44 protein-coding genes (2 of these 44 running past the window's edge) are annotated in these 57,671 nt (G+C 52.0%); 23 read left to right on the top strand and 21 right to left on the bottom strand.

The features are described from left to right. From WFK81_RS24355 to WFK81_RS24330, 6 genes are all read left to right on the top strand, one after another. Window positions 1–6,309 carry the 3' end of an S-layer homology domain-containing protein gene (locus tag WFK81_RS24355; RefSeq protein WP_336789227.1) on the top strand. The gene continues 7,626 nt to the left of window position 1, outside the view, so only the last 6,309 of its 13,935 coding nucleotides appear in the window; the start codon falls outside the window, past its left edge; its stop codon occupies window positions 6,307–6,309. Window positions 6,310–6,466: 157 nt separating this feature from the next. After that, the gene (locus WFK81_RS24350; protein WP_336789242.1) at window positions 6,467–8,266 is read left to right on the top strand and encodes a sensor histidine kinase; all 1,800 of its coding nucleotides are present in this window, start codon (window positions 6,467–6,469) and stop codon (window positions 8,264–8,266) included. Continuing rightward, the gene (locus tag WFK81_RS24345) at window positions 8,263–9,354 is read left to right on the top strand and encodes a response regulator transcription factor (RefSeq protein ID WP_336789225.1); all 1,092 of its coding nucleotides are present in this window, start codon (window positions 8,263–8,265) and stop codon (window positions 9,352–9,354) included. Before WFK81_RS24350 ends, WFK81_RS24345 begins: the two co-directional genes overlap by 4 nt. A 128-nt stretch (window positions 9,355–9,482) precedes the next feature. Then, window positions 9,483–11,219, top strand: coding sequence for an extracellular solute-binding protein (locus WFK81_RS24340; RefSeq protein WP_336789224.1), 1,737 nt, complete (start codon window positions 9,483–9,485; stop codon window positions 11,217–11,219). 87 nt (window positions 11,220–11,306) lie between these two features. Then, complete coding sequence (locus tag WFK81_RS24335; protein WP_336789223.1) at window positions 11,307–12,197, top strand: ABC transporter permease; 891 nt, start codon at window positions 11,307–11,309, stop codon at window positions 12,195–12,197. Window positions 12,198–12,212: 15 nt separating this feature from the next. Next, the gene (locus WFK81_RS24330; RefSeq protein ID WP_336789221.1) at window positions 12,213–13,100 is read left to right on the top strand and encodes a carbohydrate ABC transporter permease; all 888 of its coding nucleotides are present in this window, start codon (window positions 12,213–12,215) and stop codon (window positions 13,098–13,100) included. 55 nt (window positions 13,101–13,155) lie between these two features. On the opposite strand, the gene WFK81_RS24325 is transcribed toward WFK81_RS24330, so the two are convergent. The 3 genes from WFK81_RS24325 to WFK81_RS24315 all read right to left on the bottom strand — a co-directional run bounded on the left by WFK81_RS24325 (window position 13,156) and on the right by WFK81_RS24315 (window position 15,449). Continuing rightward, a complete protein-coding gene (locus WFK81_RS24325) occupies window positions 13,156–13,662 on the bottom strand; it encodes a hypothetical protein (protein WP_336789219.1) in 507 nt (168 codons plus the stop codon). Continuing rightward, complete coding sequence (locus WFK81_RS24320) at window positions 13,662–14,135, bottom strand: hypothetical protein (RefSeq protein ID WP_336789218.1); 474 nt, start codon at window positions 14,133–14,135, stop codon at window positions 13,662–13,664. The genes WFK81_RS24325 and WFK81_RS24320 overlap by 1 nt, the downstream gene beginning before the upstream one ends. Before the next feature lie 120 nt (window positions 14,136–14,255). Further along, on the bottom strand, window positions 14,256–15,449 hold the full coding sequence (locus WFK81_RS24315) for an MFS transporter (protein WP_336789216.1): 1,194 nt from the start codon (window positions 15,447–15,449) through the stop codon (window positions 14,256–14,258). Window positions 15,450–15,640: 191 nt separating this feature from the next. Here WFK81_RS24315 and WFK81_RS24310 point away from each other — a divergent pair, with 191 nt between their 5' ends. Then, a complete protein-coding gene (locus WFK81_RS24310) occupies window positions 15,641–16,228 on the top strand; it encodes a TetR/AcrR family transcriptional regulator (protein ID WP_336789214.1) in 588 nt (195 codons plus the stop codon). Between the two features lie 58 nt (window positions 16,229–16,286). Here the strand turns inward: WFK81_RS24310 and aguB are convergent, their stop codons facing one another. The 4 genes from aguB to WFK81_RS24290 form a co-directional block, all read right to left on the bottom strand. Further along, entirely contained in the window at window positions 16,287–17,165 is an 879-nt protein-coding gene (gene aguB / locus WFK81_RS24305) for an N-carbamoylputrescine amidase (RefSeq protein ID WP_336789212.1), read from the bottom strand. Between the two features lie 70 nt (window positions 17,166–17,235). After that, window positions 17,236–18,270 (bottom strand): agmatine deiminase family protein, encoded by a 1,035-nt coding sequence (locus WFK81_RS24300; protein ID WP_336789211.1) that lies wholly within the window; start codon window positions 18,268–18,270, stop codon window positions 17,236–17,238. A 234-nt stretch (window positions 18,271–18,504) separates the two neighbouring features. Continuing rightward, window positions 18,505–19,275 (bottom strand): HAD family hydrolase, encoded by a 771-nt coding sequence (locus WFK81_RS24295; protein WP_336789210.1) that lies wholly within the window; start codon window positions 19,273–19,275, stop codon window positions 18,505–18,507. 79 nt (window positions 19,276–19,354) lie between these two features. Next, a complete protein-coding gene (locus WFK81_RS24290) occupies window positions 19,355–19,750 on the bottom strand; it encodes a VOC family protein (protein ID WP_336789209.1) in 396 nt (131 codons plus the stop codon). Window positions 19,751–19,877: 127 nt separating this feature from the next. On the opposite strand from WFK81_RS24290, the gene WFK81_RS24285 reads away from it, so the two are divergent. From WFK81_RS24285 to WFK81_RS24270, 4 genes are all read left to right on the top strand, one after another. Next, on the top strand, window positions 19,878–20,207 hold the full coding sequence (locus WFK81_RS24285) for a peptide-methionine (S)-S-oxide reductase (protein WP_336789207.1): 330 nt from the start codon (window positions 19,878–19,880) through the stop codon (window positions 20,205–20,207). After that, window positions 20,090–20,512 (top strand): peptide-methionine (S)-S-oxide reductase, encoded by a 423-nt coding sequence (locus WFK81_RS24280; RefSeq protein WP_336789241.1) that lies wholly within the window; start codon window positions 20,090–20,092, stop codon window positions 20,510–20,512. Before WFK81_RS24285 ends, WFK81_RS24280 begins: the two co-directional genes overlap by 118 nt. A 190-nt stretch (window positions 20,513–20,702) precedes the next feature. Beyond that, window positions 20,703–23,951 (top strand): carbohydrate-binding protein, encoded by a 3,249-nt coding sequence (locus WFK81_RS24275; RefSeq protein WP_336789205.1) that lies wholly within the window; start codon window positions 20,703–20,705, stop codon window positions 23,949–23,951. Between the two features lie 195 nt (window positions 23,952–24,146). Next, a complete protein-coding gene (locus WFK81_RS24270) occupies window positions 24,147–24,875 on the top strand; it encodes a hypothetical protein (RefSeq protein ID WP_336789203.1) in 729 nt (242 codons plus the stop codon). 52 nt (window positions 24,876–24,927) lie between these two features. Here the strand turns inward: WFK81_RS24270 and WFK81_RS24265 are convergent, their stop codons facing one another. Together WFK81_RS24265 and WFK81_RS24260 are read right to left on the bottom strand one after the other, a co-directional pair. Next, the gene (locus WFK81_RS24265) at window positions 24,928–29,295 is read right to left on the bottom strand and encodes an endo-1,4-beta-xylanase (RefSeq protein WP_336789201.1); all 4,368 of its coding nucleotides are present in this window, start codon (window positions 29,293–29,295) and stop codon (window positions 24,928–24,930) included. Between the two features lie 392 nt (window positions 29,296–29,687). Beyond that, complete coding sequence (locus tag WFK81_RS24260) at window positions 29,688–30,944, bottom strand: MFS transporter (RefSeq protein ID WP_336789199.1); 1,257 nt, start codon at window positions 30,942–30,944, stop codon at window positions 29,688–29,690. 126 nt (window positions 30,945–31,070) lie between these two features. On the opposite strand from WFK81_RS24260, the gene WFK81_RS24255 reads away from it, so the two are divergent. Then, on the top strand, window positions 31,071–31,433 hold the full coding sequence (locus WFK81_RS24255; protein WP_336789197.1) for a DUF423 domain-containing protein: 363 nt from the start codon (window positions 31,071–31,073) through the stop codon (window positions 31,431–31,433). 224 nt (window positions 31,434–31,657) lie between these two features. Here the strand turns inward: WFK81_RS24255 and WFK81_RS24250 are convergent, their stop codons facing one another. After that, window positions 31,658–31,936, bottom strand: a complete 279-nt coding sequence (locus WFK81_RS24250) for a DUF2277 domain-containing protein (protein WP_336789195.1) — start codon at window positions 31,934–31,936, stop codon at window positions 31,658–31,660. 150 nt (window positions 31,937–32,086) lie between these two features. Further along, a complete protein-coding gene (locus WFK81_RS24245; protein WP_336775864.1) occupies window positions 32,087–32,716 on the bottom strand; it encodes a YfbR-like 5'-deoxynucleotidase in 630 nt (209 codons plus the stop codon). Between the two features lie 225 nt (window positions 32,717–32,941). Between WFK81_RS24245 and WFK81_RS24240 the strand changes: the two genes are divergently transcribed. From WFK81_RS24240 to WFK81_RS24230, 3 genes are all read left to right on the top strand, one after another. Continuing rightward, a complete protein-coding gene (locus tag WFK81_RS24240) occupies window positions 32,942–35,719 on the top strand; it encodes a glycoside hydrolase family 3 C-terminal domain-containing protein (protein ID WP_336789194.1) in 2,778 nt (925 codons plus the stop codon). 197 nt (window positions 35,720–35,916) lie between these two features. Then, complete coding sequence (locus WFK81_RS24235) at window positions 35,917–37,044, top strand: YecA family protein (RefSeq protein ID WP_336789193.1); 1,128 nt, start codon at window positions 35,917–35,919, stop codon at window positions 37,042–37,044. A 195-nt stretch (window positions 37,045–37,239) separates the two neighbouring features. Then, complete coding sequence (locus WFK81_RS24230; RefSeq protein ID WP_336789192.1) at window positions 37,240–38,952, top strand: methyl-accepting chemotaxis protein; 1,713 nt, start codon at window positions 37,240–37,242, stop codon at window positions 38,950–38,952. Window positions 38,953–38,981: 29 nt separating this feature from the next. On the opposite strand, the gene WFK81_RS24225 is transcribed toward WFK81_RS24230, so the two are convergent. Both WFK81_RS24225 and WFK81_RS24220 read right to left on the bottom strand, forming a co-directional pair. Beyond that, window positions 38,982–39,842: a chemotaxis protein gene (locus WFK81_RS24225; protein ID WP_336789190.1), complete on the bottom strand. Its 861-nt coding sequence runs from the start codon at window positions 39,840–39,842 to the stop codon at window positions 38,982–38,984. Between the two features lie 795 nt (window positions 39,843–40,637). Next, window positions 40,638–41,522, bottom strand: coding sequence for a LysR family transcriptional regulator (locus tag WFK81_RS24220; protein WP_336789188.1), 885 nt, complete (start codon window positions 41,520–41,522; stop codon window positions 40,638–40,640). An 83-nt stretch (window positions 41,523–41,605) separates the two neighbouring features. On the opposite strand from WFK81_RS24220, the gene WFK81_RS24215 reads away from it, so the two are divergent. After that, entirely contained in the window at window positions 41,606–42,907 is a 1,302-nt protein-coding gene (locus WFK81_RS24215; RefSeq protein WP_336789186.1) for an MFS transporter, read from the top strand. A gap of 72 nt (window positions 42,908–42,979) precedes the next feature. Here the strand turns inward: WFK81_RS24215 and WFK81_RS24210 are convergent, their stop codons facing one another. Beyond that, window positions 42,980–43,339: a winged helix-turn-helix transcriptional regulator gene (locus WFK81_RS24210; protein WP_336789184.1), complete on the bottom strand. Its 360-nt coding sequence runs from the start codon at window positions 43,337–43,339 to the stop codon at window positions 42,980–42,982. Between the two features lie 137 nt (window positions 43,340–43,476). Here WFK81_RS24210 and WFK81_RS24205 point away from each other — a divergent pair, with 137 nt between their 5' ends. Further along, window positions 43,477–44,115, top strand: coding sequence for an FMN-dependent NADH-azoreductase (locus WFK81_RS24205; protein ID WP_336789182.1), 639 nt, complete (start codon window positions 43,477–43,479; stop codon window positions 44,113–44,115). A gap of 45 nt (window positions 44,116–44,160) precedes the next feature. On the opposite strand, the gene WFK81_RS24200 is transcribed toward WFK81_RS24205, so the two are convergent. After that, on the bottom strand, window positions 44,161–44,526 hold the full coding sequence (locus WFK81_RS24200) for a winged helix-turn-helix transcriptional regulator (RefSeq protein ID WP_336789180.1): 366 nt from the start codon (window positions 44,524–44,526) through the stop codon (window positions 44,161–44,163). A gap of 135 nt (window positions 44,527–44,661) precedes the next feature. Between WFK81_RS24200 and WFK81_RS24195 the strand changes: the two genes are divergently transcribed. Then, window positions 44,662–45,015: a DoxX family protein gene (locus WFK81_RS24195; RefSeq protein ID WP_336789178.1), complete on the top strand. Its 354-nt coding sequence runs from the start codon at window positions 44,662–44,664 to the stop codon at window positions 45,013–45,015. 57 nt (window positions 45,016–45,072) lie between these two features. Here the strand turns inward: WFK81_RS24195 and WFK81_RS24190 are convergent, their stop codons facing one another. Next, window positions 45,073–45,585 carry a DUF302 domain-containing protein gene (locus WFK81_RS24190; RefSeq protein WP_336789176.1) on the bottom strand — a complete coding sequence of 171 codons (513 nt, stop codon included), beginning with the start codon at window positions 45,583–45,585 and terminating at the stop codon, window positions 45,073–45,075. A gap of 75 nt (window positions 45,586–45,660) precedes the next feature. Next, a complete protein-coding gene (locus WFK81_RS24185; protein ID WP_336789174.1) occupies window positions 45,661–46,515 on the bottom strand; it encodes a LysR family transcriptional regulator in 855 nt (284 codons plus the stop codon). A 133-nt stretch (window positions 46,516–46,648) separates the two neighbouring features. On the opposite strand from WFK81_RS24185, the gene WFK81_RS24180 reads away from it, so the two are divergent. Then, entirely contained in the window at window positions 46,649–47,161 is a 513-nt protein-coding gene (locus tag WFK81_RS24180; protein WP_336789173.1) for a GNAT family N-acetyltransferase, read from the top strand. Window positions 47,162–47,191: 30 nt separating this feature from the next. Here WFK81_RS24180 and WFK81_RS24175 read toward each other — a convergent pair whose 3' ends face one another. Genes WFK81_RS24175 through WFK81_RS24165 form a run of 3 tightly spaced genes read right to left on the bottom strand, consistent with a single transcriptional unit; the run spans window position 47,192 to window position 49,872 of the window. Next, entirely contained in the window at window positions 47,192–47,680 is a 489-nt protein-coding gene (locus WFK81_RS24175) for a hypothetical protein (RefSeq protein WP_336789172.1), read from the bottom strand. A 9-nt stretch (window positions 47,681–47,689) separates the two neighbouring features. Next, window positions 47,690–48,388 carry a response regulator transcription factor gene (locus WFK81_RS24170; protein ID WP_336789170.1) on the bottom strand — a complete coding sequence of 233 codons (699 nt, stop codon included), beginning with the start codon at window positions 48,386–48,388 and terminating at the stop codon, window positions 47,690–47,692. After that, on the bottom strand, window positions 48,385–49,872 hold the full coding sequence (locus WFK81_RS24165; RefSeq protein WP_336789169.1) for a sensor histidine kinase: 1,488 nt from the start codon (window positions 49,870–49,872) through the stop codon (window positions 48,385–48,387). Before WFK81_RS24165 ends, WFK81_RS24170 begins: the two co-directional genes overlap by 4 nt. 183 nt (window positions 49,873–50,055) lie before the next feature. Between WFK81_RS24165 and WFK81_RS24160 the strand changes: the two genes are divergently transcribed. The 3 genes from WFK81_RS24160 to WFK81_RS24150 all read left to right on the top strand — a co-directional run bounded on the left by WFK81_RS24160 (window position 50,056) and on the right by WFK81_RS24150 (window position 55,081). Beyond that, complete coding sequence (locus WFK81_RS24160; RefSeq protein ID WP_336789168.1) at window positions 50,056–52,593, top strand: beta-mannosidase; 2,538 nt, start codon at window positions 50,056–50,058, stop codon at window positions 52,591–52,593. 791 nt (window positions 52,594–53,384) lie between these two features. After that, window positions 53,385–54,485: a glycosyltransferase gene (locus WFK81_RS24155; RefSeq protein ID WP_442956094.1), complete on the top strand. Its 1,101-nt coding sequence runs from the start codon at window positions 53,385–53,387 to the stop codon at window positions 54,483–54,485. Further along, a complete protein-coding gene (locus tag WFK81_RS24150; RefSeq protein WP_336789165.1) occupies window positions 54,482–55,081 on the top strand; it encodes a glycerol-3-phosphate acyltransferase in 600 nt (199 codons plus the stop codon). The genes WFK81_RS24155 and WFK81_RS24150 overlap by 4 nt, the downstream gene beginning before the upstream one ends. Before the next feature lie 69 nt (window positions 55,082–55,150). On the opposite strand, the gene WFK81_RS24145 is transcribed toward WFK81_RS24150, so the two are convergent. Then, window positions 55,151–56,437 (bottom strand): WD40/YVTN/BNR-like repeat-containing protein, encoded by a 1,287-nt coding sequence (locus WFK81_RS24145; protein WP_336789163.1) that lies wholly within the window; start codon window positions 56,435–56,437, stop codon window positions 55,151–55,153. A gap of 281 nt (window positions 56,438–56,718) precedes the next feature. On the opposite strand from WFK81_RS24145, the gene WFK81_RS24140 reads away from it, so the two are divergent. Further along, window positions 56,719–57,671, top strand: the 5' portion of a protein-coding gene (locus WFK81_RS24140; RefSeq protein ID WP_336789161.1) for an Ig-like domain-containing protein. Its footprint extends 2,506 nt past the window's final position; 953 of the gene's 3,459 nt are visible here — the first part of the coding sequence; the start codon lies at window positions 56,719–56,721; its stop codon lies beyond the right edge, outside the window.

Genomic DNA, 57,671 nt, shown 5'->3' with positions numbered 1-57,671 from the left:
GCTATAGACGACGGTCTTACGTATGTCATCGAAGCGGCCTTGTCCTATAATAAGAGCTTTTCGCTAAAGCTCAGCAAGCCGGGCTACGAGTTTGGAGCAGATCTGGCCGTTAACAATGCGAGCTCTCCTCCGCAAGTGACAACGGCGGTAACAAGCGCCGACGGCAAGAGCATTACGCTTACCTTCGACAAGCAGTTGTCCTGGACGGAATGGCGATCGGTGTTCTCGGTCAAGATTAATTCGCAATGGCAGAGCTCCGTCTTGTCCGTCCTTGGCACCGATAAGAAGCAAATCGTATTGACTTGGGACGGCAAGGTTATTGATGAGAATTCGACCGTAACGGTAGCTTCCAGCAGCGTGAATCGGGTGTACGCGGTCAATCTGACCTATATGGCGCCTTTCGAAGAGATCGGCGTGACGAATGTCGCGACGCTGATGGGCATGATCCAGAGTTACGCGTACAGGGAAGATCTCGAATACCCGGCATCGTATCCGGCGAAAGTGCTTCACGAGCAATATGGCTTGACTCCGTCCGAGGCGGCTCGCAAGCTTCTGGAAGGCGGGTTCAAAAGCGTAGGTCTCTACAGGGCGGTCATCAAAGAATATCAACTGGACGGCCCTCAGGTTGCCGCGCTGCTCTATTCGATGAATGCCGGCACATCGACGGTTTACGATGTTTACCGCACCATTTATCCTTACGGATTTGACGGCGCTACGGCCGTCGCCGAATGGAGAGGAGCGGGATATTCGGCTCTCGAGTACGGGCCGGTTCTGCAACAGATGGGCTTCTCAAGCCGGAATGCGGTACTCGCCCTTAAGAAAGCCGGAACAAGCGCGAATGACGCCGCGCAGATTCTCCGGTCCATCTTCAACGAGACAAGCGGCGGCTCAGCCGCGCTAATGAAGACCGTCAACTATAAACCGAGCGAGATTGCCGCCGGCGTAAAGACTGCGTACGGACTCGATGTCCCGTATACGGTTCAAGCCATGGCGGACGGCGGGCTGGCTGTAGGCGATATCGCCGCGGTCGCGCAGTCGCTGTATGGCCAGGATGCGGTGAGCAATGCCAATCTGCTTTCTCGAGCCGGGTTCAATGCCTCGGCGATTGGTTCCGCTCTGGCGGAATTGTACAGCTACGGGAACGATAGAGAAGCTTTGGACGTCTTCCTCGGAGCCGGCTTCAGCGTAACCGATTCTTATGCGATCTTGCGTAACGAATACCCTCGCGAAGCGATTGCTTCGGGGCTTCTGGACAGAGGGTACCCTGCCAAGCAAGTCGGAGGAGCCGTTCGTTCGGCCGCGGACGGGGCAGGGGTGATGATTAGCGTTATGAAAATGAAAGGGAGCTCGGATGCGGAGATTGCCCAGCTCGTCAAGGACATCTGGTTATCCTCGGGAACATCTTTAAGCAATATCCTTACGGAATTCGCAGGAAACGGATATACCTACGAGCAGCGCGCCGCTTTGCTGCGGGAGCAGTTCGACGCGGATGTCGCAACGGCGGTAAGCGCGATAGATTCAAGCTTGAACTACAGCACGAGAAGCAGCATTTACAAGTACATGCTGGCAGGAGGATACGATCCTTCGGAGTTGATGTTCTACTTTATGAAGAACGGAGTCAACGATTTCGAAGTATACCGGCAGTTCAGGCAAGCAGGCGTGTCGACCGTCGATGCCTTGCAAAGCGTATACAATGCCAAGCTACGGAGCGGTGCGGCCTTTGGGTTGAAAGACGCAATGGAGGTTGTACTAAGCGATTATAGCCGGCCTGCTTCGGCATCCGAGGCCATCTCGGCTCTGAGGACGGTATTCGCTAAAGATGACAGCGTTAAGCTGGACGCCGTTACCCTTGCTGCTGTATCAGCAAATTATTGGACTAAAATCGATATCGCTAAGGCGATTAAAGACCAATTAGGCATGACGCTTAAAGATTTTGTCAATCTGGAAGGGTCAAACGGATTCTCGAAATTCGGCTGCCCTTGTTCCGCGGTAACGGCGGTCCGGGATTCGTTCTACTTATTCCCGGGGCTTACGATTCAAGATATTACCACCGCACTAAGCATGTCCAGCGCGTACAGCCTTCGGGACGTGGTAGACGCGAACTTCGAACTTAATTACTCGCAGTACGGACGCGACAAGAACGCGGCCAGCCCGTATGTCTTGTCGGCCCTGAAGAATTCGGGTTATGCCTTCGAGGACATAGCGGCTGAATTCGATCGCTTAGGACTGAACAATTGGATTGTGGCATTCAACAAGAACGGAATCGCAGCCGGTGACGTTGCCGCTTATTTGAAGAGCAAAGCCGTTACAGCCGCTGATGCTATTGTCCGGCTCGCTCCTTATCCTCTGAAGGATCGCGCGCTCGTCCTTCGCGAGGTATACGGGCTCGGCTCGGCCGATGCGATAGCAACGCTGCTTGCCAAGGCGAACGAGGATGATGAAGATATCGGGCGGGCAGTCGCATGGGCTTACGGAGGCAATGCGATTCAATTATGGATTCAGACCCTTCGTGTGCAAGGAGGGACGGCGACTTCCGTCATGAATACGATTTTAGCCCGATATCCGAGCTATCGCGATGCCGGTACCATCGGACCGATCCTTATCGGTGCCGGATTCTCGCCTGATGAGGTTATGGAGGGCATGATCACGATAGCGTATCGTTATTACGGGGTCATTCAGCTCAAAGATACGATTCGCGTGCTTCAATCGCTGTATTCCCAGCAGCAGGTGTCGATTGCCCAGCTTCTGAAGTCGGCTTCGCTGACGACGCCGGAGAGCGGGATCGAGTTCCTGTCGTATGCCGGTTACAAGATGTCGGATATCGCGGGAAGCTTGAAAAATTACTACGGTTTGACCGCAGGAGAGGCGTCGACGCTTCTCGTTAAGAAGTATCCAAACGACAAGAAAGAGATCATAGCTCTTCTGGCTAATCTCTATGGGCAGAACCTTTCCGCAACGATGGCGGAAATGCTGGAAGCAGCCGGAATTACGACCGGGGAGAGTGCACTCGACTACTTGCGCTACGAAGGCTTTGGTATCCAGGAGCTTGCCGCCTTGTTCAAAGACCGGTTCGACTGGACGGTCGGCCAGACGGCATGGGCCTTCAGCCAAAGGAACATGGGAGGCACCAAAAACGTTCTCGTCACGGCGGTTGCGGCCGTTTACGAGCTTCCGGTGGAGAAGGTCATCTACGAGCTTCTTCTATCGTCGGGGACGAATACCTACGCCGGAGCGATCTCCTTCATCTACCAGGCTCCATTCAGTCTGGCAACCAGTGTCAAGGTTGCCAAGGACGGCTATGGGGTGTCGTCCGGAGAAGCGTTAAATGCTCTGCTAAGCACATCCTATTATTCGCAATCGGATGTTGTCGCTGCCGTCGCTGACGGATACGGCACGCCGCAAAGGACGAGCATCGTTGATTCGCTGAAGTCCAAAGGATTCGACACCCTGGCAAGCGCGGTTACGTTCTTGGGCCAAATGGGCTTCGGGTTGAACGACGCCGTTCGCGTAGGCAAAGATTATTACGGGCTGACTGCAGGAGACACGGCTGCTGCCTTGAGCGGCTTCTATAATTCGGATGATATTCAAATAGCGGTGGCTTCCGTATACGGGCAAACGATGACGCAGACGATGCTCGACACGCTGACCGCCATGGGCAAACCGAATTACTCCGACGGCATCCTTGAGATGCTGAAGCTTCAATATGCTTTGCCTGACATCGTGCTGGCGGGCAGAGACTATTATTCTCTGAGCGCGGGAGACGCGACCTATGCACTGCTTGAGTCGAAGAAGTTCACGACGGCTAACGTCCTGGCTGCCGTAGCCGAGTATTATGGCAAGCCGATTACCGAGAGCACGGAAACCCTGCTGCGAAAGAGCGGAATTACCGGCATTGGGGACGCAGCACTGCTTCTTCGATCCATGGGGTACTCGCTGCAGGATGTAGCGGAAATCTCCATGACGTATTACGGCAATTCTTCGCAGGCAACGATCGATGCTCTTACCGCGCTTGGCTCCGAGAACAAAGAAATTATCGAATGGACGGTGCGGAACGTATACGGACAAGCATCCGGAGGGGCTTCTAACTCACTGACACCGGCTGAAGCGCTGGAGGAAGCTGGCATTACCGAATGGAACGCGGCAATCGACTATCTGTGGAACGCAAGGTATTCCGTATTGGAGATCGCCCGATTCTTGAAGGAGTTTCACGGCAAGTCGGCTGCCGAGGCGGCCGGAATGCTGCTTGCGAACCCGTTGCTTGACCGTACGGCCGTCTTGTATAGCATGAATGGCGTATACGGCGCCGCTTATGACGGAACGATGATCGATGCGTTCAAGAAGGCAGGGGTGTTCGATTCGGCGGACACGGCAGCGCAGATGCTTGGCAATAGCGGTTACCGGATGTCTTATATCGCCGAGACGATGAAGATGAGCTACGGCAAGACGTATGCGGAGACGCAGGAAATTCTAGCCGGTCTGGGCTTGTATTCGGCATCGGCCATCGAGAAGACGATCGCGCAGGTGTACGGCTCGGTCAGCGCGTCCTCCGGCACGCTTAAGCAGCTGCTCGACCTCTACCGAATTACGGCCAAAGAGAGCGCCGTTACGTTCCTGAAGGAGCAAGGGGTTAAGGTTCTGGACATCGTTCAATACTTGAAGGATGTTTACGATCTGGATGCCGACGAAGCAATGGAGCTGCTCGTTCCGTACTATCCGGGATCCGATCTCGGACTGGCTGTCATCCAGGTCTATTACAGCGACAACAGTATTTATTACGTCACGCAAGTTATTTCGGGCGATGGGGCTACGCCGAGCACGGTCGTCAATGCGATGAAAGGCAAATTCACGAATGTTCAGCTCGCCCTTGCTTTGAAAGTGATGTTCAGGTTGGACGCGTTAGGGATCACCGACGCGATGACAAGCGGGGGAATTGCGGCCGAAGCGGTTCGTTCCGCCGTAACCAACGTGTTTGGGGCAGATCCGTTGTTCGCTTACCTGAAGCGGATGAAGGACAACGGCAAGACTGCATACGACATTGCGGTTGAACTGAATCAACGAGGCCTTCTTGAGGCGAATCCAGCGGGCTACCTGGTCGATTTACTCCAGCAGCTTGGCTATGACAATGGAACCATTCTGCAGGTGAGGTACCTCTATTACAACACGGGGCTCCTCAATGAAGGCACCGAATCGGAGCAGGGGACCCAGTTGGCTCAGCTAGGCGTAACCTCGCCAAAGGATATCGTCTTGGTTCTGAACAAATGGAACATGCTGGCGTACAAAGTATTTAACATCGTGAAAACGGCAAATCCAAATGCGACGACGGAAGAGATCGCGTTGGCAATGAAGGATTATGGCTACTGGTCCGTTCCAAATATCATGGGCGGAATAAGCGCTATTGGCGAAAAGCCGTCCTTGCTTGCTTCCAAATTCAAGAGAATGGGCTTAACCGCACGGGAAGCTATGAATTATGCGAATGATCTTCCTTATGAGGATATGGTTCGCAACCTGGTTGCGAACGGTTACCAGATAACCGATTACTTCCAGTACTTGTCGATATCGGGTAGCAGCAAGGCGGGGGCTGTCATCGAAGTCCTTCGGGAAGGAGGCTACAGCGCCAGCGATCTGGCGAAGCTGATGTCCCGTTACAAGAATATGGACTACTACTGGATTGCCCAATACTTGTACGACGGAGGATTCACATCCATCAGCGAAGTGGGCAAAGCTCTTATGGCTGCGAATTGTTATCCGAGGTGGCTCATTTATTACATGGATCAAGTCGCCGACTGGACGATTGAGGGAATCGCCAAGGAGCTGCATGATTCGGGAGTGCTCTCCCTTGTTGAATTGGTGGATCCTATCCAGTATGCTAACGGCAATCGATGGGACAACACGTACTCGATTCTTCGGGAGAATTCGAAGCAGGAAAGAACGGCCTACTACGATGCCCTGGACTCGGTGAGCCGCAAGTTTCTGAACGATAACGACATCGCGCTGATCGTTATGGCGAGCACATTGCGATATGCGAATGTCAGCCTGACGAACGTCGCCGAGCAGCTTCTGTACACCGAGCACGAAAGAGATCTTCTGACGGCCATCAAAGTTATGGTATATGCGGGCTTTAATCTCGGCGATGTTCTCGAGACGATGTGGGACGTGTACCGGGATGTTATCGGCTTTACCATCCTCAAGGTCATGGTTGCGAAGACGGCCTCAAGCTTTATTCCGGACTTCAAGCAATACTACGATATGGCGACTCGGCTGTATAGAATTGTCAATTTAACGGTTAAAATCGTCGACGTTAATACCTAAGCCTGACTCCAAGAAGGAACTGTCCCCGGTCTGCCTGGCCGCTGGGGGCAGTTTCTTCTATTATGAGACATAATTCCCAGACGTCTCTCCTCCCCGTCAGGCAGGATAAACTCATCAAGCAGCGAATATTGTGTTGTTCCATACTTGTTGAGAGGTGATGGAGGTGCAAGGCAAACGCTTGTTTAAGTCACCAGTAACGGCTCATAAGAAGCCCGGAATTCTGTCCATGCTGCGTAATCGGTTGTTGTTCTCCTCTCTTCGCAAACGCATTATGGTGTTACTGACCATTGGCTTTGTAGGCTGCGCCATTCTGATGGCATCTGTCTCCTACAATGCAATCTATACGATGCAGCACGATAAAATCAAAACCTCTATGGCATTTGATCTGTACCAGCAAACGACAAAGCAGAACCAAATGTACAATAATCTGCTCCAGGTTACTCAACAGATGACACCTGAAGGCACGGTAGGCCATCTGATGGAGACGTACGTCTCCACCGCAGACATTTATAGTCAGCGTCTTCTCTCCCGCGATATCTCCTATAACATTGGTTTAATTACGTTCTCGAACCCGGCTATGCAGCTGGTGATGTACTATAACGACGCAAGCGGACAAGCCGCTTTAACGAATTTGCCGGTGCGCGCGGACTTTAAGCTTGAATCCTTGCCGGATGTGGCCGGTATGGGGGAGCTGAGATACCAGTCCCCGCATAAATCCTTATGCCGGTTCAGCGATGATCTGGTCGTCTCGGTAACCCGGGAAGTTACCTTTTCGGACGGAACCAAGCTTGTCGTCTATGTGGAAGCAAAGACCGATATTCCGACGGATATGAGCTCGGTAACGGAAAGTTTAAAAATGCCATACACGCTTGTATTTACTGATCCCGCAGGCTATGTAACCTATAGCAGCAATGCAACCGCATTTGAAGCGGGCCAGCATCTTGGGCTTAAGGGGCAATCCGGCACAACGGATGATTATGTGTGGAATCGAATGACGGGTGATTACGGCTATGACATTACGCTGCTTCTTCCCGTCTCCTATTACAACCATGAGCTTTATACGTGGAAAAATCATATGTATTGGATCCTCGCGATCGCTCTCCTGATGATGTTTATGCTTACGCTTGTATTGCGGCGGCTCATTAACCGGCCGTTCCGGTTGATCGAGAAGGAGATGAGGACGTTCGGCAAAGGATACATGGGTACCACGCAGTATCATACGGGGATCGACGAATTCGACCGGATTTTCGACCAGTTCAACATTATGAAGCGCCAGATTCAGCAGCTCATCATGGATGTGGAGCAGAAGGAAAAGCGCCGGCATCAGCTGGAGATCGAAAAGCTCGCTTACCAGATCAACCCGCATTTTTTGATGAATACGCTTAATTCGGTGCGCTGGCTGGCGGTTATGCATAAGCAGGAGGAAATCGAGAAATTTATCTCCTCGTTGATTATTTTATTGAACTATAATCTGGGCAAATCCGAGGAAAAAGCGACCTTCCGATCAGAAATTCAGGTCATGAGAACCTATCTCGAGCTGCAGCAGATGCGGCATGATTTTGAAGTGAAGCTGAATGTTGCCGAAGGGACTTACCTGGATAGCCCCGTCGCAAGATTTATCCTGCAGCCTATCGTGGAAAATGCCGTCTGTCACGGCCTCGATGACAACGGTATGCTCGAAATCAGCGTTTCGCCGGATGAGGCGACGCAAATGGTGCGCATTATGATCCGCGACGATGGCAAGGGGCTTAGCCAGGAAACGCTGGGCCTGCTGCAGCGCGACACGCCTGATCAACAGCAGACGGGCTGGGGAATCGGACTGCGTTACGTCCGCTCCATGCTGGAATCCTTTTATGGCTACAAGGCCCGCATGGGTATAGAAAGCATGCCAAATCAGGGCACGACGGTTACGTTAACCCTTCCTTTTCTCGAACAACGAAAGGAGAGAGCCATGTGATTCGTGTATTAATCGTTGACGATGACAAGCTTGCGCGCAAAGGCTTTATTTCCATTATGCCTTGGTCCAATCACGACATGGTTGTCGTTGGAGAAGCGGCGAACGGCGCGAAGGCGCTTGAGTTCATGGAGCAGCATGAGGTGGATCTTATGTTCGTCGACCTGTCCATGCCCGTCATGTCGGGAATGGAGCTGCTTCAGGTGACGCGCCAGAGATTCCCGGGACTTCGTTCCGTTATTCTGTCGTTCCATGAAGAATTCGAGAATGTGCAGACGGCTTACCGCATGGGCGTGCTTGATTATATATCCAAGGTGCGTCTGGAATCGGAGGACGACGAGCAGATTTTGAAAAGAATTCAGCAGCAGATGACCGGCGTGATGGCGCAAGAAGCGTCTGGTCAGCCCTCGGCGGCCTTGAAGCCCGCGTCTTCTCCTGCCTCAGAACAAAACGTCCTTACACAGGAGGAGGAAGGCTGGGGCGGGCTGGAGCAGGAGTGGCGCGCCAACTACTGGCTCTTTAATGAATCGGTCTTCCAGCGGTTATGCAAGCAGACTGCCGGGGCCAAGGTGTCCTTCCGTCGTCTGGAAGGATTGTTTATGCGCGTGCTGTCCCAGCTTGAGACTGAGCTGCAGCTGGATGCGGAGCTTCGTTCTGATGCGGATGACGTAATGTCGGCGGTTGAGTGGATGCGGGATTACAGGAAGCGCGTATATGCGCAAGTGGCGGCAACCACCGATTTTACCAATACGACAACAAGTATTCTGAAGGCGGTGCTATTTATTCGCGAGCAGGCTTCGGGTACGCTGCATGCCGAGGACGTCGCCGATCACGTACACATGAGCCGAAGCTATTTCTGCCAATGCTTCAAGAGGCTGACAGGATCAACGTTTAACGATTATTTGAAGCAAGAGCGGATCAGGTCCGCTGAACGCCTGCTGTGCGAGACGAATCAGTCCATCGCATGGGTTGCCCATGCCGTGGGCTATAACGACTCCAAATATTTCTCCCAGCTTTTTTATGAGCAGACCCGTCTCCTGCCTTCCGAGTTCCGCGCGCAATTCACAGGGGGGAAGATTGATTACAATTAATCGAACAAATATCTACCCCCGTTTCTTGATTGATCACAAAACAGGGCACATCCGTCTGACTTTTTTTAAGCGCTTTCATTGTACAATGGGTAGGCAAGGAACGAACGAAGAGTTCTAGGAGGGGTTAGATGAAAAGGAATATGGCACTGATGCTTTCTGCTGCATTACTAGGTGTAAGCTTGACAGCATGTTCTTCTTCCAATGATTCATCAAACAACAATGTGAAAGCGTCTTCAAGCCCTGAGGCAAGTTCTAACGCAAGCAGCTCCGAGAGTCCCGCCTTGTCTGGGGATGACCTCGCCTTCTCCAAATTCCCTAAGCCTGTTGATGTTCACATCGGTATGGCGGTGGACCCGACGGACAAAACGCTGCCGGAAGGCGACAGCGTAAGCAACAACCAATATACGCGTTATCTGAAGGAAAAGTACAACATTAACGTCATTGTGGATTGGACTGCCGCTACAGGCAACGACTTCAGGCAAAAGGTCAGCCTGACGATCGCATCGGGTAAGCTGCCTGACGGTATGGTGGTCGACGACCGTTCCTTTATGACGAAAGCAGCCAGCTCGGGGCTGCTGTACGATATTGGCGATCTTTTCAATCAGTATTCCTCCCAGCAGGTGAAGGACATTATGGCCAGTACCGAAGGACGCGCTTTGGAAAACGCCAGCTACAAAGGCAAAATGGTGTCGCTCCCGAACATTACGGTGGACACCGACGGCGTACACGTCATGTGGATCCGCAAGGACTGGCTGGATAAGCTGAGTCTGCCAGTACCGAAGACGGTAGCTGATCTCGAAAAAACGGCTAAAGCGTTTATGGATAACAAAATGGGCGGGGATAAAACGATTGGTATTGCCGGCCCATCCAAAAATACATTCCCGTACTCCACCTTCCTCGTGTCCTCTAACAATATGGCTGGTTTTGACCCGATCTTCGGCGCGATGGATGCTTATCCGGGCTACTGGCTCGATAATGGGGACGGAACGGTATCGTACGGAACAACCTCGGAGAATACGAAGAAAACATTGGCCCTGCTGGCCGACTGGTACAAAAAAGGACTTATCGATCCTGAGGTGGGCACCCGCGATAACGTAGGGGATCCGATCAATGCCAACCAAACGGGTATTTTCTTCGGACCATGGTGGAATGGCGGCTATGGCAACGGAGACTCCTTCAAGAATGATCCAACAGCGAACTGGCAGGCTTACCCGGTCTTCACCGATGACGGCAAGTGGAATTCGCATATGAAGACAACGGGCAGCAGCTACACCTTGATAAGCAAAAATGCCAAGCCGGACGTTGTTAAAGCTATTCTGATTATGAACAACGCCCTTGTGCGCGATGAAGCGACCTTCGACCTGTCGGTTGCCGTAGGCTGGTATCCGCTCCGCAACGTTATGGCCGCGGCCAACGAGACGGAATACGAGTACACCGAGCTGCTGAAAGTACTGAAAGGCGAGACGAATCCGGAGGATTACAACAAGCCGAACAGCTTGTACAAACTGATGTACGCGGATGCGAAAAAAGTGAAAGATGTCGTGAAGCCTCCGTTTGACGATCTGGGCGTAAGCAACTTCAGTACGGCAAACTTCGGCGACTTCCAACGCTTGTACTCCCTCTTGATCGGGGACCGTCCATTCGCAACAACTCCAATCGACAAGAAAGTCTACAGCGTAACGTACAACCAGACGCCAACGATGGAGACCAAATGGGCTAACCTGAAGAAGATGGAAGACGAGACCGTTCTGAAAATCATCCTTGGCCAGCAGCCTATCGACTCCTTCGACAAGTTCGTGAAGGATTGGAAGGCGCAAGGCGGAGATGAAATCACGGCGGAAGTTGCAGAGCTCTTGAAGAAATAATGATGGGTAAAGCTTGCGGAAGGCACATGCGTTTCGGTGCTTTTCGCAAGCTTTATATCCTGCTAGAGGGACAGGAGGTTTGCCGTTATGAGGAAATTAGGCCATCAGAAGCATTATTATTTGATGCTGCTGCCGGGTATGGTCTGGCTTGTAATGTTCAGTATTGTGCCTATGTTCGGGATTCTGATGGCATTTCAGAATTATAATCCGGGAATGGGTTTGTTCAAATCCGAATGGGTCGGGCTTGAAAACTTTAAGTACATGTTCCAGCTGAATGACAGCAAGACGGTTATTACGAATACCTTTATTATCGCTATCGGCAAAATCGTGATGAATTTGATTGTTCCCCTTGTCTTTGCCATCTTGCTCAACGAGCTTCGCAATTTGCGCTTCAAGAAGCTGGTGCAGACCGTCGTTTATTTGCCGCACTTTCTGTCGTGGGTTATCATGTCCACGATTGTCATTGGAATCTTCGGCTATTATGGCGTTGTAAATACAATTATCGGTTATTTCGGCGTGGATCCGAAGTTGTTTATGGCGGATTCGAGTATATTCCGGCAGCTGATTATCGGTACGGATGTGTGGAAGGAGTTCGGCTATAACGCCATCATTTATCTGGCGGCACTGACAGGCGTCAATCCCAATCTGTACGAAGCGGCCGCTATTGACGGAGCCAACCGCTGGCAGCTGATCCGCAATGTTACGCTGCCTGCATTAACGACAACGGTAGTCCTGCTTGGGGTACTCAGTCTCGGCAACGTGCTGAACGCCGGCTTCGATCAGGTATATAACCTGTATAACCCGCTTGTGTATTCGACGGGAGATATTCTGGATACATGGGTATACCGGCTAGGCTTGCAAAATCTTCAGTTCTCGCTGGCGACGGCGGCTGGTTTATTCAAGTCGGTCATTAGCTTTGTACTGATCTATATATCCTATCGTCTGGCATATCGTTATGCCGACTACACGATATTCTAAGAGGAGGGCGCTGCCGTGGTTAGAAATACAACGTTAGGTTCGCGGGCGTTTGATATTGCCAACATCGTCCTTCTCGGTCTGCTGCTCGTTAGCTGCGTATACCCGCTGTGGTACACCTTCTGCGTATCCATCTCCGACAAGGCCGCCGCTAACGCGGGTCTGGTAACGATTTATCCAATCGGCTTCTCCTTGACGCCGTATAAGGAAATTATCAACGACAGCATGTTCTTTAACGCATTCTGGATTTCCATCCAGCGTACCGTGCTTGGCACGGCGTTCTCCTTGCTGGTGACCGTATTAATGGCTTACCCGCTGGCAAGACCGAAGAAGGATTTCAAGACGCGCAATATGTTCATGTGGATTCTCGTCTTCTGCATGTTGTTTAACGGCGGATTAATCCCTTGGTATCTGACCATTCAGAACTATCACCTGATCGATACAATCTGGGCGTTGGTATTAGGCGCAGGGGTACCGGTATTCGACGTCATCCTCATCATGAACTTCTTCCGCAATCTGCCGAAGGAGCTGAATGAGGCGGCTGTCGTTGACGGTGCCGGTCCATGGTCGGTCCTGTTCCGGGTTTATATCCCATGCTCGATCCCGGTGCTTGCTGCCGTAGCGCTCTTTATCAGCGTATACCACTGGAATGAATTCTTTAACGGATTGGTGCTGAGCAATACGCAATCCAGCTATCCGCTTCAGACCTATATTCAGCAGCTTGTCGTCAACATTCCGGTAGGCACGAACTTGACGCCGGAACAGTACAAGAAGCTGTCCGAGCTGTCTAACCGGACGCTTAACTCAGCCAAGGTATTTATCGCCATGGTGCCGATGCTGGTCGTTTATCCATTCCTGCAGAAATACTTCGTATCCGGTATTATGCTGGGCGCCGTGAAGGAGTAAAGCGAAATAAACCAAGAACCACATCCCGATGGGGATGTGGTTCTTTTTTGCTATCTCACTGTCTCTGCCATCGATGGTTTGAAAAAGCCGCACGGTACAACGCCAGCTGAAAGCTCAGCACGACCAGGTAGATGGGGATGGAGTAGAGGATTTGATAGCCGTGTTTATAATGGAACACGCCGACCTTGAATCCAAGCCATTCGAACAAGAGAGAGATGGCCGCCCATCCGAGAATATAGCCGATTGTTATGATTCCAGAGATCCGGAAACGCTCAAAGCCGTAGACAAACAAGTACCCGTAAGGGGCATACATCAGATAAGAGATTAAATCAAAAAACTCATAGCTTGAACTATCGCCAACATCGTACAGATCGAATGGAGGCACGGCAATCGTATGGTCAAAAATGAGCCCCAATGTCACGCTGATAAGCATATTAAAGATGGTCTGCAAGGGAGATAGCGTTCTTGGCAGCAGCCTATACACGGTGAAGCCTACTGTCATCAGAGCGATAACATACAGCTCATTACTATTGAAATGATGGTCATAAATGACTGATTTCATTATCGAATCCATCCTTCTTTTGAAGCCATCCACTGAAAGATCTTCCCGCATAATAAGGTGTATGCCAGAACCAGGAGAATCATCAGGGACTCATTGAGGTAGTTCCATTCTTTATAAATAAGAACCTGATTCCGGCGCAGTTCCATGCCGAGCAGCAGTTGTAAGCCATACGCGTAGACGGTTATACCGATCCTTACGCTGGTTTTTGACGATAAGAGAAAAACGTTTGCAAAAGCAAGCAGGATAAACGTTATGGTGAAGTCATTATGCAGAATCAAAGCGATAAAATGCGGGATGTTCTGATTGATTTGGAAAGAGTTAAGGTTGTGGCCGCTAATGGTCAGCTTGTTCGTAAGCACGACTTCAATGGCCATAAATAAAAGGAAGTTGACCGCAAGCGGAAGCTTAAGGCGCAAATTCATCAGCACTTGAATGCAGAACCACGCGTAAAGAATAAAAATAATGATAACCACGGGGGAACCCCCTTCCGTATCCAATCCAGTCCTGAAGGTAGATTTCCCTTTGCATGTTAAGAATATCCTTTAAGACACCACAAAAAAGCAGCCAGGCTTCAGAGCCTGACTGCTTAATACTTATTTCCGTTCCGTAGCGAAGTACAGCAGGGCAAGGGTCGGAAATGCGATTCCAATCCACAACGCCGTGCTCCATCCGCCTGTTGCGTAAGCCCATCCTCCGGCAGCCGATCCGATAGCTCCGCCAAAGAAGAAGATTGCCATGAACAACCCGTTTAGCCTGCTGCGGATATCCGCGCCAAGCGAGAAGATCGAGCGCTGGCTGAGTACGAGATTGGCCGACACTCCAGCGTCGAGCAGTATAGCGGCGATAACGAGAACAACCACGCCCACAGGCGAGCTGGTCTGAATCAGAAGAGGCAGAAGCACGGAGACGATAACGGTTATAAGGGCAATTGCGGTTGCGGGTCTGGTCCAGCCGCGGTCAGCCAGACGGCCGGCGAGCGGCGCCGCAACGGCGCCTGCAACTCCCACGAGCGCATAGAGGGCAATAGCCGTCTGCGAGAAATGGAATTTAGGGCTGGCCAGGAGCTGCGGCACGGTGGTCCAGAACAAGCTGAACGCCGCAAACAGCGTTGCGTGATAAAAAGCTCGGCGGCGCAGAATCGGCGTGGTCGGCAGCAGTCGCCACATGGAACCAAGCAGCGTCGTATAGCTCGTGGCTGCCGTTGGTTTTCTAACCGGCAGTACTTTAGCCAGAACAATGGCTAGAATAACAATCGCTGCGGCGGAAATCGCAAAGATGGCATGCCAGCCGAAGAAGTCCGCAACAAGGCTTGATATTGGTCTTGCGAGCATAATGCCGAGCAGTAGACCACTCATGACGTTTCCAACGACGCGTCCGCGTGAAGCATCGGATGCAAGGTAGGAGGCGAAGGGGACGAGTACTTGGGCGGCAACCGAACCTAAGCCAATGACAAGGGTAGCGGCTAGGAAAAGAAACGGTTGTTTCGCCAGCGCTGCGGTGACCAGCGCAGCAGCGGTAAGGAGCAAGGCGGTGACAACCAGCTTGCGATTTTCCACGATATCGCCCATCGGTACGATAAACAGGAGTCCCAAAACGTATCCGATTTGGGTCAGCGTTACAATCAGACCGGCGCTGCCGGCGGACAGACCGAGGGAGGAGCTGATTAATCCGACCAGGGGCTGTGCATAGTACAGATTGGCAGCAATCATGCCGCATGCGGTTGCGAGCAGTATCGTTAACCATGCAGGAATATTTTTCTCGAGCGTTTGCCCATTTGAAGCAGTCATAAGTACCACTCCTTGTTTGAAATTTTAATTACTGAACGCCGGGTTCACTAATTACTGATTAAATAATATACTGAACGTTCAGTTTTGTAAATAGGTGAAATGATTTCTCTTTCGGCGTCTTTTTTTGTATACTGAACGTATCGTTTCTAATCTCCCAGTCCAGACTCAAACCGTTGAAAGGGATGGTTCCGGTGGAAGCAAAAAGAGGGCGGCCGCGTAATGTGGAAACGCAAAATGCGATTCTTACCGCTTCTTATGATCTGTTATTGGAAAGCGGCTTTGAAATGGTCACCGTGGAAAAAATCGCCGAGCGCGCCAAGGTAAGCAAAGCGACGATATATAAATGGTGGCCGAACAAGGCGGCCGTCGTTATGGATGGATTCCTGTTTGCCGCGTCGGCTAGACTTCCCGTGCCCGATACGGGTGCCGTGTTTAGCGACGTTCTCATTCACGCATCGAATGTAGTCCGTTTCTTAACAAGCCCGGAGGGCAGAGTGATTAGGGAACTGGTCGGCCAGGGGCAGTTCGACGAAGGATTGGCGGAAGCCTACCGGACCCGGTATTTCAAGCCTCGCCGATTGGAAGCGAGAGGCCTCCTCGAGCGAGGCATTCAGCGCGGGGAATTGGAAAAAGATTTGGATATCGGTCTAGTTATCGACCTCATCTACGGACCGTTTTTCTACCGCTTGATGATAACCGGCGAAGAGTTAACGGAAGCTTATGTACGGCAGCTGGTAACAGCAGTATTCGATGGGATCCGCGCGAATCAAGGCGGATAAAAAGAAAAGGATCCTCAGGCTAACTTAGTTTAGCCCGAGGGTCCTTTTTTTCATACGGCTATTTAATCCGGATTTCTCCGTCATACGAAGCGATTACGCCATACAGATCCGGACGGCGGTCGCGGAAGATGCCCCACTCGATGCGCTGCGATTCCAGCTGGTCGAGATCGAATTCGGCAACAAGCACGCCATGCTCGTCGCGGCCGGCTTCGGCAATCAGATTGCCTTGAGGGCCGGCAATGAACGACGAACCATAGAAGTTGATCGACGAGTCCTCGTCAACTTCTTCGCCGATACGGTTGGATGCGATAACCGGCATCAGGTTGCATGCGGCATGGCCTCTCATGCACATTTGCCAATGATCCTTCGAGTCGATGCTGCCGTCTTGCGGCTCCGATCCGATAGCCGTCGGGTAGAAGAGCAGCTCCGCGCCCATAAGCGCCATGCTGCGCGCCGCTTCCGGATACCATTGATCCCAGCATACGCCAACGCCGATCGTGGCATATTTCGTTTTCCATACTTTGAAGCCCGTGTCTCCGGGATTGAAATAGAACTTCTCTTCATAACCCGGACCGTCGGGAATATGGCTCTTGCGGTATTTGCCAAGCACTTCGCCGTCAGCATCAATAACGGCAAGCGAGTTGTAGCGTGCCCAGTTCTTCTTCTCATAAAAGCTGATCGGAAGCACGACGCCAAGCTCCTTGGCGATGCCGCGGAAGTGGTTGACCGCTTTGTTTTCCTCCAGCTCGGTTGCATAGACGTAATAATCCGCCTTTTCCTTCTGGCAGAAATAAGGTGTCTCGAACAGCTCCTGAAGCAATATGATTTGCGCGCCTTGTGCCGCCGCTTCGCGTACGAGCGCCTCCGCTTTGCGGATGTTTTCTTCTATATTCGATGTGCAGCTCATTTGCGTGGCTGCTACTTTGACCGTTCTCATGAATGGCGTACCTCCTGAAAAGTTTTGCGAAGCGAAACTTGCTTCGTAAGTTTTCCTTGTGACACGTATATTACGCCCGGCGAGCAGGCATTTGTTGCGTTGTGCAGTGTACGTTGCCGCCTTCGCGGATAACCGCCATGCCGTCGATCGGACGAATGCGGTGATCGGGGAATGCCGCCTGCAGGGTTTCAATAGCCTTGCGGTCGGCTTCCGCAGCCGCGCCGCCGAATATAGGCAGGATAATGCCGCCGTTAACAAAATAGAAGTTCAGGTAGCTCAGCGTCAAACGAGTGTCCTCGTACTCCGCGTAAGGCGGCTGCTCGATTTCGATAATCTCGAGCTTGCGGCCTTTGGCATCCACCGCTTCGCTCAGGATACGGCGATTCTCTTCCGTGATCGCGTAATTCTCGTCGGAAGGATCGTTGCAAACCTGCAGAATAACTTTGCCCGGAGCCGCGAAGCAAGCGATGTTGTCGACATGGCCGTCGGTCTCGTCGCCGCTCAGGCCGCGCTTCAGCCATACGATCGTGTCCACGTTAACGAATTCTTTGACGTAACCTTCGATTTGCTCGCGGCTGAGCTCCGGATTGCGGTTCGTATTAAGCAGGCATTCCTCGGTGGTCAGAAGCGTGCCTTCGCCATCGGTATGGATAGAACCGCCTTCCATGACGAGCGGAGCATCGAATTGCTTCACGTCAACATGCTTCAAAATTTGCGGTGCAACGGCATCGTCCAGATCCCATGGCGAATATTTGCCGCCCCAAGCGTTGAACTTCCAGTTCACGCCCGCCAGCTCGCCTTCGGGATTCACGACAAACGTTGGGCCGTTGTCGCGCAGCCAAGCATCGTTATGCTCAATGGGCAGACATTCGACCGCATCATTGCCTGCGAACAGGGCGCTGACCTTCTCCAGATCTGCCGGGTTTACAACAACCGTAATCGGTTCGAATTCCGCGATTGCGGTAACAAGCTCGGCATAACCCGCGCTTACCTGCTCGTAATGCTCCGGATAGACCATCGAAGCTTGTACCGGCCAAGAGATGAATGTACGCTCATGCGCCGTCCATTCGGCCGGCATTGTATAGTTCAATTGTTTAGGATTCATATTAGGTAATATTCCTCTCTTATCGCAATGAAAATGTGTCTTTAGCGGGCCTAAGCCGCCTGAACCCCTCTTATCATATAACAAAAAGGTTGACAGCTCAATTACGGGGTTTATCCAGTTTTTTAGCGGGATTTTCCGTTTTGCCGCCGGATAAAGATTTGGTCTGGTATTGACCTTCATTAAGAAGACCCCCGAGCCTAACGGATCGAGGGTCTTCTTGTTGTTATGGGGCTATTATTGGCGGGCTACATGCCAGGCCAATTGGTCATGCTTATCAATCAGGTCGCCAACGGACGGCAGGATGAGTCCGGCATAGGGAGCGAGCTCTTCCCGCTGGCTTGTGCCGGATAGAACGCCAATGGCAAGTCCGGCCTTCGAATGCTGGGCGAATCTCATATCGGTTAACGTATCGCCAACGATGGCGACTTCGCTTGGCTGCAGTCCGGTCATGGCGCAAAATTCGTTCATCATGACGGGGCTTGGTTTTTTCTCGTAACGGTCCGAGGTGCCAATAAAATCAAAGTAGTGCGCAATTCCATATTTGTTCAGGAAAAAGAGGGTCGATTCATAATCGTCGGCCGTAGCGATTCCGAGCTTCAATCCTTTATCCCTCAGTCGTGGCAGCACGTTCTCCAAATCCGCCGTAGGCAGCAGCTGGTCGCGATGGGATTGGGTGAGCCTGTAAATCTCGTCCGTCATCCATTCATGCAGTCCTGCCGTTTGTTCCGGCCCATAACCATACTCGGAAAGTACCTTTAAGTAAGCCCCGGCAATATCCGCGGTTGTGCCCCCAGCCAGATACCCCTTCGAATCTACCTTCCCGTCCGCGCCGAGTCCAATGGACTCGAGCAGCGTTTCTTTTAAACCGGATGTTGGCTCATTCGCATCCATACTGGATAACAAGTGATCCGTAAATTCCTCCGCAATCGGTACCCAGAACGAATGGAATTGAATCAAGGTACCGTCTTTATCAAACAAAATTCCTTTAACCAGAAAATCTGACATCATTATCCCTCATTTAAATTGCTGTTTTTACGCATAAAAGCCCAACCTTGCGCGGCTGGGCTTTTTGTGAGCCGTAAGCTTATTTCGCGTTTTCATCCGGCTGATGAATGCCAATCACATTACCTTCGGTATCGATGTAATAGCCTTGCCAAGCCATACCCGGCAGCGCGTATTTCGGCAGGGCTACCTGGCCGCCAAGACTAAGAATTTTTGCCTCCGTCGCATCGTAGTCCTCCACGCCCATCGTGCATGCAAAGCCGCTTACCGGTTGTCCCGGCTGTGGAGGAGGACCCATGCGCTTCATCAGCGCTCCGTTAATCCCCATCGCATTGGCATCGCCCGTAGTAGCTCCGAAATAGGGCATACCCGCGTATCCGCTCCAATCCTCGAATGTCCAGCCGAATACCTCGCCGTAAAACTTCTTTGCACGCTCCATGTCATCGACATGAACTTCGAAATGAACGACTCTTCCCATAATAACCCTCCCAATTTTGGACTTCCTACTTTTTTCTTCTCATAGCGTTACCGTTCCTGCTTGAGATAAACCGTTTACGGAAATTATAATGTATCGAAGCAATTCCTTAGGCAGTGGAGGGGACAAGATGAACGAGAATAAAGCGGAGAAAACGATAACGCTTGGCATGGGCTGTTACTGGAGCCCGGAAGCTTTGTTCGGCGCGGTTCCAGGCGTGATCGGGACACGCGTGGGATTTGCCGGGGGAACAACGGCAGAGCCGACCTACCGCGGCATGGGCGATCATACCGAGACGGTTGAGCTGGGTTCGACCCTGCCCTTGTTTCCTATGACGAGTTGCTGGAGGTATTCTGGAACAACCATAATCCCTATAACATCAACGGTTATAAGGACATGCAATATCAATCTTTGCTGCTCTATCGGAATGAGGACCAGGCGGAGGCTTTCCGGAGGATGAAGAGCCGTATGGAGGACGCGAAGGGCATTTTGGATACGGAGCTGGCGCCCTTTAAGGCTTTTTATCCCGCTGAATCCAGGCATCAGAAATATTATTTAAAGCGGTTCCCGGATGCTGTGGAGAAGCTGAAGTCTTTGTATTCGTCAGAGGAGGAGCTGGAGAGATCCACCTTGGCCGCAAGGCTGAACGGAGTAGCGAAGGGGTTCCTCAATCTGGAGCGTCTGCAGCAGGAGATGTTGGGGTGGCCGTTAGCCGAAAACGAGCTGAAGGAGATGCTCTCCTTAATTCGACAAATTCGGTGGTAAGTAGTTCTTTCTTCATAAATGTTATAACATGTTATACTAATAATAAGTAGTCTAAAGGATTTAATTAAATATGATATATTGACATAATATTGACCTGATTTTATATTATTAGGTGACTGAAGCCGATCGTATACCCGCATGCGAATCGGCTTTTCTTTTGCCAATTCATATTTTTTCAGGAGGGATGTTTGTGACCGGTAAGACAAGAAGAAGGTCAAAGCTTATCGTATTGCCTATTGCTCTTGCACTCTCTGTTAGTCCCTTGATTCCAAACGGAACACCCCGTGCCCATGCCTTTGAGGCGGCAGACGCGAAGACCGCGATTGAAGCCTACAATAACGCGTTCTGGGATGCGAGTGCGAAGTACTTCTGGAAAACCTCCAAGCATGACGGGTATCAGGACTTTTGGGTGGAGGCCGAGCTGTGGGAGCTGGTGATGGATGCTTATCAGGAGGCAACGGATCCGGAGCTGAAGGCGAAGCTGCGCACCCAGATTGACGACGTGTTCGACGGCGCGGTAGCGAAGTATGGCCAGGATTGGACTAACAACACGTTTAACGATGACATTATGTGGTGGGCGATGGCTAGCACAAGAGCCTATCAGATTACGAATGACGCGAAGTATCTCGAGAGAGCGGAATATTATTTTAACTATGTGTACGATACCCAATGGGATGACGGGTTTGCGGGCGGCGGCATTTGGTGGAAGAGCGATGACCGTACGACGAAAAATGCCTGCATTAACTTCCCTGCCGCGGAAGCCGCGGTATTCCTGTATAACGCGACTGGCAATGCTCACTACCTGGATGCCGCTTCAAAGATCTATCGTTGGGGCAAAACGATGCTGACGGACGGCAACGGCAAAGTATTTGACCGGATTGAAACGCAAAAAGGGCCGGTTCCGGATGCGACCCACTATAATCAAGGCACGTTTATCGGCGCAGCCGTAGGTCTCTATCAGATTACGGGAGACAAGGTTTATTTGGACGATGCGCTCAAGGGGGCAACCTTTACAAAGGAGAGACTGGTCGATGCCAACGGGCTGCTGCGATACGAAGGACCGAACGGGGATCTGAAGGGCGGCAAAACCATTCTGATGCGTAACCTCGGCTATCTGCAGAAAGTTGTTAATGCCAGCAGCGAGAGCATGTACAAAACCTTCGCGGAGAGCTATAACGAGTGGCTGGCGTTTAATACGGATATGGCTTGGAACAATCGCAACGCGGCCAATCTGGTCGACAGCAACTGGGCAGGCCAGCAGCTGTCCGGTACCTTCGAGTCGTGGAGCTCGGCAGCGGCCGTACAAGCGCTCACCTCTTTGGAGCCGCAGGATGCGGAGCAGCTGGAGTATGCCGTTAAAAATCCGTATAACAAGGTCGAGGCGGAAAGCTTTAATATCGTAAACGGCCCGGGCATGGAGGGCAGCATCGAAGGCTCGATGCAACTAGGCGGTATTCAGGACGGCTATTATGCGGCTTATAAAAACGTGGATTTTGGCTCGGGACAAGGTGCAAGCGGTTTCATTGCTAGGGCTTCAAGCGGCACGGGCGGCGGTAAAATCGAGGTTAGGCTGGATGCTTTGGACGGTCCGAAGGTAGGAACTCTGAACGTCGAAGGTACTGGAGGCTGGAACAACTTTATTGATGCCGTTACGGTGCTGAAGGATGATCAAGGGAATACGAGCAATGTGACCGGTAAACACGATGTGTATCTGGTATTCAAAAAGACGAATGACTCGTATCTGTTTAACCTGAACTGGTTCAAATTTACGAAGACCGACCCAACCCGGACGGATGCTTACGCGAAGCTGCAGGCTGAGAATTTTGCGAGCAGCAATGGACTCAGCGTTAATTCCTCCGGACAATTTGCGGACGGCATTCACAATAATGCGTACGCGTCTTATAAGGATATTGATTTTGGCTCGGGAGCGGCAGGCGTAACGGTTCATATCGCCAGCGGCAATCAAGGCGGTTCGATTGAAGTGAAGCTGGACGGTCTTGACGGTCCAACGGCCGGCGTAATCGAGGTCCCCGCCATGGGCAGCTGGAATAAATGGGTGGATGTAACCTCTATTATCGATGATTCGCTGGCTGTTGGCGTTCATGATGTGTATCTCATTTTCCATGGGGCGGATGGCAGCGACTATCCTTGCAACCTCGACTGGTTCACCTTCTCGCAGATTAAAGGCACGGCAAGGGATGCTTACGGCAAGCTGGAGGCTGAAAATTTCACGAACAGCGTAAACGTGGGCACGGAGAATGGCGGCAACCAGACTTATCTGGCTGGCGTATACGGCCCGAATAACCCGTATGCGATGTACAATTATGTTGATTTTGGCGATGTTGGTCCAACGCAGTTCCACGTTCAGGCGGCAAGCGCAACAAGCGGCGGAACGATTGAGGCTAGAATTGACGGCATTAACGGACCTGTCATTGCCACGGCTAAGGTAAGCGGCACGGGCGGCTGGCAGACGTTCCAGGTCTTTGACGGTTCGATTGCGGCTGCGGCTCCGGTTACGGGCAAGCATCTGGTCTACCTGTTGTTCAAGGGGAATGACTGGCTGTACAACCTCGATAAATTTACTTTTGGCGATGCATCCGTCTTTACCGCCCCAACCTTGCCGCCAGATCCGGTTGATGACGGGGTTCCGCCGGGAGAGGTCGAGAATGTCCGGTTCACGCGCGACAATAGCAAGCTGACCGTGCAGTGGGACGGACCTTATGCGCTGGACGGAGATGTCGTGCGGCTTAAGCTGCTTCAGAGTGGCCAGCAAGTTGGCGAAACTGCGGAAGTGAAGCGGGGCGTTCAGTCGGCTGTGCTGAGCGGAATCGAAACGGACCAAAGCTATACGCTGGTGATCAGCGCGGCAGATAAGTCGGGCAACGTGTCAGCGGGTATTACAGTGGAAATCCCGGCAGTGCCCGTCTATTCTTTGACGGCTAACGGATCGAAGCTTGCGGAAGGCGCCGTGCTCGAGGATGATGGGTACTTAAGCTTCCAGGCCGGAGACGGCAAGACGACGGTCCGTTCGGCCAGCCTTACTTTTGACGGTAAAACGTATGACGGAACAAAGCTTAGCATTGAGCTCGCCGGTCTTTTGGGAGCGAAAGCTGTCGTTGTAGCCGTGGAGGATGCGGCAGGGAACAAGCTTCAGAAGACGATTCAGATTCAGGTGAAGACAAGTACCGGAAGCATGAGCAAGCTGGTTGAACGGTACCAAGCTTCGGGCGAGGTCGGCAAGTCTCTTGCTTCTCAGCTTTCGGCGAGTCTAAAGCAGGCGCAGCATCACTTGGACAAAGGACATCGCGATCAGGCGATCAAGCAGATGCAGGACTTCATGAAGCAGCTGGATAAGGCGAAAAGCGGCGACCTTACGGCACAAGCCAAAGCCGTATTAAATGCCGATGCGGCAGCGCTGATCGCAAGTTGGAAGAAATAATAGACTGAGTAAAGGAAGAAAGAGGTGTAACATACCCCTCCTTCTTCCTTTTTTTTGTCCAGACAAATAAATGCCAAATGGAGGAAACTTTTGGATCTATTCGGAAGTCTAATAGTTAGTAATTGCAAAGAATACGAACAGAGACGAGGGAATTCGATTTTGCCGAAGCGTAAAACTAGCGCATGCCAACTCCTTATGGGGTTAGCGGCGGCTTCATTATTATTTACAGGCTGTTCATTTGAAAAGGAAGCCGCTTATTCTTCTTCAGCAGCAGATGAGACAGCTGGAGCTCCGCTTGCATCGCTGCCTGAACACCATATTTTTCTGTATGCTGGAACAGATGACACGGTAAGACTGCAAATAGAGGGTAATGAGCATGAGATGAGTTGGATTCCTACAACGCCAAGAGGAATAATGCCAGAGCTAAAGGTGTATGATTTTGACGGGGACGGGGAACAGGAGCTAGCTGTTATTCTTAATGTTGGATCGGGAACGGGTATCAGCCTCTATGAGCTTCACGTTGTTGAATATCAATCTGCTGGGGCTCGCGTTGGCCAAAAACTGCAGGACTACATCTTTGCGCAGAATGACTATATGAAAAAGCTTGCAACGGAAATTCAATTCAAAAAGTCCATAAAAAACAAGGAGCTGTTCGGACAGATTGTCCTTGGCGGTCAATCCTATGAAGTAAAGCTTGCTGAGTATCAAAAGGAATATGGGGAAGAGAAAATCGGTAATCAGCTTGGATATGGCGGAATTGTACGTTTTGAAGCGGCAGAACAAGGGTTGAAATTAGTTGTAGCTATCGGTCTGGCAATAGAGGGTGTTGCGGAGCCTCAGTATATTGGCGAGGTAGATGCGAAAGTTACCTATTCTTCCGAAGGTATTTTTACCCTGGACAATTTTCAATTTAGAGCAGTCTGAAAGTAGAGAAGGAGGGGGCAGGCTGCCCCTCCTTCGATTTTTATCCCTGTTTTTATTGCAGCTTCCAGATGCGGTACAGAATAACCGCTGCTTCCGCGCGTGTCAGCTGGTCTTGCGGAGCAAGCTTGCTGCCGCTGCCTTGAACAACGCCGGCTTTTACAAGCGCTGCTACGCTGTCTTGCGCATAGCCCGCAACACTTGCTGCGTCGGAGAATGCGTTCAGGGAGCCGCCTGCCGGCAGCTGCTTGCCGAGTATAGCAAGAGCACGAGTAGTCAGCACCATCATGTCTTGACGGGAAATGCTGCTGTCTGGTTTGAACGTATTATCCTCAAAGCCGGTCGCGATGCCCAGCTGCTTCGCAACAGCCAGCTCATTATAGTAATAAGCGTTGGCCGGCACATCGCTGAACATGGCGACATTCGTAGTTCCGGTGCCATGGAGTTCAAGCGCTCTTACCAGAAGAGCGATAAAGTCAGCCCGCTTAATGGAAGCAGCAGGGGAGAAGGTGTTCTCTCCAGTGCCTTTGATCACGCCGCGGGAGGCCATAGCGTCAATCGCTTCTTTGGCCCAAGATACATTTGCCAGGTCGCCAAACGTTTTGAAGACGGATACGGCTGCATAAGTGCTGAAATGCGTCGTTTGGAAAACGACTGCTCCAAGCTTCGCGTCATATCTGCTGTTTGGTACCGGAGTTGCTTTGCCGCTGCCATCGATATACCAGATCACGATATGCTCCGGATGCTTGAGCTCTTCGGCAGTTGGCGTGTAAGGAATAGCAACCGTTACAGGCGCGGCAGGGTTGTTCCACGCGATTACATTGCCGCTCGCAACAAGGCTGAGGTCGATAACCGGACGGTTGCCGATCAACTCGCGGGTCGCGGTATCCACGTTATCCAGTGAAGCCTTCGCTACCCGGATGGAAACTTGATCCGTAGTCACATTCGTGTTCGCCAGCATATTGCTTGGAATTTGGATAAAAGCGTTGGCGATTTTGGCCGTCAGCTGGTATCCGTCTTGGTTCTTTAAGCTTTGTGTCGGCAGTTGAACAGCATACGAAGCCGCATTTGCCTGCAGCGGCACGTCGATGACGACTTGCTTCTTGCCGCCTGCCGCCGGAGTCGCCTGCTCGAGCGCCTTTTTCAGGTCGTCGCCGGTAACCGTGCCAACGGCATTGCCGTTAGTTGTTTGGACTTCAGGCTTCAGCGTTGTGGAGCCGTCAGGGTTTTTCACCACATTGCCGGTTTGCGGTAAGGAGCCGCTAGTGTCGGTTCCGCCGGTGCTTTTGCCAGCCAGCGTAAGCTCGCCGTATACCGATGTATCCTGGTAACCGTTGCCGGTCGTGTCATTCCATGCGGCAACGCTGGTGCGAGCACCGTCCGTTGCGTCATTGATTTGTACGTCGAAGCCAAGCTTCTTCTGATTGGCAGGCGTTACGGCCGTCAGAGGAATTTTCAGCTCAACGGTGTAGCTGTTAGCCGTTTTCTTGGTTTGAGACTCGAAGCCGGCTGCAATGCTTGGCGGACTAAACGAAGTTTCGTTGTCAAAGTTAACGCGGTATTGTCCGTCATCGCTTTGATAGAAGGTCGTTTTTCCATTGTTTTGGTCCAGGAAGACCTCGACGGAATCCTGTTCCCATGCGTTGTTGTTAGCCTTGTTGAGCTGAGTGTCGCTGACTTGTACGAGCACGTACAGGTTCTGATCGTCCCAGAGCGCTTTGGCCGTACCGGTTGCACCCTGCCAAGCCATCTGGTAACGATTGACCGGGATAGACTGTGCTTTGCTCCATACGGAATCTACGGTGCCGTCAATTACCGGCGTACCGTATTGGGCTTCTGCCTGGTTGGCATCCTTTGCTTGAGGCGCATGATCTTTGATGTATTTGTCCGGGTCAATGACGCCGTAGTAGGCCGGTTTAGCCTGCAGGTTCTTGTCGAACAGAAGCGGGTTGTTCTCGGCTCTCCAGCTCGTGTTATCGTCCATGCCCCAGAACGTTACGCGCGCGATATGATCCGCATGCTCCTTGTAAAGCTTGAACAACTGGGCGTACAGATAGGCCTGAGCTGTAGACAGATTTTCAGGAAGCGTGTAGTTGGTTCCTGCCGTAACGTCAAGCTCGCTTACGCTGACTTCAACGCCCAGAGATATAAATTTCTCCAAGGAAAGCTTTACGTTCTCCGGATTGGTGTTGATGTTGTAATGCCCCTGCATTCCGATACCGTCGATCAGCAGCTTGCCGTTGTGGGCTGCGGCGTAACGATCGTTAATATCTTTTACCATGTTGTAGATAGCCGTTGCTTTGTTCTGATTATCATCATTGTAATCGTTGTAGTACAGCTTGATGTTCCAATCCTGATGGTCATCGAGCACTTCCCTTGCGGCAAGGAATGCCTGCTCCACGTAGTCCGGCCCGATGGCCTGATACCAAGGAGTCTGACGCAGCGAGGCTTTATAATCGGCCGGATTGGACGGATTGTCGTTCATCGCTTCGTTTACAACGTCCCATGAGATGACCTTGTTGCCGAAATGCTTCATAACGGTCTGGATGTGCGTTTTCAGGTTAACCAACGCCTCGTCGCGTCCGAGCGGTACCGTGTTGTTGTTGGCATCCTTCTTGGTGTTCAGCCAAGCAGGCGATTGCTGGTGCCAGACCAGCACGTGGCCGTGCATTTTCATGCCTTCCGCCAGTACTTTGTCGACCATGGCGTCGGCTGCCGTGAAGGTGAAGTTGCCTTTCGTTGGCTGCAGGGCATCCGGCTTCATCGCATTGCCTGCGGTTACAACATTATGATGCATCTTCAGCAGCTCGAGACGTGTTCCTTCCAAATCTTCCGCGGAGATGGCGTTGCCGATCAGGAAGTCGTTTTTGTATACGTCTTTAAGTGGAGCCAGATCCTTCTGAATGCCGACAGGGCCGGAGCCTGTGCTCTCGAAGCTGATATCGTCAATATAGTAGGATGCTGTTGCATTGGAGCTTTGCACGTAAATGGTCAGATATTCGCCGCCTACGCTGTTATAGCGATAGTTGCCTTGCAGCTGAACCCAGCCGTCTGCGGCGGTAACCGTTTTGCTTGCCAGACTTGGGTAGTTGGCGCTGCCGCCGTCTCCGATTTGGGAGGAAAGCTCAAGCTTGGTGCTTGTTTCAGGTGACAACAGCTTCACCCAAGCGGTCACTTTATACTCATAGCCTTTATCTACGTACTTCTCCACACGCAGGGAAGGGCCGTGCCAGTCTACTGTTCTGCCTTCTACCTTCAAGGCATAGGAGCCGTTTGCCGTATGGTTAGCTTCATTCGTAACCGTCAGCGTTTCCGTGCCTGCACGGCCCGTAAAGCCTCCGGTTGTTTGATCTTCAAACGTAATGGTGTTGAAAGGCAGGGCTGGAGGTCTGGTGTAGGTGATCACGATATCTCCAATGTAGAACGGAACGGTTTGTCCCACACTGTTGGATTGAACGCGAAGCGTTGTATCCTTGCTGGTATCAACAGTAAAGGTATTCGTTAATGTAAAGGCGGCTCCGGCTGCATAATTCGCGCTGGCGACTACGCCATAGCTGCCGATCGTCTGCAGATAGGCTTTCGCGCCGGAAGGAATTTCAGTGCCTGCATCCACATAGCCGGTAACCGTTACTGTATAGGTTTTACCGTTTTCCAGGCCGATGTCAGCATAGTCGAAATCAGCTGCGTCATAGTCAACCGATCTGTTGCTGACGTATAAAGCTTTTCCGTCTTCATTGCCAGCAAAAGCTTTGTTTGTGACCGGTGTGAGGGTGGCGCTTCCCGATTGTTTAGTCAAACCCGCGCCAGCTGCAAAATCCTCATGGTAAATCGTAGTTGCGTCTGTGCCATTGCCGGGTTCCACAGAGTCAACAGAAGTAATGACAATATCGCCGATGTAGAATGGGACGCCCGCGCCTTCATCATTCGATTGAACACGAAGCTGCGTACTCTTGCTTGTATCGAGCGTAAATTCTTTCGTAAGAGTAAAGGCGGCTCCGGCTGTGAGTGCTGCATTCGTCAAGAAGCCGAAGTAGGAGGTGCCGTTTACGTCTTGAAGATTAGCCTTGGCGCCTGCAGGCACCGTCACATCCCCGTCCACGTAACCTTTCACGGTTACCGTATAGGTTTTGCCGTTTTGCAGACCGATGTCGGAGTATTTGAAGTCGGCTGCATCCCAGCTGTCCTTCCGGTTACTTACATATAAAGCGCTTCCATCTTCATTGCCGTCAAATACTTTCCCTGTTATGGTAGTCAAGCTGGCACCGCCGGATTGAGTCGCCTTTCCTTTATCAACTGCAAAGTCTTCGTGATAAACAACGGTTGGATTCGCTGCCGCTTCCGCAACAGGCGCTAGTCTGCCAATCGGGATCAGCAGCGCAGCTGCAAGCACGATCGAGACAAGCTTTTTCCAGGATCTACTCATGTATGGCATTCCCCTTCGAAAATATTATTTTTATTAAGCGCTTACAAAACGTTGTAGAGGCCCCTCCTTTCCTAGAGAGATTATAGCGTGTATTAAATTTGGAGTTACTATAAGAACTAAATGACTTACTGCACTTATTTAACATTTCATGCAAAAAAAGAGCACGGTATCGTTAAGGCTGCGATGACGTCAGTAAAAGCAGGGCTCAACGATGCGGCGCATCGCTAAGCTGCCAAGAAAGTCCCGTTTTGGCCGTAAATCGCGCGAAAATGGGATCCTTAACGATGTGCGGCATCGTTAAGACCGCCTAAGGGGCGGAAAAAGCAGAGCTTGACGCTGTGCGGTATCGTTAAGGCTCTCGAGGCGTGATGCGTCACATCGCATCGGGCTTTTTAAAGGGCAAGCTTCTTCTGCTTTTCGCGGAAAAGCATGTAGAAGAGCAGCGAAGCGGTCACGTACAAACAGCCCGTGATGCTGAACGTAACCGCATAACCCCAATAGTAGCCGTGGGATGAGATGATATGCGATTGCACCGGGCCCATGGTGGCCCAGCCGAGCATAAAGGCGGTCTGCATGACCGAGTTAGCCAGGCTTTGACTGCGGGCGGAGACCCGGTTCATGAGTGTCGCGGACAGAAGCGGGTTTGCCGCGTTCATCAGCGCCTGGCGGAATAGGAAGCTGACCGAAGCGACCAGCAGCATATTCGTAAAGCCGGTAATAAGCAGGAACGGCAGCGACAAGGTCTGGAAAATGACGATCGCCTTCACTTGTCCGACCCGGCTGGCCAGCGTAGGGCCAATCAGCATGGAGAAGATGGTCATCACTTGTCCAAGCGAGAGAAGAAAGCTCATGCCGCTGAGCGAGATTTCAAAGCGGTTCGTGAAATACAGGTTCAGGTAAGGGATAACAAGCCCGGAACCGATGCCGATCAGCAGCTCTACAGCGGCAAAGGCAGCGATGAAGCGAAGTTCTTTGTTAACCGAAACAGGCGGAGAAACTGCCGGTTGGTGACGCTGTTCCTTCGCGGTGACTGCCCGTCGTTTGCTTTCCCGCATCGCCTGAAGCGGCACGAATGCCCCGATTGTCGCGATACTGCCTGCCAGCAGGACAAGCTTGAACGAGAGCTGCGTGCTTACACCGGCATCCTGCAAGAAGTCGGAAATGACGCCGCCGCCAAGACTGCCGGCTACCTGAGCCGCCAGGACAAACGCGGAGTAGATGCTGAAGATGCGCAGCCGGTCTTTTTTGTCCACGTTGTCGGAAAGGAAAGGGATGGCCAGCACCTGAAATACGGTCGCAAAAATCCCGGTCAGAACGGCCATCGCTACCAGACTGCTCTCCGATTCGAATAACGACCGGCCCGCCAAGATAACGCCGCTGCATAAGGCGCCGATAACAAGCAGCCGCTTGCGGCTGATGCGGTCGCCAAACAGGCCGATCGGAATAAAGCAGATGGCCGTGGCGAGCGACTGCATGCTGACGACCGTCCCGCTCATGGCGTCGGGGTAGCCTAGCTCGTGAATATATAAGTTGTAGAGTACCGAGAACAAGCCCGTACCGAATTGATATAACATGTTCGACAGGAAGAAGAGACGGATATTGCGGGACCAGCCTCTCCATTCCGCGGCGGTAGATTGAATGAATTTCATGATGTAGGTGCCTCCCGATGCTATTCCAACCATCTACAATACTACCGGCCCGGCTGTAAAGCAATCGGAAATTGTTGCGGATCATGTTATGCTAGAGGAAGAAAATTGAAGAGATGAGGGAACGAAATGCAGACGTTTGTTGTGCTGGGTTGTATTTTGATGGCCGTAGCGGTAGCCATAGGCGCGTTTGGCGCGCATGCGCTGAAGAGCCGAATCGAACCGGACAAGTTGAAGGTGTACGAGACAGGCGTGCAGTATCACATCATTCATGCATTGGGATTAATCGGCGTTGGTCTCCTCGCGGACCGTTATCCGGATTCGGGTATGATCTCAACGGGAGGCTGGCTCTTGGCAGTGGGAATTGTATTGTTCTCCGGAAGCCTGTACGTGCTGAGCCTAAAAAGAGTGCGTCTGCTTGGCCCGGTCACGCCGCTTGGCGGCTTGTCCTTTATTGCGGGTTGGGTGCTCATAGCGATTGGCGTGCTGTAAAAAACGGAACAGTATCCTGTATTTGCCGACTATGCTTGCTGCCAGGTGTTTGTCTTATCATTATCGCTTGTTCGACGAATGCAGAAAAGCCAGCCGCAAAGAGGCTGGCTTTTTTGCATGCTGCCTCCGGCTTCCTCGATAAAGCCATTTCGCCTTTGACGAAGCAGAAGAGGCAGCCTAAGCTTTGCATGGAACATGGCTGCGGCTGTCCTTCGGAGACGCATCTACTCGGAACCGCTGCCAAAGCGCTTCGCGTTTCGAATCCGCGCGCGCTCGATCTCGACCTCGCGATTACGCGGCTCGGCATTCGTGACCAGCGAGCTAAGCAGCTTGCGCGCCGCCTCGGTGACCTCTTCGATCGCTAGATGGAACACTTCCTCATTAGCCTTAGACGGCGTGTTGAATCCAGACAGCTTACGGACGAACTGGAGCGCTGCCGCCTGAATTTCCTCATCGGATGCCGGCGGATCGAAATTATACAGCGTCTTAATATTTCGGCACATAAAGCTTCTCCTTTCGGTTGTCCAGCGTTGCCTTTATATTACTACATCGACTGCGGCCGGGCCAGCCGGGTTCTTGCGGCCCCATGCTCATTAAATATAAAAAGCCAGCCGCAAAGAGGCTGGCTTTTGTGCGTTTGGATAGAGAGGAGATTACTCGGCCAAAGCCTCTTTTGTAATCTGTTCGATGTCAATCGGAGATTTAACGCCCTGCGAGACGAGGTCGGGGAGAATATGAGCGAGGAAGTAATCGACGCAATGAAGCTTGATTTCTTTGATTTTAATAAGCGCCGACCGGTACATCACGATAAATTCCTTTTCGGTATTTCCAAGCTGCAGTTCGATAAAAGCCTCGTAAATTTGATCCAGCTTATCCGCCACCTCAAGAATTTGGCCCTCCACGGACTGGTCCTTTCCTTCGCGGAGCTGTCTGCGGAAAGTGGGCTTGAACTCCTCCGGAATATGATCGTCGATAAAATGCGCGACCATGCCTTCTTCTACCTGCAGCAGCATCGAGCGGAGCTCCATGGAGTAATGCTTAACGGGCGTCTTGATATCTCCGATAAAGATTTCGCCATAGTCATGGCTGCTCGTAATCTCATAGAGCTTCTTCCAATCCACCGCGACACCGTTCATTTCTTCAATATCCGCCAAAGTCTTCGCGTATTGAACGACCTTCCAGGAATGCTCGGCTACGCTATGCGCCTGAAATTTGAATTTCCCCGGGCAGCGAATAATCCTCTCGAGGTCGGTAAGCGACTGAAAGTACGTATGAATTCCCATAGGCTGAATTCCTTTCTTGGAATAAGGTAGTTTATATTCTGCTGCACGGCTCCAGTATATATCCCAATTGTTATTGGATCGTTAAGAATACAAGGAAAATAATGTATGGCGGCTGATTTGTATAATTAACAAGGAAAAATAGTCGAATGTTTATTGTGTTTTCGCGATATATAATTTGTTATGATAATACCTAGTGCTTGTAGAAACTGATTAGGAGATAACATAATGAATACACATGGCATTCCATTGGAAGGTTTTGCGGCGTTCAGCAGGAAGGTAGCGGCGGAAGGCGCGGTGCTGCTTAAGAATGACGGACAAGTGCTTCCGGTTCGAACCGGTGAAAGCGTTGCAATCTTTGGCCGGACGCAGGTGAATTATTACCGCAGCGGTACAGGGTCGGGCGGCAGCGTAAACGTCACCCATACGACAAACCTGCTGGACGGCATGAGAAGCAAGAAGAACGTTAAAGTTAACGAAGAGCTGGCGGCCGTATACGAGAAATGGATTGAGCAGAATCCTTTCGATAACGGCGGAGGCGGCTGGGCGGCGGAGCCTTGGCATCAGAAGGAAATGCCGCTGTCGGCAGAGCTCGTATCGCAGGCGAGAAGCCAATCGGATAAGGCGATTGTAGTCATAGGACGTACGGCAGGAGAAGATCAGGACAATGCGGCAAAGCCGGGAAGCTATCTGCTGACGGATGAAGAGATCGCTATGCTGCAAGCCGTTGCGGCACAGTTCGAGCAAACGGCGGTCGTGCTGAACGTATCCAACATTATCGATATGAGCTGGTTAAACAATATTGAAATGAAATCGATTCCATCCGTTATTTACGCTTGGCAAGGCGGTATGGAGGGCGGCAACGCGATTGCCGACGTGCTGGTTGGAGACGTAACGCCAAGCGGCAAATTAACGGATACGATCGCTTATTCGATTGACGATTATCCGTCTACGCGCAACTACGGCAATGAGCTCAACAACTTGTACGAAGAAGATATTTATGTCGGCTACCGCTACTTCGAGACGTTTGCGCCGGAGAAGGTTCAGTTCGAATTTGGCTATGGCCTGTCTTACACAACCTTCGCCAGCGTGCCGGAGCAGGCTAAGCTTGCGGTTAAGGACGGGCAAGAGTGTATCGAGCTTGGTGTTACGGTGACTAATACAGGTAAGGTCTATCCGGGCAAAGAAACGGTGCAGGTCTACTATGAAGCGCCGCAAGGGCTGCTGGGCAAGCCGGCAAAATCACTCGTTGCATTCGCCAAGACAAAAGAGCTTCAACCAGGCGAATCGCAGCGGCTAACGTTAAGCTTCCCGGTTCATGCGATGGCCTCCTATGATGATGCAGGCGTAACGGGACATTCTTCCGCTTACGTGCTGGAAGCGGGGACGTACCGTATCTTTGCCGGGAACAGCGTCCGGAATGTCTCGGTTGCAGCCGTGGACGGGAAAGAAGGCTATATTGTAGAAACCCTTCAAGTGGTGGAGCAGCTCGCGGAAGCGATGGCACCAACGGTCGGCTTCACGCGGTTGAAGCCTGGCGCCCGCAAGGAAGACGGCACGTACGAGCTGACTTCCGCTGAAGTGCCGGTTCGCAAGATTTCCCTTGCGGAGCGGATCGAGAAGAATCTGCCGGCGAGTCTCGCGCAGACCGGTGATCAAGGCTATAAGCTGCAGGATGTAGCGGACGGCAATGTAAGCATGGAGGCCTTCATCTCACAGCTGAATGATGAGGATCTAGCCGCAATCGTCCGAGGCGAAGGCATGTCCAGCCCGAAGGTGACGGCAGGAACGGCATCGGCTTTTGGCGGGGTTAGCGAAAATCTGCTTGGCTACGGCATTCCGGTTGCCTGTACGGCGGACGGTCCATCGGGTATCCGCATGGACAGCGGTCATAAAGCTACGCAGGTTGCAATCGGCACCTTGCTTGCAGCTACCTGGAATACGGAGCTTGTAGAAGAGCTGTATGTGCTGGAGGGGCGAGAGCTGCTAAGCAACGATATTGATGCCCTCCTTGGACCGGGTCTTAATATCCGCCGCAGTCCGCTCAACGGACGCAACTTCGAATATTTCTCGGAGGATCCGCTGGTATCTGGAGCTTTTGCAGCAGCATGTACGAGAGGAATTAGAAAAGGCGGCTCGAATGCGACGCTGAAGCATTTCGCCTGCAACAACCAGGAGCAGTACCGTCACCGCGTGAACGCGGTTGTATCGGAGCGCGCTCTTCGCGAAATTTATTTGAAAGGGTTCGAGATTGCCGTCAAAGAGGGCGGAGCCAATTCGATCATGACCTCCTACAATCCGATTAACGGCCATTGGGCGGCCTCCAACTATGATCTGAACACAACGATTTTACGCGGCGAATGGGGCTTTAAAGGTATCGTTATGACCGACTGGTGGGCGGTTATGAATGATGTTGCAGAGGGCGGCCAGGCTGACCGCAAGTTCACGAACTGGATGGTCCGTTCCCAGAACGATCTGTATATGGTTGTGTCCAACTACGGCGCGGAATCCAATGTATGGGGAGACAATACGCTGGAATCGCTGGAGGACGGAACCTTAACCCGCGGCGAGCTGCAGCGTTGCGCCATGAACATCTGCGATTTTATTATGAAGGCGCCGGTATTCGGAAGAGAGCTGGTGACGGAGGAGAAGGCAGAGCGGTTTGAGCCGGACGCGGATTTGTCCGCGCCGCAAGCGCAGTCGCTGACCAACCGTGCTCAGGTGGCGTTTACGGCGGGAGAGCCGGCTGTGATGAGGGTCGAGCAAAGCGGCGTATACCGGATTACGGTTCATCTGATGTCGACCGAGTTCGCTTGGGCGCAAAGCGCATGCAACGTGCTGATTAACGGCAAGCTGATGACTACCGTTCAGACCAATGGTACGGAAAGCGCCTGGATCCGACAGAAGCTGGTGAAGGTGGAGCTTCCGGAGGGCTTATACGAGCTTAAGCTGGATTTCGTAAAGCCGGGCATGCAGATTGACTGGATTGAGTTCGTGCAGGAATAAACGATGACCATAGAGAGGGACGCCTTCCTGGGCGTCCCTTTTCCAATTCTAAGTGTCTTACCTTGGCAGCCTTATTTGAAATTATTCCGTTGTCCGTGTATGGTAGAGTCAGCGAAAATTTTGGATTGTCTTCAGAAATCATACAATTAAAGGAATGGTGTAACGTTTTGGATGAATTAATAAAAGAATTGCAGCAGATGAACATTCAGTTTGCGATTAAAGGTGAGGTTAAGACCAGACTTGCTGATATTCTATCGCTTTTGACAAAGGACAAGCTGAATCTGCTGGCCGGCAATTACGAGATCAAAGGACGCTCCAAGCTGAAGAAACAGGAGCTTGCGGATGCGGTTCAGACCTCGATTATGGCTTCGGAAGAACTGAGAATGGCGCTGCTGATGGCTACCTCCCAAGAGTGGGGGCTAGTACAGAAGCTTCTGCCGGTTCCGTCGCTGCAGGACGATACGTTGGTTCCCGGCGCCTATATTTTTCTGATGAACGCAGGGCTTGTCTACTCGTTCTACGAAGAAGACAAGCTGTATTACGTGCTGCCCGAAGAAGTGAAGGAGGCATACGCGAAGGTTGTGAATCCGGCCTTGCTGAAGGAGCGCGAACGCTGCCAGCAGGTGTTCGACTATATTCTTGCGGCCACGAATTTATATGGAACATGCTCGTTTGATCAATTGATCGAGATCTATAATGCGCAGAATGAGGATCAGCTGAATGAGGAGGAGCTTGAACGCATCTGCCATTTGCTGACCCGCCGAGAGCAGAGCTGGCATGTAGAGGGCAACAGACTGCTTGCGGATTATTTCGATGAGGACAATCAGGAGGAGCTGGAAGAGCTGCTGGCGAGCGTTGCCGGCAAGCCTTACTATATCCCGGATAAACAAGAGTTTCTCCGCTATGCGGACTATGGCTATTATGAGGTAACGCCTCAATTGGCCGGGCTCGAGAAATATGTTCTCCAATATTTGTGCCCGGAGACGGAAGTTGTCCGGGATCTCATCTCGGAGATTCAATTCGACTGCTCCATGGCAAAACCGCTCGAAGAAATTATGATGGGCTTCGAGGCACGGGGAATCGATATTCCTTCAAGAGAGCAGCTGGAGATGGTTGTTCATCTGGTTATCAATGTCTACAACAATACCCGGATGTGGTCGAATGGCGGCTTCAAGCCTAACGAACTGGATTCGTCCGGAACAGGCGTTGCGTCTGTCAATAACGTCGTGCCGATGCAGCAGCGTGCCGTATCGGCCAAGGTTGGCCGAAATGAGCCTTGTCCATGCGGAAGCGGGAAAAAATATAAAAAATGCTGCGGCGCTTAATAGCATTGCGAGAACACCTTCAGCCTTTACGGTTGAAGGTGTTTTGTTTTTGCCCAATGGAGGAAAATGCCAAGTCTATGTCGAAACATAAGGGAAAATAGGGAAATTTGTAGGATGGCATTTGGAATAATTAGTCGAAGGGGTAAAGACAGCATGTATATGTTTCGGAGCCGGTTAATACTGAAGTTGTCTGTCATGATATTGGCGATCCTTGTTCTCCTCTCGTCTGCCTTGATCTACATTCAGGTTCAGAACACCAAGAAGGCAAGCGAGGAAGCGATCGGGAATTTCAATATTCATATGGCGGAGGCTTATGCCGGGCAGTTTGATGTAAGCGCTTATGCGGAATTTTTGAAGGACCGGCAGGAGAGCGATCTGTACTGGACGATCCGGGAGCAGATGAATGAGTACCGGGAACGTATCGGGGCGATGTATGTCTATACGGTGCAGATTAATGATAAGGGTGAGCCTATTCTGCTGATCGACGGGCAGCCGAAGGATTCGGATTCCGCTTCGCCGATTGGCGAGGTAACGGACATTCCGAAGGACGCCATCGAGAAGCTGAATAACGGAGAAACGGCCAAATCCGGCATTATCCGCAATGAGGAATACGGTGATTATATTTCCGCCTATGCTCCTTTGCGCGATGCAAGCGGGACGACGGTTGGAGTGCTTGGCATTGATACGGATGTATCGGTATCGAAAACGATTTACAAGGATGTTATTCGGAGCAGCATGCCGCTCTTTATCATCATGGGGGCGCTCACTCTGCTGGTCTTCTTGTTTATTGCCCTCTTCCTGTCACGCACGCTGAAACCTTTAGGGGCAATTGTAAAAGGGGCCGAAGCGATCGCCCAAGGCAATCTTGCGGAGGCGCGGCAGCAGCTTCAGGTAACGAAGGTAAAGTCGAAGGACGAGATTGGACAGGTCTATTCGGCCATGACGCAGATGATAGCGCGGTTGGGCGTTACGCTTGAGGATGTCGTCCGCGATATGGCTTTGACTACGCAGAGCATTGTTTATTCGACGGAGCAGTTCGGAACCGAAGCGGCACAGATGGTAGCGATGAACGAGCAGCTGGAGCATTCCGTAACGACGATGGCCGATGGCGCGCGCCATCAACGGATTGGGGCGGAGGAGAGCGCCAGCTCGATGGAGGATATCACGCAGGCGATTCAACGTGTATCCGAGGCTTCCATGCAGGTATCAAGCGTATCCCATGAAGCGCTGGAGTCGGCGGAGCATGGCAGGGAATCCATTCACGGGTTGCGACAGCAGGTCGAGCTGATGGCCTCGGTAGCCAAACAGACGGCAGACTCGGTGGAGCTTCTTCAGACCTATATGCAGCAGATTGAGCCGGTGCTTCAGTCGATTGCGAGCATCTCGGACCAGACGAAGCTGCTTGCGCTGAACGCTTCCATCGAAGCTGCTCGCGCAGGCGAGCACGGTTCGGGCTTCGCCATTGTAGCCGGAGAGGTACGCAAGCTGGCCGAAGCGTCCGCGATCTCGGCCTCCCAAGTAACATCTTTACTCGAACTGATTGGACAGGAGTCCATCCATATCGGCGAGAGAATGCAGGCGGGCAGCGTGGAGATGGTAAAAGGCACGGAGCTGTCGAGCCGGGTGGAAGCTTTGTTTGACCGGACGATGGATCAGTTCATTCATGTAAATAGCCAGATTCAGGAAATATCGGCAGCGGCCGAAGAAGTGCTGGCCGGCTCCGAGGAAGTAGCCGCCTCGGTTGAACAGATTGCCCAGATTTCCCGCACAACCGCAGACAGCTCGGCCACGCTGGAGCAGATGTCGAAGCATCAGCTGGAAGCAGCCAAGCGGATTGCGGACACAACTGAGCAATTAAAGAGCCGAAGCGCAGGCTTGGAAGCTGCGGTAGGCAAGTTTAAGCTCTAGCCCTGTATAATGAAAAGAAGCTCGGCCTCCTATGGCTGGGCTTCTTCTTCGTAATACACCTGCAGCGTGCTCAGTGAATGGACGATCCGGTCGATGACGGCTTGCGTTTGAAAGTATTTACGGTGGGATAAAGGCGTCCAGCTTAGCAGACCCGGGCACTCTACCTCGATATCCGCGGTGACGACTTTTTTATAGCTCTCGTTTAATGGCTTGATGGGATAGGCGATGACATCGTCGGTGTCGTAGAAGTTCACCCACTCGCCTATTCCAATTCCTTGAAGCGGGGGAGCGGGCACCGCAATCGGCACGCCAAAATCCTTAAAGCGCAAGGACCATACAGCAAGCGGACTGCCAAGCGTATAGAAATGAGTCAAGGTATCGCCATGCACAAGCTTGGACTCGCTTGCTCCGACAACCTCCGAGACTTTGGGCGTCAGCCGGTTATTTTGCAAATCGTGAAAAAAATTGCTCGATATGATAGACCCCAGGCTGTGAGAGATCATGCAGAGCGGAGCGTCTTGTCCTGCGAGATCGGACAGGCGCTGCAGGCATACGGCAAAACGCCGGTGAATCTCGTCATAAATATAATCATCGGGAGAGGGATCATTGTCGCGGGGAACAGCCTGGTAGGCAATGGCTTCGCCAAGCTGGTTAACGAAGAAGGGTCTTAATCGCATCCATTTGGCCCAGCGCAGCGGCTTGCCCCTAATCCGGCTCCATAACCGTTCCTCCAGCCGGCTCACAATATCTCCCCAATAGATGCCTTCCACGTGCAGCTTTACGCTCGGATTCACAATAGCCATCTGGGCACACAGATTGTTAGCCAGCTCGGCGTGGAAATTCTCCCTGCTCTGACCGATCCCATGTATGACAGCAACGGCAATTTTCACGGGGACAACCCCTTCCTATGCGCAGATCATACATTAATGTATTCGCATACATTCGCTTTCGTTAAAGCAGAAGCCCCGCTAGCTGTGAAGATAATGCGGTCCTGCAGGCGGTTCCCATCGGGAGTTACGTTTGTTATAGGGAAGGGCAATGGACTGCAGAGAATTGGAGTGAACTGGAGTGAGCTGGAGTGTACTGTACTGGAGAATGGCTACGCCGAAATGGTCTCTTTAAACTACGATGGATTTCATCCAACGTAGAGTAGGTTAAACGTATCTCTGCCCCGCCTACATTGGATTCGGTACAGTAAAATTCGCTTATATCGCTCAGTAACCTCGCTTTTGGGTGATTACACTGGAGTGAATCCAGCGTAGATTATTCCGAGCAGCAGAATAACGTAATTTTACTGGAGGGATTCCAACGTACGTTGCTGCGGGGTGCCGCTTGTTCGCCGCAGGGTGCAGGTTAAGGTCCCTTAGGGACCTTAACCTGACGAAATTGCTAGCCAGATAAGAGGATAAGGTCCCTAGGGGGCTTTAAAGTCTGCCGAATGCAGCAACTGCCGCCGATATTCGGCCGCTACAGGATCGTTAAGGTCCTTAGGGGACCTTAACCTAGCGAAATAGCTGGCTAGATAAGAGGATAGGGTCCCTAAGGGACCTTAACCATACCACCTCAAACGATAAGACCCTGGGAGGGTCTTATCCAACCAAAAAAATCCATCAAATAGTTCGATAAAGGATGCGCAGGGTCTTATTTCATGCGAATTTGGTGCAAGTGGGGCTGTCTTAAGCCAGCTACATTTTCCCGAAGAAGCCGATCACAAAGTCGCGGAAATGGACAGCCGCCTGCGACAGATAATGCATCCGGTTCCAGGCGATGCCGAAGGTGCGGCGGCAGACCGGGTCCGAGATCTTGAGCTGCACGGTGCCCGGGCTGGACGCCCGGTTGCCTAGCGACAGCGGAAGGGTAAAGGTGATGCCAAGGCCCATCTCGACAAGCGTCTGGATGGAACTGACCTCTTCAAGCTCGAAGGCGATCCGCGGCTCGAAGCCGGCTTTCCGGCAGAAGCCGTCCGTAATTTCGCGGAAGTTGGAGCGGGAGGAGAGCGAGATAAACGGCTCGTCCGCCGCTTCAATCAAGGAGATGCTCTCCCGCGAGGCGAAACGATGCCCCTTTGGCACCGTCAAGCACAGCTCCTCTTCCGCAAGGGTAAGCCACTCAATGTCAGGTCCGTTCATTTGCGTTGTGGAAATGCAGAAGTCGATGTCTGCGTTCTCAAGTTCGCTAAGCATGTCCGAGACGGAACCCAGCTGATGCTGGATAATTCGGACATGCGGATGCTGCGTCAGAAATTCCTTCAGCATCATGGGCAGCACATAAGGCAGCGTAACGGAGATGGACACGGTGCCATGCTCAAGACCGGCCATATCGGTAATTTCGCGTTCGCCTTCTTCAAGCTCGAGAAAGGCTCGTTCGACGCGTTTGAGATAAGTCTTGCCGAAGGCATTCAGCTTCACATGCCTGCCCTGCCGTTCGAAGAGAGGCAAGCCAAGCCGCTTCTCCAGCCGGTTGATGGAGTTGCTGAGCGACGGCTGCGACACATTCAGCTCTTTGGCGGCTTTCGTAATATGCTCATGCCGGGCGACGGCTTGAAAATATTTTAACTGGAGGAACTCCAAGCGGATCACTCTCCCTATATAACTTTCATGTGATGGTTTCATTATAAAATAAGTATTATACTTTATAAATTTCTGATTTTATAATGATTCAGCATATAGAGAAAGTTTCAAACAGGGATTGGAGAGCGTTGACCTTGCTTAGAGAGAAAATCTGGACGAGAAACTTCGTCACTATTTGCGTGAGCAGTTTTTTCATGTTCCTGACCTTTTATGTCCTGACGACCGCTTTTCCGCTGTATGTCCGGGATAGTCTGCACGGCGGCCAGCAGCAGATGGGTCTTGTCATTACGATTTATGTTATTGGCGGCGTGCTGATCCGGCCATTCTCCGGCCAATGGGTCGACCGCTTCGGCAAACGAAAAATGGCGATTATCGGGATGATTATTTTCCTGCTCGCCTGCCTCAGTTATTTCGGAACGAAAGGCATTATTCTGTTCCTTATCGTCCGCTTCATTCACGGCATGAGCTACGCGGTTGCTTCAACGGCGATGAGCACCGTTGCCGCAACGATCGTTCCCGTATCCCGGCAGGGTGAAGGAATGGGCTATTATACGATGTTTATGAGTATCGCGATGGTTGTCGGACCGGCGCTGGGGCTGTTCCTGTGGAAGGACCAGAATATTAACGTGCTGCTGCTTGCGATAGGCATCATTGCGGCATTGTCGCTTGGCTTTGTTTTTGTCTTAAGGATGCCGGGCGAAAAAGGGCTGAACACAGCGGCCGTTCAAGCCGCAGTTGCAACCGCCGATCCAATTGCGCCTGAGCAGCCGGCGAAAAATGGATTGCGTCTGAGCAGCTTCCTCGAGCCTGCGGCACTGCCGATCTCGCTGGTGGGCTTTATTCTTTCTTTTGCCTATAGCTCATTATCCAGCTTCATGGCCTCGTTTACGGATGAGATCCACCAGTCGCAGGTGACGGGCACCTTCTTTATGGTGTTTGCCGTGATGATCGTGGTCTTCCGGCCGGTTATCGGCAAAGTGTTCGACCGTTACAAGGAGCACTATTTGTATTATCCGGGCATTGGCCTGTTTGCGGTGGGCATGTTCCTGCTGAGCCAGGCGCATTCCGCGGCTATGGTATTGTTCGCCGGCGTCATTATGGGGATCGGCTATGGCGCCTTGCTGCCATGCTTCCAGACGCTTGCGATCAAGCTGTCGCCGGAGCATCGGCGGGGCAGCGCCAACGGCACTTTTTTTCTCATGTTTGACCTTGGTTACGGTCTAGGCTCGTATTTCATGGGGATGATCGCTTCCCTAACGGATTACCGGATGATGTACCTGGTGGCGGGCATTATAGCTGTCATTTGCGCCGGAGGTTACTACATTTTGCATCATCGCCCTCGGGCAAGGGAAGCTGTTCGCACGGAGCAAGCAAATGTTGCGTAAGGCATGGAATAGAAAAAGAAGGGCCGTAACGGGGCCTGATGCAAACAAAAACGGACTAGCGCAATGCGAGCGCTAGTCCGTTTTCGTTTGTTCATTTTTCGCCTTTTTGAGCTGATTTCGCTCGACATGGACTTTTCCCCACTGATGCAGGGACTCCAAAATCGGAGCCAGGCTTTTGCCGTATTCCGTGATGGAGTATTCCACTTTCGGCGGGATTTGCGGATAGATGACTCGTTTAACGATTTCTTCCTCTTCCAATTCGCGCAGATGGAGCGTAAGCATCCTTTGCGTGATATCGGGCAGCAATCTTCTTAGCTCATTGAACCGCAGAGGTTTGCCTTGAAGCAAATGATAAAGGATAATCGGCTTCCATTTGCCTACGATCGAATCCAGCGCCGCAACGAATTGACATTGAACAGGGTTCTTTTGCATACGTTCGCCTCCCCGCTTACAGTACCTTTTTTAATACTATACCACATTAATGTGCGTACTTAAAATAAGTGAGTATATATAATATGATTTACCTAGCAAATGAATTTCATTTCATAACAGAAGGGAAGTATCGAATTATGGCAACCGTATTGTACATTACCGCACATCCCCTTGATCCTGAGCAATCCTTTAGCCTCGCGGTAGGCAAGGAATTTATTGAAGCGTATCGTCAAGCAAATCCAACGGATGAAGTTATTCATTTGGATTTGTATAAAGAACATATTCCGCAATTTGATGGTGATGTTTTGAGAGGCTGGGAAAAGCTTCGGTCGGGTTCATCTCTCGATCAGCTGACGGATGGCGAGAAAACAAAGACAGCCCGTCTTGCGGAGGTTGTTGATCAATTCGTGGCTGCCGATAAGTACGTCTACGTGTCCCCGATGTGGAATTTCACGGTCCCGCCGGTATTGAAGGCATACACGGATGCGACTTCAATTCCGGGCAAGACTTTCAGATATACCGCGAGTGGTCCTGAAGGTTTGTTAACCGGTAAAAAAGCGTTACACATTCAAGCCAGCGGTTCCGTATATTCGGAGGGTCCTTTAGCTCCGCTTGAAATGGGCTACAGCTATTTGAAAAAGATTTTGCAGTTCTATGGGGTTGAAACCATCGAAGCCATTTTTATCGAAGGAACGGCATTACAATCACAGGAGCAAGCACCCGCTATCAAAGAAAAAGCAATCGCGCATGCGAAAGAGGTCGCCAAACGCTTCTAATAGATTGGTACCCCAATAAAAAATCCCCACTTACGTGGGGATTTTTTATTTCGTTTCGGCTTCCTCAGCCTTGCGGCCTTCGCCGTATAGCTCGTTCAAATGTTGGATATGCATAGTGCCCCAATTATTAATCGCTTCCAGGAGAGGGGTCATTTTCATCCCGTATTCCGTAATCGAATATTCAACCTTTGGAGGGATCTGCATATAAATTTTCCGGTGCACGATGTCGTGGTATTCCAATTCTCTCAGCTGAGAGGTCAGCATTTTCTTCGTAATGTCAGGCAGCGCGCGTTGGAGCTCGCTGAACCGCATCGTACCGTTAGTGAACAGCTGATATAAAATAACAGGCTTCCATTTCCCGACTAAAATTTCTAATGCGGTCTCTACCCGGCTGCAGCTTTCGTCTGCCATAATTCCTCCAATCCCAAGCGGGGCTTAAGGTTTCTTTTTGGATACTAGGTTTATTTGAGGTGCCTACTTCCGCTGCATAACCCTTGGGTTTATTATATCGCTATAAACAAGACGTAATCAAGGAGGATGTATGATATGAATATTGCATTGTGGATCGCACAAGCGTTGTTGGCTTTAATGTTTATTCCGGCGGGTGTAATGAAAACCTTCCAGCCTAATAAAGTGAAAAGCACGATGCCGTGGGCAAAGGATGCTTCCACAGGCTATGTTGCTTTTATCGGCTTGTCCGAGCTGCTTGGCGGATTGGGATTAATTGTTCCGTGGGCAACCGATATCGCGCCGGTTCTGACGCCAATCGCGGCAATCGGAATCGCGGTCATTATGCTGTTTGCCGCCGTGTTCCATGCCAGACGCGCGGAATACAGCAGCATCGGCATGAATATCATTATGCTTGCCATAGCTTTGTTTGTGGCAATCGGCCGGTTCTAAGCGCCGAATGAAAGAAGGAGGGTGCTGCGCGAGGCAGTACCCTCCTTCTATTTTTCGCTACATCATAATGGATCGCACAACGCTGTAGATCTTGTTATCCAGCAGCTTGCCGTATGGCGCAAGAGCCGGCTGATGGAGCGCGCCGAGGAACGAGGATGGCCGGTCAAACGATATAATGGCCCCGCGCGGGCTGCCATTATCGTACAAGGTGACGCGGAACGGAACGTACAGGCCGGCTCTTCGGTCGATAGCAAGAATAGGCTCCGCGATAAGCGGATTGCCTACCAGATACAGACGGCTTTTCTTGCTGCCGTTCTGAAGCGACAGGAGCTCCCCTTGATTCACCTCAGAGAAAATCATCAGCCCATGCGGGCCTTCCATCTGTTTAACAGCTGATTCTACCTGTTTCCAGGAAGCCTGCTGCTGGACCAGCTGGTTCCCCATGTCCGGAACCCATCTTCCCATCTGCCGTTCAAATGCGGCGACAAGCGCTTCATAAGAAAGTCCTGTCGGGATATCGTCTCTTACGATCATCGCATAACCAGCCGTTATTGGCTCTCCGTGTCTCATCCGCGATCCTCCTTTTTTGCCGGGATAAGCAGTCAGCAAATTGTATGAGAGGAGGTGGAGGCATATGACAGCGAATTAGGAAAGTCCAAGCATCCGGAGGGCAAGCTTGACGCTGCTGTGCTGCTGCTGGTCGGTTAAATAGGTGGCATATGCCCGGATCGACGGCGCCTTGAAGGTGCAAGACAGCTCGAACAAAGCCTGCGAATCGAGATAAGGCTGCGCAATGGAGCGGGGCAGGAAGCCGAATCGGCCTCCTTGCAGCAGAATCGTCAGCATAATGGAGGAATGATCGATCTCCAGGGAGGTAACATAACCCGTGCCTGCAAGATCTGCGAACCACTCCGGAAAAGGAATCCCCCACGCCAGGTGGCAATAATCCGGGGATCGGAAATCCTCTTGCCGCATAACGCCGGCTTTAGGCTGCTTGGACACGAGCAGGAGCTCCTCCTCGAACAGCAGCTGCCGGGTCACCTTTGGATGCTCGGGCGGATCAAACCGGATCGCAAGATGCACCATACCATCGAGGAGCAGATCGCGAACCATATAGCTGGGGTCGATATGACTGAAGAATTTCACGGCGACCTGCGGATTGTCGCGCTTGAAGGCAAGAATCCGGGACAAATACCGGTAGTGCCATACCGAGCCCGGACCGCTCATTACAACCGAATGCTCGAACGTATCCGACAGCGTCAGCTTGCTCTCTTCGAACAACCTGAGCATTCTTTCGGCATAAGGGTAAAAGGCGATGCCTCCTTGAGTCAGGCTCACATTCCGGTTATCCCGCCGGAAAAGCTCTTTGCCGACCGCGGCCTCGAGTGCCTTAATCCTTGCGGTTATAGCCGATTGGGAGATATGGAGATGCTCAGCCGCCTTCGTAAAGTTAAGGAGATGGGCGATTGCGATAAACGCTTCAAGCTGCGAAGAATCCATATGAACGATAACGCCCTTTCACTATTGAAAATATGAATCGCAATGACCAATATTATTCGTTATACAAATCATAACTATGCCATTATGATGAGTCTATAGGCAAGCTCTGAAAGAAAAAGGGAGGGAATACAGTATGAGCAATAGTATGGTTATCGAACAATTAACGTCGTTAGAGACTTCGCTTGAGGAGCTAGCGGATTTGCTTGTCCACGTGGTGGAGGACGGGGCATCCGTCGGGTTCCTTCCGCCGCTCAGCCAAGAGGAAGCGATAGAATATTGGAGGAGCGTTCCGGATCCGGAGGTGATGCTGTTTGCAGCCAAGGTTGACGGACGGCTTGCAGCCACGGTACAGCTGCAGCTATGCGGCAAAGCGAACGGCTCTCACCGTGCGGAAATTGCTAAGCTGATGACTCATCCGGAATACCGCCGCAGAGGGATTGCCCGGAAGCTGATGCTTGCGGCGGAGGAAGCGGCGCTTGGGGAGAATCGGTCTCTGCTTGTATTGGACACGAGAGAAGGAGATCCTTCCAATCTGCTGTACATGTCCCTTGGCTACCAGCTGGCGGGGCGTATTCCGGATTTCGCGAGATCGGCTGACGGAAGCCTGGATGCCACGATGATTTATTACAAGAATATCGGCCGCTGACGGTGGCATAGGAACAACCAACCCCGGACCTTACAAGGCCGGGGTTTTCCGTTTGCCGCCCGGCTTCCACACGGAAAGAATATACATGACGATAATGGATGCCGTCTGCAAAGCAATGCCGATTATAAGCCAGGTATGATGGACGGTTAGGCTTCCGTTGTCGTTCAATCCCCGCAAGGTCCATTCGTATAATCCGATAAAGCCGATACCGATAGCAAGCAGGGTAAGCACCTCTTTGGCAATTACCCAATAATACCGGAACAGTCCCCAGGAGGTCAGCGCCGACAGCGCAATGCCGGTTACCGTGGTGCCAATCGTAGAGGCGCGTACGCTGGTACCGGCCAGGATGTGCATAATGGTGTAGCAGGACCTCAGCACGGCTGCATCATCCGTAACGGATGCAGTTAAGGCCAGAATAATAAACGCAACCTGCACGCCAAACATAATTGCCGCAAAAAGAATATGAAGCAGGAGTAAAATCCGCCGCTGCTGCAAGGTGATTTTTTTCAAGCGTTCCATTCCTCCCCCTTAAATATTGAACCGGTACCCGACTCCCCAGATCGTCTCGACATATTGAGGCTTCGACGGGTCGCGCTCGATCTTCTCCCGCAGCTTGCTGATGTGGACGGTAACCGTTGCGTGATCGCTGCCGATCGCATCCATTCCCCAAATCTGCTCGAACAGATCCTCTTTCCGGAAGACACGGTTCGGATGGGTGACGAGATAGAGGAGCAGATCGTATTCCTTGGCGGTAAAAGGCACCTCGCGCTCGTTGACGAACACCCGGCGGGATTGCTTCTCGATCCGGATGCCGTTCAGCCGCAGCTCATCTCGGAACTTTCCGTTTTGACCTTGTCCGACCAGCCGTTCATAGCGCGACAGATGAGCCTTCACCCGGGCTACCAGCTCGCCAAGGCCAAACGGCTTCAGGATGTAATCATCCGCCCCAAGTCCAAAGCCGCGGATCTTATCGATCTCTTCCTTCTTAGCCGACACGATAAGGATAGGGACATTACTCTCTTCGCGAATCCGGCGGCAAACCTCGTAACCGTCCATGGACGGCAGCATCAAATCCAGCAGGATGAGATCATACTCGCCTTGAAGCGCCAGCTCCAGGCCCGAATCGCCACGGTCGGCAATATCGACCTCAAAGCCGTGGGCGAGCAGATAATCCTTCTGCACCTCGGCAATAACCGGATCATCTTCAATAATCAAAATCCGTTTCATTGTATACCTCCATTCTCCGGCTTCGCTGCAGGAAAACGAAGCTGTATCGTTGTTCCTTCACCTTGCTGGCTGGCAGCCGCCGCGGTTCCGCCATGAGCTTCTATAATTTGCTTCACAATGGCGAGGCCAAGTCCGCTGTTGCCTTTGCCCGGGCTCCGCGAGGACTGCGCCCGGAAGAACCGGTCGAATACGCGGGGCAGAGCATCGGCCGGAATGCCCTCGCCGTTGTCCCGTATTTGCAGGAGATACAAGCCGCCAGGCTCTTCATCAAGCGAGAATTGCAGCTTTTTCGTCTCCCCCTTCATATATTGGAGGCTGTTGTCGGCCAGATTCATAAGCGCGCGGTGGAGCTTCTGCCGGTCTGCTTGGATAAGGATCTGCTCCGTGCCTGCGCTTGGTGTGAAGGTAACCTCCGTACCGCTGAAGCGGGGATCAAGCCGCAATTCGTTAACGAGCTGAATCATATAGGCCGTTAAATCAACCGTATCCCAATGGAAAGGCAGTTTGCCCGTATCCAGAGTCGAATACAGCTGCAGCTCCTCGATCATCCGGTTCATCTCTGCTATTTTGCCGGCAATCATTTGCACGTACTTTTGCCGTTTTCCTTCCGTATCGGCAATGCCGTCCCGAAGGCAATCCGTGCAGCCTTGAATGGCGGTTATCGGCGTCTTCAGATCATGGGAGATGTTCGCTAGAAGCTCCTTCCGGCCTTGCTCCAGCTCAAGCTGGGCTCCCAAGGAGGCCTGAAGGCGAACGCGCATTTCTTCAAACGCCGCCCCAAGCTGCCCGATCTCGTCCTGCCTCCGCAGCTGAATGGGATGGTTCAGATCGCCTTCCCGGATCTGGCCGGCTGCTTCCTTCAAGGCATACAGCGGCTTAATGATGCTGCGAGAGACAAAATAGGTAAGCAGGCCATTGGTGACGATAAGCGCTCCGAGCAGGGTAAGCAGTACCAGCGGTAAGAGCCGCTTGAAGAAGTCCGCGACCGGCTTCATATCGGAGACAATGACTAGCTTGCCGCTGCTGCCGTCCGGACTCAGAAATGGGATCGTGTCCCATTGGTTGCCGCTTGGCGGACCGGGATGCTCCGCTTTCATGCGCCCGTCAGACAGGTTAGCCAGAATTTTATCCGTGGGCAATCCGGGCGAGGCATACGCTACTTCATCATTCCGGATGACGATCATCCCGGACTCGACCTCCTGGAGCTTCGCTCCTGTATCCGTTAGGAATGCCTGATCGAACAGCAGTTTGGGATCATGCTCGGCGATGAACTTTAGGCCGGAAGCTAGCTCATTGCGTCCCATAAACAGCTCGCGGATGGAGCCGAGCGGGAACGAATGCCCGGATTTCCCGCCTGCTCCGGCACCCGGAAGGGCGTCTTTTATGAGCAGATTCCCCAGCAGTGCGATCGTCAGCCCAAACAAAAGGATGGGAACAGCGATCATGGCCGCGTAGGAGAGAATCAGTTTTTTTCGGATGGACATAACTCCATGCACCTCATTTCTCTATCATTGTAGCCTGCCCGTTCAAATTTTCTATAAAATAAGTCTGAAAAAAGTATAAATTAATGAGGTATACATTTATTTCACAACTCCGTTATACTACAGTCGAATGTATCCATTTAAGCGAAAACCATTGGCAATGGCCTTATATTTAGGAGGATTCTAATGAGCGAGTTAAAGTGGCAGATTTCGAACTGGGCGTTTAAGAATAGCGAAGAGCAGGAGTGGAAGCCGGCTTTTGTGCCGGGCTGCATACATACGGACCTGCTGAAGAACGGTCTTATTTCCGAGCCTTTTGCCCAGACCAACGAGAAGGACCTGCAGTGGATTGATAAAAAAGTATGGGAATACGAATCCGTATTTGATGCCTCAAGCGAGCTGCTTGCCCATTCCCGGCTGGAGCTGGTGTTCGAGATGCTGGACACGTACGCGGACGTGTATTTGAACGATGCTTTAATTTTGTCGGCGGACAATATGTTCCGCACTTGGACGGTTGACGCGAAGCCTTACGTCCGGGAAAAGGGCAACCGCCTGTACGTTCGCTTCCGCTCCCCGATTGAAGAGGGATTGGCTAAGCTGGATCGGTATGGAGCCGGATTGCCTGCACCTAATGACGACTCGGTTATTGGCGGACTTGAAAGCAAAAAGGTAAGCGTATTCTCGCGCAAAGCGCCTTATCATTACGGCTGGGATTGGGGTCCGCGGTTTGTCACAAGCGGGCTTGGCAGACCGGTATATTTGCGGGGCTGGAGCGGTGCGCGAATCACGGACCTGTATGCTCGGCAGGATGAAGTGACGGCGGCCGAGGCGAAATTAACGGTTCAGCTTGCGGTGGAAGCGGAAAACGGCGGCGAATTTGAGCTTAAGCTCCATACCGATAACGGGCAGGAATGGACCCGCAAGGTTGTTCTGGAGCAAGGCGCGCAGACCGTCGCTTGGCCGCTTGCAATCGAACAGCCGAAGCTATGGTGGTCGCGTGGTCTTGGAGAGCCTCATTTGTATACGTTTACAGCTGCTCTCTCTCAAAGGGAATCGGAGCTGGCCCAAGCATCCGCAGTTACCGGTCTTCGTTCCGTTAAGCTTATCCGCAAGCCGGACGAGTGGGGATCGTCGTTCTACTTCGAGGTGAACGGCATTCCGGTGTTCGCGAAAGGCGCTAACCATATTCCGAACGACAGCTTCTTTGCCGAGGTGACGGATGAACGTTACCGCCACGAGATTGCAAGCGCGGTAGAATCGAACTTCAATATGCTCCGTGTATGGGGCGGGGGGATTTACGAGCAGGATATTTTCTACGAATTATGCGATCAGAACGGGCTTTTGGTCTGGCAGGACTTTATGTTCGCCTGCAGCATGTATCCCGGCGATGAAGCGTTCCTGAGCAGCGTGCGAGCGGAAGCGGAAGACAATGTGCGGCGTCTGCGCAACCATCCAAGCATCGCGTTATGGTGCGGCAACAATGAGATCGATACGGCTTGGTCGCAATATGCCGAGAATAGTGGCTGGGGCTGGAAGCAGCTGTACACCGCCGAGCAGCGGGAGCGAATCTGGGCGGACTACGAGGCCGTCTTCCATCAGGTGCTGCCGGAGGTTGTGGCGGCTATGGCGCCGGATGTTGAATACTGGCCGTCATCGCCGATGCAGCGCCTGACGGGCAACAGCGAGCAGCATGCGACCAACAACTCTTCGCATGGCGATATCCATTATTGGGCGGTATGGCATGCGCAGGAGCCATTCGAGCAGTATAACCGGAATATCGGACGCTTTATGAGCGAGTACGGCTTCCAGTCCTTCCCGGAATACAAGACCGTTCGTGCATATGCGGATGAGAAGGATATGGCGCTGGATTCCGAAGTGATGCTGCATCATCAGAAGAATGGCCGGGGCAACTTCCTGATCAAGGATTATTCGGACCGGTACATGAAGCAGCCGAAGGATTTCCCTTCCTTCCTCTATATCAGCCAGGTGCTGCAAGCCGAAGCGATGAAGCAGGCGATTGAGGCTCACCGCCGCAGCATGGACTATTGCATGGGGTCGCTATATTGGCAGATCAATGACTGCTGGCCGGTCGCATCCTGGGCGAGCATGGATTACTACGGCAGATGGAAGGCCGCCCAATATCTGATCAAGAACAGCTTTGCCGATGTTCTCTTGTCTATCGACCAAAAGGAGAACGTGACGAACTTCCATGTTGTATCCGACCTTGGGCAGTCCATTGACGCCGTGCTGGAATGGAGCCTGCATGAGTTGGACGGCTGCCTGCTGAAGTCGGGCTCCGAGACGATTGCCATTGGCGCCCGCTCGGCTAAGCTGGTTCTCTCCTTATCGGCCATGCAGCTTGGCGAGTTTAATCCGAAGGGAACGGTACTTGTCGGACGCTTGATTCAAGCTGGTCACGAGCTGGCAAGCTCGAAGCATTATTTTGTCTACACGAAGGAGCTCGCGCTTTCGGATCCTGAGCTTGTGGTGGAGGAAGCAGCCGGCAGCGAAGGAACGGCATTTGTGTTAACGGCCAAGCGGCTGGCCAAGCAGGTATGGGTGCAAGCGGAGGAGGAAGGCATCTTCACAGACAACTTCTTCGATCTGATCCCGGGTATTCCTGTAACGGTGCAGTTCAAGAAAAAAGCGGCGGACCAAGTGTTGTTCGTCCCTGCATCGCCAGGTCAGGTAACGGTTCAGTCGATGTTTAACTACGCGAAATAATATATGCAAGGCAAGATGCCCCATTGTTGCGTTAGCGATGGGGCATCTTTTTTTGTTGGCCGGAAGTGGTGTTGATGTGGGCGTAGTTAAGACCCTAGCAGGGTCTTATGTGGCATGGGAACCGATGGAGAGTAATCAATAAGACCCTGTCAGGGTCTTATTATTTCGTAATAGCACAATTTGGTGCTGAAACGGGCCGCGTGCAGCGAGATAAGACCCTGAGAGGGTCTTATGCATGTCAAGAACGGTAGAAAGCCAATCGATAAAGCCCCTACAAGGTCTTATCGATTTTTGAAGCGGGTGTGGGCATGGAAGTTAAGGTCCCTAAGGGACCTTAAGCAAGCAAAAAGAGTTGCTAGTTAGACGGTTAAGGTCCCTGGGGGACGTTAAAGCCGCTGAAGTGGCAGACTCGAGAGCTGAAGCAGGCGTTGGCGTGGAAGTTAAGGTCCCTAAGGGACCTTAAGCAAGCGAAAAGAGTAGCTGGTTAGACGGTTAAGGTCCCTGATGGACCTTAAAGTTGCTGAAGTGGCAGACTCGAGCGATGAAGCAGGCGTTGGCATGGAAGATAAGGTCCCTAAGGGACCTTAAGCAAGCGAAAAGAGCATCTAGTTAGACGGTTAAGGTCCCTGGGGGACGTTAAAGCTGCTGAAGTGGTGGACCCGAGCGATGAAGCAGGCGTTGGCTTTTTAAAAAATTAATGGATCAAGCCTCCCCCCAGGCAGATAAACGTTCTTAGAACGACCGCCAAAGCCATATATTTGCTATATAAGCTTATTGGGGGGTGTGAGACATTGGGGGTATTGATCACAGCCTTACTCGTATGCGCCTCAGCCATGGGGTTTGTGTTATTCCGAAGAAATGCGGTGCCTGTCAGCCGCGAAGGACCCTTTCAGGAGAGGAAGCTGTCGGTTATTATTCCGGCCCGTAACGAAGAGACCAATCTGCCTTTTTTGCTGGGTTCCCTTAAGGCTCAGTCCTATAAACCGTATGAGATTATTGTGGTGGACGATCATTCGGAGGACCGGACGCGGACAATTGCGGAGAGCTATGGCATAAAAGTCATCTCGAACCCTGATCTCCCAACAGGGTGGACAGGCAAGAACTGGGCGGTATGGAACGGTTACCTGCAGGCTGAAGGGGATCTGATCCTGTTTCTGGATGCGGATGTCCGCCTTGCGCCCGATGCGGTACGTTCCTTGCTTGCTGCAAGAGAGAAGGAGGGCGGGGTCATCTCGGTTGTTCCATTTCACGTAGCGGAAAAATTTTATGAGCGGCTGGCGCTTATCCCGAACCTGCTTGGCTTATTTGCCTTTACGTCTCCCATGGAGCGGACAAACCCGGATAAAGGCTTATACGGCTCCTGCATTCTCGCCACAAGAGAGGATTACGAGCAGGCGAAAGGGCATGAGAGCGTCAGGGGCGAGGTGCTTGACGATCTCAATCTGGGAGCGCGGTTTATCCAGGCCGGAGTGAAGGTGACGAATTATATCGGCCGGGGCATGGTTTCCTTCCGCATGTATCCGGGCGGGATTAAAAGCGAAATTCAGGGCTTCAGCAAAGGAGCGGTGCTCAGCACAAGCAAGCTGCATATCCGCACAACATTGCTCGTAGCGGGCTGGCTGATCGGGCTGATTGCGGCGGAAGCGGCTCCTTTTGTCATTGGAACGTCCGCGCTGCTGCCCCTAGCCATCGGTTATGTGATCTACACGCTGCAAATTTATTATTTTATCCGTTATACAGGCCGCTTCGGAATCTGGCTTCCTGCCGTACATCTATTAAGTACAGTCTTCTTTTTATACATTATGCTTTATTCTCTGTATCAGGTGGTGTTTCTTCGGAAGGTGGCCTGGAAGGGCAGAAGCATTGAGGTAGGGGGGCGTGGCAATCCATGATTATCGTATGGACGGCGGCAGCTTTTCTTGCGGGCTCCTTGATGTTCTCGTATTGGATCGGGAGGTTAAAGCAGCTTAATCTGAAAACCTACGGCGACGGCAACCCGGGAGCGATTAATTTGTGGAAGGTAGCGGGATACGGGTATGGTCTCACCGGCATTGTGCTGGATGTTCTGAAAGGCTATTTGCCGATGCTCTGGATGCAGCATAGCGGCGCGGTCACGGGCTTCGGCATTATTTTTCCCGCGGGTGCGGCTATCCTGGGCCATATGTTCTCTCCGTTTACCGGATGGAAGGGCGGCAAGGCCATTGCCGTAACCTTTGGCGTCTGGAGCGGGCTTACCGGCTTCGCGGCTTCTCTTGCCTACGCGATTATTTTGGCGGCGCTGCTATTGGCATCCAGACAACTGAGCAAGGGCAGACCTACCTCCCCGGAAACCGACGCCTTTCATGTTGTGCTGGGGATGCTGCTCTTATCCATCTATCTGGTTCTGGACAATTATTCCTGGCCGTACGTGCTTCTCGGGTTGGTTAACTTTCTCCTGCTGGCCTATTCGCACCGGAAGGAGCTGATAGGAGTCAGGGACACGAATTAATTAACGATGCGAAAAAAGGCAAAGCCCTCCTGCAAAATGCAGAAGGGCTTTATTTGCTGAATTCTAGTTTTATGATTGAGCCTGCGGCTTTTTGAAAGTGAAGGCCTTGTGCCAGGTCTTGCCGCCGTCGGAGGTCGTGCTCAGCACTGCGGCATTGGTTGCGTCCGTCGTAATGAACCAGATATGGTTGGCATCCGATGCACCGATAAATTGCGTGCCATAGCCCGTAAATTCAGATTTGCTGATTGTCCAGTGCTTGCCGCCGTCCGTTGTTTTCATGATGGTGTTTGGTTTGTCGCAAGCCGAGCATTGTCCGCCCATAATCGCGGTTTGCGGATTTACGACATACAAGGTGCCGGGGGCTGAGCTGGTCATGCCTTTAGGAACCGACGCATCGTCCATCGTAAAGCCTGGTGCCGGGCCGGAGCCTGCCCCGTTCCTCACGATTGCCGGAATCCAGGTTTTGCCGCCGTCCGTCGTATGGAACAGCGAGTAGGAGGTTTGGGACATGCCGGAGCCTCCAATAAGCTCAATCCAGGCATCGTTAGCCGCTGTGGAACGGATAATGACGTTAGTAGGAGCCTCTTCGGTTTTGCGAGTCATAACCGTATTCCAAGTCTTGCCGCCGTTCCCGGTATGCATGAAGAGAAGCCGGCCGTTCACCACTTGCACGGCCCAGCCGTTGTTCACGTCATGGAAGTAAACTTCGCCGATCTCTTTGCCCGGCGTTTGCAGCTCCGTCCATGTTTTTCCGCCGTCTTTGGTCATCGCGTTGCCGCTGAAAGCAGTTTTGTCATTCGTGAAATGGAGGAAGCCGTGATTAGGCACCGTTCCTGCCTTCGTCCATGATTTGCCGCCGTTCGTCGATTGAATGAGGATCAGGCTTTTGGCATTGCTGTCGCCAATTGTAGCCCATACTTTATTGCCGCTAAGGGCAAAAATCTGATTAATCGGCCTGCTTCCGGTATACTGAAGCTTCCAGTGCTTGCCGCCGTCGTCCGTTCTTGCGATTTGGCCGCTGCCGGCAACCCAGCCGGTCTTTGAATCGGCAAGACGAAGAGCTGTAACATTGGAGATCTGTACGGTTTGATCGTTGGTGCTGATTGGAGTCGGATTCCCCGAAGTGCTGCCCCCGTTATGGCTTGGCTGCGGCGAGGGGGTCCCCTCCGGTTCGGCGCTAGGCTTGTTTGCGCCTGCATCTGTCGAACCGGTATTCGTATTATTAGAGTTTGACGACTGGTTGGTGGAGTTGTTTGACGCAGGTGTATTGGACGATTGATCAGCCTTCGAACAGCCTGCCATAAGCAGGGTTAAACTGAGCGTGACGAGTAAGACTAGGGTGCTGATTTTTTTCATGATGTTCACCGCCTGGTTTTTATTAATAGCTTAACCTTCCTCTCCATAGACGAACCATGTTTGTGCAGAGTTGCAGGTAATTTTAGTAATAAGGCATTTTAGTCATTTGGTAGGGGGGGATTCGACAAATAAATGTGGAATTTTGTGCCTCAATATAAAGGATTATGCCAAAACGTGTCGAATAATGGGCTCAAAGACTCATATGAAGATGCGAAAATATAGTTCTTTAGTCTTTCTCGGTTCGCAACGTAGAGTCCAATCACCAGGAAGGGAACGATGACATGAACGTACGAATGAACAGCTCTTGTCTTTCGAAGAGAGCAGCTTGCGCCTTATCAGCTTTCCTGCTTACAGTGCCGCTAGTTGGCGGACAAACCGTGCATGCAGAGCCGGTCAATACGTTGTTGACGCCGGTAACGGGGGACAGCGGATGGCTGAGCGCCGGCATGGCGGTGAATGGAGACTCTTTCAGTTTTGACGTCAGCGGTGTATTCCCGCAGTTTACGGGTCCGGTAACTGTAACGGCTTCATCTAGCAAGTCAAACGTGGCAACGGCCACAGCTGCTAATGGCCGGATCGAAGTCCGTGTCAAAGAGCCTGGTGTTACCCGTCTTGCGATCACGGGCAATGATTCTACCTCGCTTGCTTTAAACGATTACGTAGATCTGAACGTAACTCTCCTTGGGGATACAACGGGGGACGGAGTATTAACTTCAGCCGACGTGCTGTACATCTATAAAGTGATTAATTCCAAGCTTCCCATAACGGATCAGGAGAAAAATAGGCTCGACGTTAACCGCGACGGCGTCATTACGACGGCCGATGCAACCGTGCTGATGAATAGCTATGTCGGCAAAACGCCGGCGACAGGGGGAGTGAAATTTATTGCCGAGCTGAAAGACAGCAACGATGCGCCGGTCGCCGACAAGGTTGCGATTACGGGAACGGTACAGACGGGCAGCACGCTAACGGGCGGATACCGCTATGCCGATCCGGAGAACGATGCCGAGGGCTCGACGCTTTATCAATGGTACCGCGGCACCCTGGCTGACGGATCGGACAAGGCGCCTATTGCCGGTGAAATAACTACAACGTACACCGTTCAGGATGCAGATGTCTATCATTACCTCTTCTTCGAGGTTACTCCGGTTGATTCGAACGGAGCAGCGGGCTCAGCTGCCCGGGCAGGCACAATCGGTTTGGTTCCCGATACTTCGCCGCCTGTCGTAACGGG

It is taken from the genome of Paenibacillus sp. MMO-177 (genome assembly GCF_037147795.1).
Lineage (GTDB): Bacteria > Bacillota > Bacilli > Paenibacillales > Paenibacillaceae > Pristimantibacillus.
The sequence above is the reverse complement of the archived record's forward strand: the minus strand, read 5'-3'. Positions and strand labels throughout refer to the sequence as shown.

Bases quoted from the DNA above. Each gene is read 5' to 3' on its own strand.
- WFK81_RS24350 (WP_336789242.1), top strand. From the start codon at position 6,467: ATGGAGGTGCAAGGCAAACGCTTGTTTAAGTCACCAGTAACGGCTCAT.
- WFK81_RS24340 (WP_336789224.1), top strand. From the start codon at position 9,483: ATGAAAAGGAATATGGCACTGATGCTTTCTGCTGCATTACTAGGTGTA.
- WFK81_RS24335 (WP_336789223.1), top strand. From the start codon at position 11,307: ATGAGGAAATTAGGCCATCAGAAGCATTATTATTTGATGCTGCTGCCG.
- WFK81_RS24325 (WP_336789219.1), bottom strand. From the start codon at position 13,662: ATGAAATCAGTCATTTATGACCATCATTTCAATAGTAATGAGCTGTAT.
- WFK81_RS24315 (WP_336789216.1), bottom strand. From the start codon at position 15,449: ATGACTGCTTCAAATGGGCAAACGCTCGAGAAAAATATTCCTGCATGG.
- aguB (WP_336789212.1), bottom strand. From the start codon at position 17,165: ATGAGAACGGTCAAAGTAGCAGCCACGCAAATGAGCTGCACATCGAAT.
- WFK81_RS24300 (WP_336789211.1), bottom strand. From the start codon at position 18,270: ATGAATCCTAAACAATTGAACTATACAATGCCGGCCGAATGGACGGCG.
- WFK81_RS24295 (WP_336789210.1), bottom strand. From the start codon at position 19,275: ATGTCAGATTTTCTGGTTAAAGGAATTTTGTTTGATAAAGACGGTACC.
- WFK81_RS24290 (WP_336789209.1), bottom strand. From the start codon at position 19,750: ATGGGAAGAGTCGTTCATTTCGAAGTTCATGTCGATGACATGGAGCGT.
- WFK81_RS24285 (WP_336789207.1), top strand. From the start codon at position 19,878: ATGAACGAGAATAAAGCGGAGAAAACGATAACGCTTGGCATGGGCTGT.
- WFK81_RS24270 (WP_336789203.1), top strand. From the start codon at position 24,147: ATGGGGTTAGCGGCGGCTTCATTATTATTTACAGGCTGTTCATTTGAA.
- WFK81_RS24265 (WP_336789201.1), bottom strand. From the start codon at position 29,295: ATGAGTAGATCCTGGAAAAAGCTTGTCTCGATCGTGCTTGCAGCTGCG.
- WFK81_RS24260 (WP_336789199.1), bottom strand. From the start codon at position 30,944: ATGAAATTCATTCAATCTACCGCCGCGGAATGGAGAGGCTGGTCCCGC.
- WFK81_RS24255 (WP_336789197.1), top strand. From the start codon at position 31,071: ATGCAGACGTTTGTTGTGCTGGGTTGTATTTTGATGGCCGTAGCGGTA.
- WFK81_RS24250 (WP_336789195.1), bottom strand. From the start codon at position 31,936: ATGTGCCGAAATATTAAGACGCTGTATAATTTCGATCCGCCGGCATCC.
- WFK81_RS24245 (WP_336775864.1), bottom strand. From the start codon at position 32,716: ATGGGAATTCATACGTACTTTCAGTCGCTTACCGACCTCGAGAGGATT.
- WFK81_RS24240 (WP_336789194.1), top strand. From the start codon at position 32,942: ATGAATACACATGGCATTCCATTGGAAGGTTTTGCGGCGTTCAGCAGG.
- WFK81_RS24235 (WP_336789193.1), top strand. From the start codon at position 35,917: ATGAACATTCAGTTTGCGATTAAAGGTGAGGTTAAGACCAGACTTGCT.
- WFK81_RS24230 (WP_336789192.1), top strand. From the start codon at position 37,240: ATGATATTGGCGATCCTTGTTCTCCTCTCGTCTGCCTTGATCTACATT.
- WFK81_RS24215 (WP_336789186.1), top strand. From the start codon at position 41,606: ATGATTCAGCATATAGAGAAAGTTTCAAACAGGGATTGGAGAGCGTTG.
- WFK81_RS24210 (WP_336789184.1), bottom strand. From the start codon at position 43,339: ATGCAAAAGAACCCTGTTCAATGTCAATTCGTTGCGGCGCTGGATTCG.
- WFK81_RS24205 (WP_336789182.1), top strand. From the start codon at position 43,477: ATGGCAACCGTATTGTACATTACCGCACATCCCCTTGATCCTGAGCAA.
- WFK81_RS24200 (WP_336789180.1), bottom strand. From the start codon at position 44,526: ATGGCAGACGAAAGCTGCAGCCGGGTAGAGACCGCATTAGAAATTTTA.
- WFK81_RS24195 (WP_336789178.1), top strand. From the start codon at position 44,662: ATGAATATTGCATTGTGGATCGCACAAGCGTTGTTGGCTTTAATGTTT.
- WFK81_RS24190 (WP_336789176.1), bottom strand. From the start codon at position 45,585: ATGAGACACGGAGAGCCAATAACGGCTGGTTATGCGATGATCGTAAGA.
- WFK81_RS24185 (WP_336789174.1), bottom strand. From the start codon at position 46,515: ATGGATTCTTCGCAGCTTGAAGCGTTTATCGCAATCGCCCATCTCCTT.
- WFK81_RS24180 (WP_336789173.1), top strand. From the start codon at position 46,649: ATGAGCAATAGTATGGTTATCGAACAATTAACGTCGTTAGAGACTTCG.
- WFK81_RS24175 (WP_336789172.1), bottom strand. From the start codon at position 47,680: ATGGAACGCTTGAAAAAAATCACCTTGCAGCAGCGGCGGATTTTACTC.
- WFK81_RS24170 (WP_336789170.1), bottom strand. From the start codon at position 48,388: ATGAAACGGATTTTGATTATTGAAGATGATCCGGTTATTGCCGAGGTG.
- WFK81_RS24165 (WP_336789169.1), bottom strand. From the start codon at position 49,872: ATGTCCATCCGAAAAAAACTGATTCTCTCCTACGCGGCCATGATCGCT.
- WFK81_RS24160 (WP_336789168.1), top strand. From the start codon at position 50,056: ATGAGCGAGTTAAAGTGGCAGATTTCGAACTGGGCGTTTAAGAATAGC.
- WFK81_RS24150 (WP_336789165.1), top strand. From the start codon at position 54,482: ATGATTATCGTATGGACGGCGGCAGCTTTTCTTGCGGGCTCCTTGATG.
- WFK81_RS24145 (WP_336789163.1), bottom strand. From the start codon at position 56,437: ATGAAAAAAATCAGCACCCTAGTCTTACTCGTCACGCTCAGTTTAACC.